The following is a 46,907-nucleotide window of genomic DNA, read 5'->3' as shown; positions in this document are numbered from 1 at the left end:
GTCGAGTCCCTGATGCCGCTGCGTCTCGCGCGCTACGGCGTCCCGCTCGCGGAGACCGCGCCCGCCGGGCTGTCGGCGGCGGGGATCGAACCGCAGCTGCTGCCGGCACTGCCGGCGCGGGCCGAGTCACCGCAGCCGCCGGTCCAAGGCGCCCGGACCGCTCAGGCCGTCCAAGCCTCCCAGGCCGCCCAGCCCGCCCAGGCGGTCCAACCTGAGCAGCCGCCCGCGCCCGCCGAGGAACCGCCGAGCCAGTGGTTCGCCACGCCTCAGGACGTGGAGTACACGGGCGACTACGACCCGGACTACGAGCCGGACTACGACCTGCCCGCGTACTACGTGCCCGAGCCCGGGGACCCGCAGGAGATCCCGCTCCCGCAACCGCGCGCGGCGGAATCCCGGCCGGTCCCGGCCCAGGAGCAGGCCCAGGTCCAGGAGCAGGTCCCGGACCAGACGCAGGCCCCCGCCCCGGAGCCGCAGGTCCAGGTGCCCAACGGCGCCGGCGGCGTACGCCCGTTGGGCAAGGGCGCGCAGGACGGGGCCCCTTCGACGGACGAGGAGCTGTACCAGGTCTTCCGGCGCTCGATAGCCGGTGAGGGCATGCCGACGCCCGGCGCGTTCGCCGCGAACGTCGAGGCCGAGTACGGGCTGCGCCTTCAGTCGCGTGAACTGAACCACTACATGGACCAGTTCACGGCCCGCCTCAACAACGAGCTGATGGAGGACCACATCGCGTGAGACGCGTGGGGCGCGGGACCGTTCTGTTGAACGGTCCCGCGCCCCACGGCCTCACGCTCTCGCGCCCCTCGCGCCCCTCACGGCCTCACGGCTCAGCCGGCCGCCAGCAGCTCGCGTACCCGCTGCTCGCCGACCGCCAGCAGCAGCGTGGGCAGCCGGGGACCGGTGTCCCGGCCGACCAGCAGCTGGTAGAGCAGGGCGAAGAACGAGCGCTGCGCCGCCTTCAGCTCGGGTGTCGGCTTCGCGTCCGCGTCCAGGCCCGCCTGGAGCTTCGGCACCGCGTAGACCAGCGTGGTCAGGCCGTCGAGCGACCAGTGGTCGGACAGCCTGTCGAGCAGCAGGCGCAGCGCCTCGCGGTCGGGCTCGCCGAGCGAGTCGAGCGTCTCCTTGTCGGGCTCGGTGCGCACCCGGGTGCGCTGCTCGTCCTCGACGTGGGTGTTGACCCAGGTCTCCGCCTTGTCCAGGCGCGGCCGGGTCTCGTCCAGCGACGCGATCGGGTCATCGAGGGTGAAGTCGCGCAGGATGCGCAGCGTCTGCTCGTCGTCCCCGGTGGTGATGTCGACGACCGAGGCGAGCGTGCGGAACGGCAGCTTGCGCGGGGTGACCGGCAGCTCGCCGAGCGCGGTACGGGCGGCGCGGGCGTGCACGGCGGCGTCGACCGGGGCGGCCGAGCCGTCGGCGATCTTCCGCTCCAGCGCGTCCCACTCGTCGTAGGTGCGGCTGATCTCCTGGTCGAAGGAGATGTTGAACGCCTGCTTCGGCTGGCGGCGCGCGTACAGCCAGCGCAGCAGCTGCGGTTCCATGATCCGCAGCGCGTCCTCGGCGGTCGGCACGCCGCCCTTGGAGCTGCTCATCTTGGCCATGCCGCTGATGCCGACGAAGGAGTACGGGAGGTAGACCGGCGGCAGCCCGCCGAAGATCTCCCGGACCAGCTGCCCGCCCACGGTGAACGACGACCCCGGCGAGGAGTGGTCCACACCGCCGGACTCGAAGGTCACGCCCTCGTACGCCCAGCGCATCGGCCAGTCGACCTTCCACACCAGCTTGCCGCTGTTGTGCTCCGACAGCAGCACCGTCTCGGTGTGGCCGCACTCGCACACGTAGGACAGCTCGGTGGTCGCCTCGTCGTACCCGGTGACCTTGGTCAGGTCGCGGCCGCACACGCCGCAGTACGGCTTGTACGGGTAGTAGCCGCTGCCCGCGCCGCCCTCGTCGTCCTCGGCCGCGCCCTCGCCGCCCTCGGCGGCCTTGGCCTTCTTGGTGCGGTAGCGGCCGAGCACCTCGTCGACGCGGTGGCGCTCGCGCATCGCCAGCAGGACCTGCTCGCGGTAGGCGCCCGAGGTGTACTGCTCGGTCTGGCTGATCTCGCGGACCTCGACGCCGAGCGCGGCCAGCGCGGCCCGGAACGGCGCCTTGAAGTGGTCCGACCAGCTGGCGTACGCGCCCGACGGGTCGGGGACCGAGGTCAGCGGGCGGCCGATGTGCTCGGCGAACTCGGCGGGCTGCCCGGCCGGCACCTTGCGCAGCCGGTCGTAGTCGTCCCACGACAGGATGTGCTCGCAGTCGACGCCGCGGCTCTTGATCTCGTCGGCGATCAGGTGCGGGACCATGATCTCGCGCAGGTTGCCGAGATGGATCGGGCCCGAGGGGCTGATCCCGGAAGCGCAGACGATTTTCGCGCCCGGAGCCCGCCGCTCGGCTTCCGCGATGACGTCGTCCGCGGCACGGGCGACCCAGTCGGCTTCGGTGCTCTTGGCCACTGTCCTTGCTTCCTTCCGCTCACGGCATACCACCGCTCATTCTCCCACCCCTAGGAGGCGGTCCGGCGCCACACGGTTGCCTGGGCCCGGCGGGTATCGCTTCACATCGCTTCACGGGGGGGTCACGCCGCCGGTGTCGCTTGACAAACGATTAGGCGCTGTCGCTCCCCATGGGATACTCGGGCGGTACCCCTTTTCCCCTTTGACAGGAACGGCACACAGCCCATGGCTTCGGTCCCCGCCCTCTCCGCCTCGATCCAGCAGCGCGTATCGGCCGCCCTCGCGGCAGCCGTGCCGTCGGCCGCCGACGCCGACCCGCTGCTGCGACGAAGCGACCGGGCGGACTTCCAGGCCAACGGCGTGCTGGGCCTGGCCAAGCGGAACAAGGCGAACCCGCGCGAGCTGGCCGCCGAGGTCGTCGCGCACCTGCCCGAGGACGACGTGCTCGCGGGCGTCGAGGTCTCCGGCCCCGGCTTCCTCAACCTGACCGTCTCCGACGCCGCGATCCTGCGCACCCTCGCCGCGCGCGCCGAGGACGACCGGCTCGGCGTGCCGACCGCCGCCGACCCGCGCCGGATGATCATCGAGTACTCCCAGCCCAACGTGGCCAAGGAGATGCACGTCGGCCACCTGCGCTCGACGGTGATCGGCGACGCGCTCGTGCGGATCATGGAGTTCCGCGGCGAGACGGTGATCCGGCGCAACCACGTCGGCGACTGGGGCACCCAGTTCGGCATGCTCGTGCAGTACCTGATCGAGCACCCGCACGAGCTGGACCACGAGAGCGGGGAGACCGGCGGCGCCGCGATGTCGCGGCTCGACCGGCTCTACAAGGCGTCCCGCGCGGTGTTCGACTCGGACGCGGAGTTCAAGGAGCGCGCGCGGCGCCGGGTGGTGGACCTCCAGGCCGGGGATCCGGAGACCACCGAGCTGTGGCAGAAGATCGTCGACGAGTCGAAGATCTACTTCAACGCGGTCTACGACCGGCTGGACGTGCTGCTGACCGACGACGACCTGGTCGGCGAGAGCGCGTACAACGACGATCTGCCGGTGCTGGCCCAGGAGTTGGAGGACTCCGGTGTCGCGGTGCGCTCCAACGGCGCGCTGTGCGTGTTCTTCGACGACGTTGTGGGCCCGGACGGGCAGCCCGTTCCGCTGATCGTGCGGAAGGCGGACGGCGGCTTCGGCTACGCGGCCACCGACCTGGCGGCGATCCGCAACCGGGTGGGCGTGCTGAAGGCCGACACCCTGCTGTACCTGGTGGACTCGCGGCAGGCGCTGCACTTCAAGATGGTCTTCGAGACCGCGCGCCGGGCGGGCTGGCTGCCCGAGGGCGCCGCGCACCACCTCCCGTTCGGCACGGTGCTGGGCAAGGACGGCAAGCCGTTCAAGACCCGCTCGGGCGAGACGGTCCGGCTGATGGACCTGCTGGCCGAGGCGGTGGACCGGGCGCGCGCGGTCGTCGAGGAGAAGAGTTCGGGCCTGGGCGCCGAGGAGGTCGGCGAGCGGTCGGTGCAGGTCGGCATCGGCGCGGTCAAGTACGCGGACCTGTCGACGTCGCGCGCCCGCGACTACGTCTTCGACCTCGACCGCATGGTCTCGCTCAACGGCGACACCAGCGTCTACCTCCAGTACGCCTACGCGCGCATCCGCTCCATCCTGCGCCGGGCCGAGGGCCGCACGCCGAAGGCCCACCCGCAGCTCGAACTCGCCCCGGCGGAGCGCGCGTTGGGCCTGCACCTGGACGAGCTGGCGGCCACGCTGGACGGCGTCGCGGAGACCTACGAGCCGCACAAGCTGGCGTCGTACCTGTACGGGCTGGCCTCGGCCTACACGACGTTCTACGACCAGTGCCCGGTGCTGAAGGCGCCGACGCCCGAGATGGTGGAGAACCGGCTGTTCCTGTGCGACCTCACCGCGCGGACGCTGAACCGGGGCATGGGCCTGCTGGGCATCCGGACGCCGGAACAGCTGTGATCGCGCAGCGGTAGGCGCGCGTGATGGTGAAGCGGTAGGCGCGCTCGCTCTTCGAGGGCCGCCCGCGTCGGTCATGCTCCCGCGTTCCGCGCGTTCCGCGCGGGAGTGCGCGGAGGGCCTGAAGACCTTCCTGCCCGAGGGCGGTGCGATGGTGTGAGGCGGACCCGCCGTGGGATAGCGTTCGCGGGATCGCGCCGTTCGGCGTGTGTTCTGGCTGGCAGGGGGTTGTCGGACGTGTTCGGGTGGGGCAAGGGCCGGGCCGTGGCGGAGGTCGACTCGGTCGTCGTGGTGCGGGATTCGCGGGCGGTCGAGGACGCGTTGCGGGCGGCGCTGGAGGACGCGGCGCCGGACGAACGGGCCGGGCTGGAACGCGCGGTGGACGTCGTGGCGCGGCGCGCGGCGCTGCCGGACGCGGACGTGCGCAAGGAGTGGGTGCGGGATGTCCTCGCCCGTCGCGGCGTAGCGGTCACCGACAAGATCCCCGCGGTCAAGGCCCTGCGCCAGGCCATGCCCGCCCTGACGCTGGTTCAGGCGGTCCAGCTGTACAACGAGGCTGCCGCATAGGTGAGTTGACGCCCCCCGCGCCACGATCGCCTCACCCCCGCAACAGCCCCCTCGCCAGTGCCTCCGTGACCGCCGCCGTGCGGCTGGAGACGCCCAGCTTGCCGTAGGCGCGCAGCAGGTGGGTCTTGACGGTCGCCTCGCTGATGAACAACTCCTTGCCGATCTCGGCGTTCGTCGCGCCCTTGGACGCGAGCGTGAGGACCTGTGTCTCGCGGGCGGACAGCGGGGGGCCCGCGGGGGTGCGCAGGTGGGTGACCAGGCGGCCCGCCACCGTCGGGGACAGGACCGTCTCGCCGCGGGCCGCCGCCCGGACCGCGTCGGCCAGTTCGGATCGCGTCGCGTCCTTGAGCAGGTAGCCCGCGGCGCCGGCCTCCACCGCGCGCAGGATGTCCGCGTCGTCGTCGTAGGTGGTGAGCACGACGACCTTCGCGGGCGTGACGTCCTTCAGTTCGCGGGTCGCGGTCACCCCGTCGCCGCCGGGCATGCGCAGGTCCATCAGCACCACGTCCACGGTCAGCGACCGCGCCCTCGCCACGGCCTCCGGCCCTGAGCCCGCTTCCGCCGCCACCTCGATGTCCGGCTCGGCGTCCAGCATTCCGGCCAGCCCGGCGCGCACCACCGGGTGGTCGTCCACCAGCATCACCCTGATCATCCCGGGACCTCCACCCGTACCGTCGTTCCCTCGCCCACCGCGCTGCGCACCTCGATCGCGCCGCCCGCCTGCCGGACCCGCTCCCGCATGCCCCGCAGGCCGTACCCCGGGACCACCCCGGTCTCCTCGAACCCCCGTCCGTCGTCGGCCACTTCGAGGCACACGATCCCCTCGCCGTACGCGAGCCGCACCGCGATCCGCGTGGCCTGCGCGTGCTTGCGGGCGTTGGCCAGCGCCTCCTGGCACACCCGCAGCAGCACCACCTGCGTCCCGGTCGGCAACACGCGCGGCTCCCCCGCCACCTCCGCCGTCCCGCCCGACATCCGCGCGGCCCGCTCCACCGCCTCCGGCAGCCCCCCGCCGCGCAGCGCCTCCGGGCCCAGCGCCGAGACCAGCGAGCGCGCCTCCGCGAGGTTCTCGCGTGCCGTCGCCAACGCCAACTCCAGGTGCCGGTGCGCCGGATGGCCGTCGTCGAGTCCGGCGGAGGCGGCCTGCACGAGCGTCACGATGCTGGTGAAGCCCTGCGCCAGCGTGTCGTGGATCTCGCCCGCCAGCCGGTGCCGTTCCGCCAGGACGCCCGCCTCGTGGTGCGCCGCCGCCAGCTGCGCCCGCGTGGACTCCAACTGGGCGATCAGCGCGGCCCGTTCCTCGCTCTGCGCCGTCACCCGCAGCATCCACCGCCGCACCACGTACGCCAGCACCACCGAGAACGCGGCCACCGCCAGCGCCCCCAGCACGCCGTCCGCCCCCGGGTGCGCCACGATCACCAGCGCCGCGCCCACCGCGTTGAGCGCCACCACGAACACCATCGCGCCGCGCATCGTCCGCGTCGCCCGGAATCCCATCGGCGTCAGCGCGAACGCCAGGAACCACGCCGTGGGATCGCGGGACTGCACCACCGCGAACAGCGCCAGCAGCACCGTCAGGCACACCGGCCGCCACACCCCGTACGCCCGCGGCCGCCGCGTCAACGGCCGTACCGCGCACCCGTACCAGCAGGCCATCGCCGCCAGCGCGGCCCCGGCCACGATCCGCGACCGGGTGTCCAGCGGCCCCGCCTCGACCACCACCACGGCCACCGCGAACACGACCGCGTAGCAGACCTCCCACCGGGGCTCGACCGCCCCGGTTCCGGTCCCGCTCGCCACCGATTCGCGTCCGCTCACCACAGGCCCGGCACCAGCCGCTTCGTGCGGCCCTTGTACGCCTCGTACGCGTCGCCCAGCACCCGCGTCATCTCCGCCTCCTCGACCTCGATGCGCCGCCACAGTCCCACCACCGGCAGCACCGCGCACAGCACCAGCCCCGGCCACGTCCCGAATCCGAGCCCCAGGCCGAGCGCCGCCAGCAGCAGCCCGGTGTACGAAGGATGCCGGACCCAGCGGTACGGGCCGCTGGTGACGACCGCCTGGCCGACGTCCACCTCGACCGTCGTACGGAACGAGCGCCCCAGCGTCGCCACCGCCCACACCCGGGTCACCACGCCCGCGAACAGCACCACCACCCCGGCCGCCTCCAGACCCGGCACCCGCAGCGGGGAGTGCCGTCCCGCGACCGCCGACAGCACCCATGCGCCGACGACGGCCGCCATCAGCAGCGCGCCGCTGAACCGCCGCGTGCCGCGGTCCCCTTCCGTGCCGCCCTTGCCGCGCACCCGGTCCCGCACGCGCAGGGTCAACTCGACGATCGCCCAGGTGAGGCCCACGGCCCCCAGCAGAATGTTCTCCATACGTCGAGCTTCCGCCCGCACGCCCCCGCCGTCCGTCAACCGCCCGGCCACACCCGTTGTCCACCGAACGGTGGACAACGGGTCAGGACGCGGCGGAGTCCGGCCCGGGTTCGCCGAACCACCGGGCAAGCGCGTCACGCAACGCGGGCACCGCGCTCGACGCGGGCTCCCCCACGGCGGCGGCCCAGGCGACGTGGGCGTCCGGGCGGATCAACAGGGCGTCTGCGGGCGGCTGTTCGGTGGAGGCCTCGATGACGTCCACGCGATCGCGCCGGCCGCGCGCGGCCTCGCGCAAGTCGTCGTTCTCGCCCAGCAGAAGCAGGACCGGCCGCGCGGCGTGCAGGAGTCGCGCGACGCTCGTCGTGCCCTCACCGGTGCTCAGGCTCAGGTCGGGCGCGAAGTCACCGGTCAGCGCGTGCCCGTTGGGGTTCGGCAGCCGGTAGCGGACGTCCGTGCCCGCGACGAGCGCCGCGATCGTGCGCAACGCCCCCTCGTCCGCGCACAGTTCCTGGAACACCTCGCGCAGCGCGTCGCCCGCCGCGTCGTGCGAGCGCCGCAACGCGACCTGCGCCTGGGTCTGGAGCATCGCCCGCTCCCCCGCGAAGCGGCGTTCGTCGTGGTACGTCTCCAACAGCGCGGCGGGCACACGGCCTTGGACGACGGAGGCCAGCTTCCAGCCGAGGTTGACCGCGTCGAGCATGCCCACGTTCAGGCCGATGCCGGTGGCCGGGAACTGGTGCGCCGCGTCGCCCGCCAGCATCACCCGCCCATCCCGGTAGCGCTCGGCCAGCCGGGCCTGGAACCGGTAGCGCGACAGCCGCGTCGCGCCCTCGAACGGCAGGTCCGCGCCGAGCACCCGGCGGACGCTCGCGCGCAGTTCGTCCAGGGTCATCGGCGCGTCGCCCTCGTCGGCCACCGCCTCGCCCTCGGTGGTCCGCACGAGGTCCTCGGTGGTCCGCACCAGGTCCTCGGTGGTCTGCACGAGCAGGTCGCCCCCGCTCAGCGCGCCGAACGCGAACACCCCGCGATCCGTGCGCGTGAAGCCCGCGCGGAGCCTGCCGAGCCCGGGCACGTCGAGGTCGCCGTCGTCCCGCAGGGTCACCGCGTCGGGCACGGGGACCTGCGCGAGCCGGTTGACCTCCGGGTACGCCGTGCCGGGGAAGCCGATGCCGACCGCCTCGCGGACCCGGCTCCAGCCGCCGTCGCACCCCACGAGGTAGCGCGCGGTGATCGCGGACGGTCCGTCCGGGCCGCTCACGTGCGCGGTCACCGTGGACTCGTCCTGGGTCAGCCCGGTCAGCGTCCGGCTCCGCAGCACCCTCGCGCCGAGGTCCCGCGCGTGGTCGTCGAGCAGGCGTTCAAGGCGTGGCTGCGGGAGGTGGAGGGCCTGGAGCGGGGAGTCGGGCAGGCGGCCGAGGTCCAGTTGCATGCCGCCGAACGGGATCGAGGGACTCGGCACGAGCCCGCGGCCGCCCTGGCTGAACCGTTCCAACAAGCCTCGACAGCACAGCAGTTGAACGATCCGGCCGTTCATGCCGCTCGCCCTCGGGGTGTCCCCAGGGCCCTCCCTCCGGTCGAGGACGAGCACGCTCGCGCCGGCGAGCCGCAGTTCGGCCGCGAGCATCAGTCCCGTCGGCCCCGCGCCGACCACGACGACGTCGGCGGTCCGGTCCGGCTCGCGCGCGGTGCGTTCCTCAGCGGTGGCGTGCAATGCGTACTCCCGTTCGCGCAGCTCATGGGCATCGGCCGGCGATTGTGCGGCACGACGGGGGCCTTGCCGCAAGGCCCCCGGTCAGCTATACGTTGAAGTGGCGGGACGGGGCCCCGCCTTCTCAGGAGGAGCGGCCCAGGACGCAGAACTCGTGGCCCTCCGGATCCGCCAGGCACGTCCACGGCACGTCGCCCTGCCCCAGGTCGAGATCGGTGGCGCCGAGCCCCCGCAGCCGGGCGACCTCCGCGGTCCTGTCATCACCCGGGTACGGCATCAGGTCGAGGTGGACGCGGTCCGGCACGGTCTTCGGCTCGGGCTTGCGGAGGAATTCCAGATACGGTCCGACGCCCCGCGCGGACCGCAACACCGCGTGATCGTCGGCCACTTCGCGCACGTCCCAGTCCGTCGCCTCACCCCAGAACCGGGCCATGGCACGCGGATCCACGCAGTCGACCACCACGGCGGCGATCGGCCCGGTGTCCCGGTAGGTCTCCCGGGGCTCCAGCACGCAGAACTCGTTCCCCTCGGGGTCGGCGAGGACCGTCCACGGCACGTCGTCGCCCTGGCCCACGTCGGCGGGCGTCGCGCCGAGCGCCTTCAGGCGGGCGACCAGCTGCGTCTGGTGAGCGGCGGAGGTGGTGGCGAGATCGAGGTGCACGCGGTTCTTCGTGGCCGTCTTCGGTTCCGGTACGGCGACGACGTCGACGCAGAGGGCGGCCGGGTCGGGCCAGACGAAGCCGCCGCCGGGTTCGACGTTGATCACGCCGGGCCCTTCGCTGGAGACACCCCACCCGAGCGCGTCCGCCCAGAAATGCCCGACCGCCTCGCAGTCGAGCGCCTTGAAGTTCACCTGAACAGGTCGCAGCGCCATGCGGGCGATCCTAGGCGCGCGCTCGGCGCCGACACCCGAGGTTTTCCGGCGGCCGGGCGCGCCCCCGGTGGGAGGGCCCCGGGATGGCTCGCCGGGCGGCGTCGGCGGGGTGTTCGACTTGACACGAACGCCGTTCGTTCATAGAACAGTGTTCGTGACTACGCGAGTGACGCAGGACAGGGACGTGACCGTGGTCGGCGCCGGGCCGGTGGGCCTCGTGCTGGCCGCCGAGCTGGCGCTCGCCGGGGTGTCGGTGCAGGTGATCGAGCGGCTGGCCGAGCCGGACGAGGGGATGAAGGCGGCCTCGATCAACGTGACGACGGCCGCCGCGCTCGACCGCCGCGGGCTGCTGGCCGCCGCCGAGCAGGTGCAGCGGGAGGTGCTGGAGCGCGCGGGGTCCTTCCCCCGGCCGGGCGGCGGCCGCAAGCCCGGCGGGGTGCCGCGGTTCACCGGGCACTTCGCCGGGCTGGTCCTCGACCCCGGCCTCGTGGACTGGTCCGACCCCGACTTCGCCGGGCACGCCGCGCTCGACGGCGCGCGCATGGTGCCGCAGCGCGAGCTGGAGGCGCTGCTCGCCGCCCACGTCGAGCGGCTCGGCGTCCCGGTGATCCGTGGCGTCGAGGTCACCGCGCTGGAGGACACCGGCGACGCCGTGCTCGTCGGCACCACCGACGGCACGGTGCGCACCGGCTGGCTGGCCGGGTGCGACGGCGGGCGCAGCACCGTGCGCCGCCTCGCGGGCATCGGCTTCCCCGGCACCGACCCCGAGCTGACCGGCTACGTGGCGCTCGCCGACATCGCCGACCCCGGCAAGCTCGCCGACGGCTGGACGTGGTCGGCGCACGGCGTCTACCGCTACGGGCCGCAGCCCGGCCGCGTGATCACCGCCGAGTTCGGCCGCGTCCCGGACGACCGCTCGGCCCCGGTCACGTTGGAGGACGTGCAGGAGAGCCTGCGGCGGGTCTCCGGCACCGACGTCACCCTGACCGCGCTGCGCGGCGGCGGCGCGGCCCGCTGGAGCGACAACGCCCGCCAGGCCTCCGACTACCGCCTGGGCCGGGTGCTGCTGGCCGGGGACGCCGCGCACGTGCACCCGCCGTTCGGCGGCCAGGGCCTCAACCTCGGGGTCGGCGACGCGATGAACCTCGGCTGGAAGCTCGCCGCCGTGGTCGCCGGGCGGTCGGGCGAGGAACTGCTCGACACCTACGACGCCGAGCGCCGCCCCCTCGGCGCCTGGGTGCTGGACTGGACGCGCGCCCAGATCGGCGTGCTGCGCGGCGACGCGCAGTCCACCGCGCTGCGCACGGTCGTCGCCGACCTGCTGGCCACCGGCGAGGGCGCGACGTACGCCGTCAAGCAGATCTGGGGCGTCACCCAGCGCCTCGCCCTGCCCGGCGACCACCCGCTGACCGGCCGCTACCTGCCCGATGCGCGGCTGAACGACGGCTCGCGGCTGGTCGACCACGGCCACGACGGCGGTTTCCTGCTGCTCGACCGCACGCCGGACGGCGCGTTCGCCCGCATCGCCGCGCCCTGGGCGGGCCGGGTCACCACGGTGGCCGACGGCCCCGGGACGCCGACCGGCGTGCTGGTCCGCCCCGACGGCGTGATCGCCTGGGCCGCGGACGACACGTCGGCGGACGGCCTCGACGCCACGCTGCGCCGCTGGGCGGGCGAACCCGCGAGCTGACTCAGCCCGCGTCGCCCACCGGTTCGAGGACGAAGACCGGGATCACGCGGTCCGTCTTCTTCACGTACTCCGCGTAGTCCGGCCACGCCTCGACCGCCCGCGCCCACCACGCGTCCCGCTCGGCGCCCTCGACCACGCGGGCCCGCATGTCGCGCCGCACGGGCCCGTCCTGCAACTCGACCACCGGGTGGGCGACGAGGTTGAAGTACCAGGTCGGGTGCTTGGGCGCGCCGCCCTGCGAGGCCACGAGGGCGTACGAGCCGTCGTGCTCGACGCGCATCAGCGGCGTCTTGCGGACCTTCCCGCTCTTGGCGCCCAGGCTGGTGAGGACCACGACGGGCTTGCCCTGCAAGGTCGTTCCCTCGGTGCCGCCGGAACGTTCGTACAGCGCGACCTGGTCGCTGACGAACGTGTCCGGGCTCGGCTCGTACTCGCCGTTGAGAGGCATGCGGTTTCCCGTCCCACTAGCGGAGGCCGCGAAAGCGGTCTGGCCTGACGCCAGTTGCCGTCCCGCGCCCTCGGTCGGATCGTGCCGTTCCATGATCCCCCAGGCGGTGACCGGGCGGGCGTTCCTCAGGAGGGTTTCACTCCGGGGGCGAAGGCGGGCAGCTTCTCCAGGCTGCTACGCACGGCCTGGGCCCCGTACGCGAACATCTCCCGCTCGTAGTCACCGACCGCGTCGAACAGATCCTGGCGGCCTGCCTCGGCCTCGATCAGACGGCGGCGCAGCAGGTCGGCGTCACGCAACGCGGTGTTGGCACCGTTGCCGCCGGTCGGGGAGGTGGCGTGGATCGCGTCGCCGAGCAGCGTGACCGGGCCGGGCGCCCAGCGTTCACCGGGCTCGACCACCCGGATGGACAGCAGCGTGCTGTTGTCCGGGTCGGCCTGCTCGATCAGCGCGCGCAGCTCGGGGTGCCAGCCCTCCATCCGGGACAGCACGGCGTCCTGCGCGCTCAGGTTCCCCAGCGAGCCGTTCGGCGGAAGGATCATGGCCCAGCGCACGTAGTCGCCGATGTCGGGCAGCGTGACGTCGGGGGCCAGCTGCTCGGCGGCCTGCTTCGGCGGCGTACGGAAGCGCATCGCGCCGAGCAGCAGGCTGACGCCGTCGCCCGCGATCTTCGAGCCGTAGGCCCTGGACAGGCCGGCGAACTCGTCGGTCAGCGGGGTACGGCCGATGACGAACCGCACGCCGGTGTCGGTCGGGACGGTCCGCGGCGACAGCACCCCGCGGACCGCGGAGGTGACGCCGTCCGCGCCGACGAGCAGGTCGGCGGTGGCCGGTTCGCGGCGGGCGAACCGGGCCCGGACGCCGCCGCCCGCCAGTACCTCGTAGCCGGTCAGCGCGGCGTCGGTGTGCACGGTGAGGCCGGTCAGCAGCAGGTGCCGCAGCACCTGCCGGTCGACCACGATGCCGGTGCGGCCGCCGCCGAGCCTGCCGATCTCGTTCAGCCGCGGGTCCAGGACCAGTTGCCCGGCGGAGGCGTCCATGACGATCTCGTCCAGCAACGGGTGCCAGCGCGTCGGCAGGCAGTCGCGCACCGCCTGGAAGCCGGTCGGGTCCAGCACGAGCCGGTAGCCCTGGAACCGCGCCACGATCCCCGGATCGCGCTCGAACACGTCGGCCTCGATCCCGGCACCCCGCAGCCCCTGCGCGAGCGCCAGACCTCCCAGCCCGGCCCCGACGACGGAAACGCGCATCACCCACCACCTCCAGAACACTTCTGCACGACCATGGTACGAACATTGTTCGTATTGACGATCTAAGTTCTACGCACCGAACTTAGATCGTGTCAAGCTATAGTGGCCGGCATGCCCGACGATCCCCGCAAGCGCCGCGCCGCCCGCCACGCCCAGCCCGCCGCGGAGGCCGCCGCCGCACCGGTGCCGCGCAAGAAGCCGATCACCGTCGAGCGGATCACCGACGCCGCCCTGGAAGTCGTCGCCACGCAGGGGTACGACGCGCTGACCATCCGCCGTGTCGCCGCCGTGCTCGGCACCGGCCCGTCGTCGCTGTACGCGCACATCGTCAACAAGGACGACATCGACGAGCTGCTGATCGGCAGGCTCTACGCGGAGGTCGCGCTCCCCGAGCCGGACCCGGCCGCCTGGCGCGAGCAGCTGCTCGGGGTCTGCACGCAGATCCGCGACCTGTACCTGAAGTACCCCGGGGTCTCACGCGCCGCGCTGGCCGTGGTGCCGACCAACCTGGACACGCTGCGGGTCGGCGAAGGAATCCTGGCGATCCTGCTCGCGGGCGGCGTCGCCCCGAGGACGGCCGCCTGGGCCCGCGACGCGCTCTCCCTCTACGTCAGCGCCTACGCGTTGGAGCAGTCGGTGGTCCAGCAGCGGCGCAAGCGCCCGGACCAGGAGTGGGTGCTCGGCCAGGACGAGTTGCTGGAGCGCTTCACCGCGCTGCCGGTCGAGCAGTTCCCGCACACCCAGCGCCACGCCGCCGACCTGATCTCCGGCACGGGCCCGGACCGCTTCGCGTTCGCGGTCAATCTGCTCGTCAACAACCTGTAGCCGCACCCAGTCAGCCCGCGAGGTCGGCCCCTCCGGGTCGCACGACGCGGCCGGGCCGCTGACGACCGCCGAAGCCCCGCTGGCACATGCAGGTGAATGCCTGCATAATGAGGCCATGGAACCGGACACGGTGTTCAAGGCGCTGGCCGACCCCGGGCGGCGTCGCCTGCTGGACATGCTGCGCGAGCGCGCGGGGCTGACCCTCGGCGAACTCTGCGAGGGCCTCGACATGCGCCGCCAGTCGGTCAGCCAGCACCTCGAAATCCTGGAGGCCGCCAATCTCGTGACCTCGGTGCGGGACGGCCGGCGCAAGCTCCACTACCTGAACCCGGTGCCCATTCACCGGATCCAGACCCGCTGGATCCGGAAGTTCGAGGAGCCGCGTCTCGCGGCACTCGAAACGATCAGGAATCGCGCGGAGGAGAACACGATGTCCGAGGCCGATCACGCAGGGACGATCCCCGACTACGTCTACACGACCTACATCCACGCCACGGCGGAGCAGGTGTGGCGAGCGCTCACCGACCCGGACATCACCGCGAGGTTCTGGGGTCACGCACAGGTCTCGGACTGGAGCGTCGGCAGCCGGGTCGAACACGTGCGGGCCGACGGTTCCGGCATCGCCGACGCGGCCGGGACGGTCACGGAGGTGGACCGACCGCGCCGCCTGTCGTTCGGTTTCGGCGCTCCCCACGACGCCGACGCCCCCGCGGCCGAGCAGAGCGTGGTGACGTTCGAGATCGAGCCGTACCGCGACATCGTGAAGCTCACGCTCACGCAGACCCGCTTCCGTTCGGCAGCCGACCGGGAGGCGATCGGGCAGGGCTGGCCCACGGTGCTCGCCAACCTCAAGACGTTCCTGGAGACGGGCGACGTACTGCCCACGCCGCCCTGGGAGTTCCACGCCGCCGAGCGCGCGGCCCGCATGGGGAAGAACGGGTAGCGGCTCTCGCGGGCGCGCCCCGGCGCCACCTTCGCGGAGGCGGGCCGCAGCACGGGCGGGCCGCAGCACGGGCGGGCCGCAGCACGGGCGGGCCGCGGGAGCCAGGAAGCCCGGCGAGGGTCAGGCCGGCGGGGCGTCCGGGCGGGCGTCGTAGGCGGCGCGAGCGGCGCCGATGCGCGCCAGGTGCGCGGTGCTCCACTCCAGCAGGGGCGCGGTGGCTTCGCGCAGAGACCTGCCCATCGGCGTGAGCTCGTAACTGACGTGCGGCGGCATGACGTTGCGGACGGTCCGCGTGAGGATGCCGTCCCGCTCGAGGCCGCGCAGGGTGACGGTGAGCATGCGCTGACTGATCCCCTCGACGCTGCGCTTGAGCTCGGTGAAGCGACGCGGCCCCTCGCTGAGGTGGCGCACGATCAGCAGCGACCACTTGTCGCCGACCATGCCCAGTACCTCGCGCGCCCGGCACGGCTCCTCGGAGGCCGGCCCGCCGTCCGCTGTGTCGCTCATGGTTACCTCCAGAGAACCGGGGCACCGAAATGTGCCTTATTGATCGGAGTGCGTCAGGCGCAGCACGATGATTCCGGTTCCTGAAGAGTACCGAGGCACGAACAGGAACCGGCGCGTTGCCGTGCTCCGACCTCCCGAAGGGTTCCCTCATGTCAACGTTCATCCTGGTCCACGGCGCCTGGCACAGCGGCCAGTGCTGGGAGCGGGTGTCCCCGCTGCTCACGTCGGCAGGGCACCGCGTGCTCACTCCCTCGCTGACGGGTTACGGCGACAAGGCACACCTGCTCGGCCCGGAGGTAGGGCTCGACACGCACGTCGAGGACATCCTGGAACTGGTCCACGACAAGGACCTGAACGACGTCGTGCTCGTGGGCCACAGCTACGCCGGACTGGTCGTCTCGTCCGTGGCCAACGAGATACCGGAGCGCGTCGCCCACCTCGTGTACCTCGACGCGATGGTCCCGGAGCACGGCGAGACCGCGGTCGACGTGCAGCCCGTGACCCAGAACCTGATCGACCTGGCCGCCCGCACCGACACGCCCTGGCGCATCCCGCCCCTGCCGGAACTGCCGCCGCCGTTCGGCCTGTTCGGGGTCACCGACCCGGCGGACGCCGCGTGGCTCCGCTCGATGCTCTCCGACCACCCGGTGCGCTGCCTCCAGCAACCGGCCCGGCTGGACAACCCCGCCGCGAACGCGATCCCCCGCACCCACATCCACTGCGTCGGCACAAAGCCGGAAGGCATCGTGCGACGCCCCGTCCCCGCCACCCAGCCCAACGGCTCCCCCGCCCGCACACGAGAGCTGCCGACCGGACACGACTGCATGATCACCATGCCCACGGAACTGGCCGCCGTGTTGCTGGAACTCGCATCGTGAGCCAGAGGGGACCCGTGACCCGATCACACGTACGGGTCGGGCGGGGGCGGGCCTGTCGGCTTTGGGTCAACGCCCCGACAACAAGGTCCTCTTGACCGTGGAGGCATACCGGGTGACGCTCGAGCAATCCGCTGCAACCGGATCGACGCTGGGAGTGGCCATGCGCTTACGTTTCCTGGGCATCATTCCGAACACCCCTGACACGGACTCGCCGACGATCTGGCTGGACGAGGACAGTGGGGATCTGCTGATCCAGTCGTACCGCGCCACGGAAGAAGAGGTGAAGGCATGCCAGGAGATCGGGTCGATCCCCGGTCACAGCACGGAGGTTCCGGATCACGAGGTGATCATCAGGCTGCCCCAGGTCATGCGGCGGTACCTGCCGGCTCCCGACAGCGAGTAGGACGATGACGAACCCCGTGCTCGAGAGCCTGGCGAAAGCCCGGCACTCCGCCGTGCACCTGGAGATGCGCGACACCTACCAGCCCGGCGACCCCGAATTCCTCGCGTGGCAGAACGGCAAGCGCCTGGACCGTGAGGCCGAGCGCTCGACGTGGTGGCGGCCGTTCCTCGACGTGGTGGTGGAGACGAGGGCGCGCGGTGTGGCCATGCGGCGGGCGCGGATCGTGTCGGAGCCGGTGACGGACTACATCCGGTACGAGTACGACGTGACGTTCCCGAACGTGGTGGCGGGTGAACTGGTGCGCTGGCTGCCGCGACGCCAGGCCGCCGACATTCCGCTGCCCGGCACCGACCTGTGGATGTTCGACGGCGAAGCAGTCCTGTTCACGCATTTCTCCGGAGTCGGGGAGGTGGTCGACCGAGAGTGGAGAACAGAGCCGGAAGTCGTCCAACTCGTCTCGTCCGCGTTCGAGTTGGTGTGGAAGCGCGCTGTGCCGCATGAGGAGTACAGGCCGGTCTGATCCGCCATGCCCCGATCAGCGTCATCCAGCGTCCAGCGAGCCCGGCAAGCCCTGGCCGGTCGGCTGAGGGAGTTGGTCACGGACTCGGGGCTGGAAGGGCGGCAAGTCGCCGCACTGTGCGGCTGGCATCCGTCCAAGGTGTCCCGGATCTCGACGGGAAAGACACAGCCCAGCGCGGACGACATCCGGGCGTGGTGCCAAGCGTGCGGGGCACAGGACCAGACGGACGACTTGATTGCCTCTCTGCGGGCCGTGGACGAGATGTGGGTGTCCTGGCGTCGCATGGAGCGCGCGGGTCTTCGTCGGCCACAGGAAGCCCGCTTGCCGCTGTACGAGCGAACCCGGTGGTTCCGTGCGTACTCGCCGGGGCTCTTGCCTGGGCTCCTTCAGACCTTCGGCTACACGGAGGACGTGTTGCGCGCTGTCCAGCGCAGGCGGGTCGCCATTGATGACGTCGCCGATGCGGTGGCCGCCCGGATGGAACGTCAGAGCGTGTTGCGTGAAGGACGGCGGCGCTTCGCGTTCCTTGTGGAGGAATCAGTGCTGGGCAACGGCCTGGGCAACGCGGACACTCAAGCGGAACAGCTCGACCACCTGCTGGCGGTCGCGGGTCTGCCGAATGTCAGCGTAGGGGTGGTCCCCGTTCGTCTCGGCCGGGTGCGCATGCCGGTGGAAGGCTTCTGGATCTTCGACTCCGCACAGGTGAACGTCGAGCTGGTGTCCGGCTATCTCACGATCACGGAACCCAGCGAGATCAAGGCATACGCCGACACTTTCGCCACGCTGGCAGGGATGGCGGTATACGGGGGCAGGGCACGTGTGCTGCTGGCCAAGGCACGGGATTCGCTTGTCTGACTCACCCGCAATCGTGTGCAATCCGCTGTGAGTTGAGACCCGGTCGTCCCTAGCGTGGTCCTGATCCAGACGACGCGAAGGGGCCTTCATGCGCGAGCCGCGAACCAATCCGAGCGATCCAACGGCCTTGCCTCTGGGGCCGGATGACGGGCCGAGGCCGGTACCGGGTTGCGCATACTGCGAAAAGATCGCCATGGAGCGGGGCCGGGCGCGGGTGAACGGTGACGCGAGCAAGCGCAGTGACTGCGACGTGAGGTTGCACCGTCACCTCTCGGCGGACCACCGGTGAGCGTGCCTGTCCCGCCCGCAGGCGTGACCTGCTCCCCGCGGCCCGGGTTGAGTCAGCTGACGCAGGCCTCCGGCTTGCCTGTGGAAAGGTTGGGCATGAAACGCATCGTTGCCGGCGTATGGAAACTCATCCGCGGCCCTCTGCAATGGCGCATCCTGTGGTTGGCGCACGCCAAATTCATGGTCGGCGTGACGGGTGTGGTGCGAAACGAACAAGGCCAAATCCTCCTGCTCAAGCACCGCATGTGGCCCGCAGAGCGGCCGTGGGGGCTCCCGACCGGCTACGCGGTCAAGGGCGAGGAATTCCCGAACACCGTCGTTCGGGAGGTCCGCGAAGAAACCGGTCTCGAAGTCCTTCCGGGCCGCCTGGTCCAGGTGACCAGCGGCTACAAGCTCCGCATGGAAATCGCCTACGAGGCATTGCACGTGGGTGGAACTCTCAAGCTCGACGGCTTCGAGATCCTGGAGGCGAAATGGTTCAGTCCGGACGGGCTCCCGGACGGGATGCAGGATTCACATGTCCAGCTCATCAAGTCGGGCACGCCTGCTTAGCGGAACTCGGCCCCAACGAATCCGTTATCGGCGCTGGGGCCGTGGCCGCACTCGCGGCCATGCGCGCAGACGCCTCCTCGCTCACGAGGAAACACCCCGCCCATGTGTTCCGGCCTCTCCCGGAGCTGCTCAGCCGGTGGGCGGCCGACGGAATCGACACCACTCCCTTCCGCACCGGTGCCGAAATCGCAGGACGCCGGTACGCGGCCTACGGGCTGGCGAGGATGCTGCCGCTCGACCGCGTGCTGGTCGGCTACGACTCCTCCCGTGCCGACGCGTTCGGCGGGTTCCACCACCCGGGCCAGGGATACCGGCATCTGCACATGGTGGCTGTCATCACCATGTACGGGCCCATGGAACGGCGGAGTCCCGAACGCCCCGCGCTGGCACTCCTCGACCTGCTCCGCGCGTACGCCCATGACTGCCTCCACTACGGGTCCCGTCGGCGGTACGTGGAAGTGGCGGGCGTACCCGTCCGAACCCAATACGGGATCAACTACCGCCGCACAAGCGGACAGACCTACTCGGCGGCCGACCAACACGGAAGCCTCCACACCCGCAATCTCGGAATCGTCATGGAAGGCGTGTGTGACAAAGAGGCGCGCTCCATCACCCGGCAGACGGCGGAACGCTTCGACGTGGCGGAGCCGTCGGACGTCCTCGACGCACTCGTCTTCCGTGACGTGACGGGAAGGCTCACTGAAGAGGACGCCCGGCGCGTGGTGGCCGTGCCGGGAAACACGGAGCGAACACGGTACGCGGCGGCCCTCGCCGACTACGAGAAGGGCGTCAACCACCGGTACGCGCGCTTCCTCGCGGAGTTCGCTCCTGGGGAAGAGGAGGACTGCCACAAGCGCCTCCTCGCTGCCGTCATCAGCGGAGACGCTGCGGCGCTGGGGACGTGGTTGGACGAACGGCACGGCCCCGGTACCTTCACGGGCCTGTTCCGCACGCCGGGGTACTTCGGCCCAGACTTGACCGCTTAGGCCGCGCCGGCGGCTCCACCCGTGCGCGGTGGAAACGGCGCCCGGGGGCGCGAACTCCCTGGGCGGCTCGGCGCCCGATCACACGTACGGGTCGCGTTTTGCGGAACCCGTACGAACGCAACGTACGGGTGCGGTTACGGTGCGCTGGGAAACGGGTGGGGAGTTGATGGGGCATGCAGCCACAACGAAAGCGCAGGAAGAAGCCGACGACGGCGTGGGGGCTCGTGGGCGCGCAGGTCGCGCTGTTCCGGGGCCTCAACGGGCTCACACAGGTCGAACTCGCGAACCGCGTGACGATCAGCGGGGAGTTGATGTCGTCCATCGAGCAGGGGCGGCGCCCGCTGCTGCCCGATCTGGCCCGCGAACTCGATCGCGTCCTCAACACCAAGGGCGTGTTCGAGGTCGCCACGGACAACATGCCGGAGGTGGATCGATATCCCGTCTGGGCTGAGGAGTTCATGCTCTACGAGCGGACGGCGGTCGCGATGTCATGGTTCGAGAACCAGGTGCTGCCCGGGCTGCTCCAAACCGAGAACTACGCGCGCGCCGTGTTCCGCAACGAGATCCCGATCCTCAGCGATGCGGAGATCGAAGAACGCGTTGCCGCACGCATGGAGCGTCAGGAGGTTCTGCACAGGGAGGTACCGGTGTCCGCCAGCTTCATCTTCTCCATGGCCACGCTCAAGGACCGACTTGGCGGCGGCGAGGTCTACCGCCAGCAACTGGCGCACCTCCGCGCGTGCGCAGATCTGCCCGGTGTCACGATCCAGGTGATGCCCGAAGGTCGAACCACACACGCCGGGTTGTCGGGTTCGTTCGTGCTGCTGGAAACCCCCGAACACGTACAGCTCGCGTACACGGAGACGCAGCGCGGCAGCCACCTGATCTCCGACCCGGACGAGGTAAGCATCCTGGCGCGGAAGTATGCGATGCTGCGATCCCAGGCCTGCAATCCCGAGGAGACCAAGGGCCTGTTGGACAGCCTGCTAGGAGAGCGATGAACGACGCACAGCAATGGTTCAAGTCCAGCTACAGCAGCGAACAGGGCGGCGCCTGCGTCGAGGTCGCCGCCTGCCCGAGCGTCGTCCACGTCCGCGACTCCAAGGACCCCGAAGGGCCCGCGCTGACGTTCACCCCGACCGCCTGGACCGCGTTCACCAGCTTCGCCGCGCAACACCCCTTTCCTGAGGCGTAATCGCCGACCCCGAGGAGAGCGATGAACGGCGCACCGCGATGGTTCACGTCCAGCTACAGCAGCGAAGAAGGCGGGCAGTGCGTCGAGGTCGCCGCCTGCCCCACCCTCGTCCACGTCCGGGACTCCAAGGACCCGCAGGGTCCCACCCTCGCGTTCACCCCGACCGCCTGGGCCGCGTTCACCACGTTCGCCGCCGACCAACAGATCATTCTTGAGGCCTGAGTTAACGCGAGGTTTAATCTCCCCCAAGCCTTTAATCATCTTCCAAGGGCCCAGGGCTACGGTCCTCCGACCCACGTAAGAGGGTCCGGTAGGACAGAAACCCGCCGCCTTGGGAATGCGGACACTTGCTACATTGCGCAAGTGGGAAACCGCAGCCCGGGCCCCACTCGTCTTCCAGGTCAGGAAGCCGCGCGACTGAAGGTGTGAGGATGACAGGCAGCCACGGACAGCGGACCGGGGTGCGTGACGCCCGGGAGGGCGGACGGGCCGCTGCCCGGCGGGGGCGCGTGCCGGCCCAGGGTGGCGCCGGAGGCGCGGACAGCGGCGGCGGCCCCGGCCGTCGTGACGCGCGCGGGCGCCCGAAGCGGACCCGGAAGAGATTCGTGCTGGCCGTCACCGCCTCGGTCGTCGTGCTGGTGATCGCCGCGGTGGGCGCCATCTACCTCAAACTCAACGGCAACATCTCGACGTTCGACGCCAACGGCCTGAGCAAGAACCGCCCGGCCGACTCCTCCGCGGGCCAGAACATCCTGCTGATCGGCTCCGACTCGCGCGCCGGGGACAACAGCGACTTCGCGGGCGGCGTCGGGGACATCGGCCGCAGCGACACCACGATCCTGCTGCACGTCTACTCCGACAACAAGCACGCGGTGGGCGTCTCGATACCCCGGGACGCGCTGGTGACCGTTCCGCCGTGCCTGCTGCCGAACGGGCGGTGGACGCAGCCCGCGTACCACCAGATGTTCAACTCGGCCTTCTCGGTGGGCGACACGGTCAAGGGCAACCCGGCCTGCACGCAGAACACCGTGGAGCAGCTGACCGGCATGCGGGTGGACCACACGATGGTCGTCAACTTCGCCGGGTTCGCGGCGATGACGGACGCCGTGAACGGCGTGCAGGTGTGCGTGCCGAACGACATCTACCAGGGCGACGTCGACCCGAACCTCGGTTACAAGGGCAACCTGGTCTTCGGCAAGGGCCTCCAGACCGTCTCCGGCACGAAGGCGCTGGACTACGTGCGGCTGCGGCACGGCATCGGCGACGGCTCGGACATCGGCCGCATGCAGCGGCAACAGGCGTTCCTGTCCAGCCTGATCAAGAAGGTCGAGTCGCAGGGGCTGAACCCGACGTCGCTGCTGCCGCTGGCGGACGCGGCGACCAAGTCGCTGACCGTGGACCCGGGACTCGGCTCGGCGGAGAAGCTGATCTCGTTCGCGATGTCGCTCAAGGGCATCGACCTGAAGAACATCCAGTTCATCACCACGCCGTGGAAGTACGTCGGCTCGCGCGTGGACCTCGTGCACCCGGACGTGGACGCCCTGTGGTCGACGCTGCGCGCCGACCGCACGCTGGACGGCAAGGACGCGGGAGGCAAGGGCGGCAAGAACGGCAAGCCCGCCCCGGCGTCCTCGTCCAGCGCGCCCACCGCGGCCGCGGTCAACGGCTCCGGCATCAGCGTCGCCGTCTACAACGGCACGGTCTCGGGCGGTCTCGCGGCGAAGGCGGCGCAGGCCCTCCAGGCCGACGGCTTCACGGTGACCGGCACGACGACGGCCGCCCAGCAGGACCACCAGGTGACGCTGATCGAGTACGGGTCCGCACACCTCCAGGGCGCGCAGGCGCTGGCGAAGCTGTTCCCCGGCGCCCAGTTGGAGCCGACCGCGGCGGCGGGCATCAACCTGGTGCTCGGGCAGGACTACGCGAACGGCACCACGGGCCCGTCGGGCGGCGGCGCCCCCGCGGCGACCGGGCCGACACCCTCGGTACTGCCGTCGAAGGACGCCGGGAGCGCCCGCAGCGCCGCCGACGACCCGTGCTCCAACCTCAGCTACGGCGCGGGCGGCTGAGCCGTACGCCCCACCGCCTGCGTCATGGGGCGTGCCGCCGCCGGGACCGGTGGCGGCACGCCAGCGCCAGGCCCGCGCCGTACGCGGCGAGGACGACGGCCAGCAACCCGTAGTACAGCGGCGGCAGCGCGCGCAGCCGTAGCGGCGCGGCGAGCGGGCTGAGCGGCAGCAGCAGCCCGATGGCGGCGAGCGCGGCCACCGCGATCCGCAGCGGCCTCGGCAACGCGGTCCGCTCCCCCGGCCCCGTTCCCCCGCCCGTCCCCGCTCCCGTTCCCCACGCGGAACCGGACCGCAGCATCACCATGATCATTGCCTGGGTGATGAGGTTTTCGGTGAACCACCCTGCGTGGAAGGCGCGTTCACCCGAGGCGACGACCGCGAGGACGCCGAACGTCGCGAGGTCGGCCGCCGCGTTGAACACCCCGTAGAGCGTGACGAAGCGGGTGAACGCCTCCGGCCGCAGCCGCGCGGGGCGTCGCAGTACCGAGGGGCCGGGGCGGTCGTAGGCGAACGCGAGTTGGGCCGCGTCGAAGCAGAGGTTCTGCGCGAGGACCTGCGCGGGCAGCATCGGCAGGAACGGCAGCAGCACGCCCGCGACCAGCATCGAGATGACGTTGCCGAGGTTGGAGGAGACGGCGACGCGCAGGTAGGTGGCGATGTTGCCGGTGGCGCGGCGGCCCGCGGCGACCGCCGTGCCGATGGAGGTCAGGTCCTTGGCGGCCAGCACGACGTCCGCCGCCGCGCGGGCCGCGTCGGCGCCGTCACGGGGGCTCACGCCGACGTCGGCGGCGCGCAGCGCGGGCAGGTCGTTGACGCCGTCGCCGAGGTAGCCGGCGACCCGGCCCGCCCGGCGCAGCGCGTCCACCACGCGGGCCTTGTGCGCGGGCGTGCAGCGGGCGAACAGGATCGCGCGGGAGGCGAGTTCGGCGAGCGCCTCGTCGTCGAGGGTGTCGACGCGGTCTCCGGTCAGGACCCGGGCGCAGGCGGCATCGGGGACGTCCCACGCGCCCGGGCCGAGGTCCAGGCCCAGGTCCCGGCAGACGCGGGCGGCCGTGCCGGGGTGGTCGCCGGTGAGGACCTTGACCTCCACCCCGGCGGCGGTGAGCGCGGCGAGGGCGGCGCGGGCGCCCGGTGCGGTCTCGTCGCGCAGGGCCACCAGCCCGTGCGGGGTCAGCCCGCGTTCATCGGCGGAGGTGAACGGGCGTCCCCGGGACGGGCGTTCGGCGGTGGCCACCGCCAGCACCCGCAGGCCACCGCCCGCGAGCGCGTCGGCCCTGCGGCGCAGCGCCTCGCGTTCCGGTTCGTCCACGGCGCACCGCGCGAGGACGTCCTCCACCGCGCCCTTGACGACCAGCATCCGTGTGCCGGGCCGGTCGGGCCTCGCGAGCACCACGGTGGACAGGCGGCGCGCGGGCGTGAACGGCAGGACGTCCACGCAGGAATGGCCGGGCGACAACGGCTCGGGGACGTCCGACGGGTGGGCGAGCAACGCCTCGTCCACGGCGTCGAGGCCCAGCCCGTCCGAGCCGTCCAGCAGCCACCGGCTGCCCAGCGCCGCCCACGCCACCGCGTCCCGGTCACCGGCCGCCGCGTCGACCACGAGGGTGCCGCAGGTGAGGGTGCCGGTCTTGTCGGTGCACAGCACGTCCATCGCGCCCAGGTCGTGCAGCGCGGGCAGCCGCTTGACGATCACGCCGTCGTCGTGGGCCAGGTCGCGCGCGCCGCGCACGAACGCGGCGGTCACCACGACCGGCAGCATCTCCGGGGTGAGGCCCACCGCGACCGCCACGGCGAACGGCAGCGTCTCCCAGCCCCGGCCGCGCACAGCCGCGTTGACGGCCAGCACGACCGGAACGGCCAGCGCCATGATGCGCACCAGCGTCCACGACACCCCGTTGACGGCCCGGCCGAACGCGGTGGTGCGGCGCCGCGGCGGCTCGCCGGTGGCGGCCAGCACCGTCCCCGCGCCGGTGGCGGTGACCACGCCGGACGCGGTGCCCGAGGCCACGTCGCTGCCCGCGAAGCACAGCCGCCCGTCGTCGTCCGCCGCGTCCGGCGACTTGGGCACCGGCGCCGACTCGCCGGTGAGCGCGGCCTGGTGGACGGTGAAGCCGCGCGAGCGCAGCAGCCGCACGTCCGCCGGGACCACGTCTCCGGGCGCGAGCTGCACCACGTCGCCGGGCACGATCTCCTCGACCGGCACCTCGCGGGCGAGCGGCGCGCAGGACTCGGTGGCCCGGCGCCGCACGGTCGCCGTCGACGGCACCAGCCGCCCCAGCGCCGCCGCGGCCCGGTCGGCGCGCATCTCGCCCCACGCGCGCAGCACGCAACTGACGCCCACCAGCACGAGGATGACCCCGGCCGTGCCCCAGGCCCGGTCCAGCGCGGAGACCACGCCGAGCCCGAACAGCACACCGGTGAACGGATCACGCGCCGCCCGCAGCAGCCGCGGCGCCCACCCGGGGGCGGGCAGCGGGCGCACCACGTTCTCCCCGGCCCACGCCAGCCGTTCCGCGGCCTCGCCCTCGGTCAGCCCGCGCGGCCGGGAGCCGAGCCCCCGCAGGACACCGACGACTGACGCCCCGGCCCGTTCGTTCACCCGCACCACGCTACTTGCGTGACACGGGGGCTCACGCGCCCAGCCCGCGCACCCGCTCGCGCGCGGTGAGCTGGCCGACCATGAGGCGGACGATGGTGACGACGTCGGGGTCGTCGACGTAGTAGACCTGCCGGCGGCCCTCACGCCGGGAGCGCACCAGACCGGCCAGCTTCAGCTTGGCCAGATGCTGGCTGACCGCGGGCAGCGCGCCGCCCACCCGCTCCGCGAGACCGCTGACGTCGCACTCGCCGCGCGAGAGCACCCACACGATGTGCAGCCGGGCGGGCGAGGCGAGCAGGCCGAACGCGGCGGCGGCCTCCTGGAGCACCTCGGCGGGAGGGTCGTCGAAGCGCGTGGCGTCGCCAGCCACCAGTCGTCCTCCCGTCGGCGAAGGGGCCCTGCGAGGGCCCAAGTCTACGCGTCGGCCAGGCCCGGGGGACGTCGTTGGGCCAGCCCCGGCAGCGCCTCGGTCAGCGGCCGCACCTGCTCCTCCAGGCTGGCCGAACGGATCCGCGCGGCGATCTGAAGGGCCTGCCCGGCCGTCTCGTACGCGCCCTGCGGATCGCCCAGCCGCAGCCGCGCCTGCGCGGACCTCGCCAGCGCCAGGCCGCGCGCCCGCGACCGCCCGGACCCGAGGCGTTCGGCCGCGAGGTCCAGCAGGGTCGCGGCCTCCCGGTGGTCGCCGAGGTCGAGGTGGCAACTGCCCGCCTGCGCCTGGATGTCGCCCTCGCTCAGCGGCAGCAGCCACTGCGGCTCCTCGGTGCCGCGGCCGCGCACGCACAGTTCGGCGGCGAGCCCCATCGCGCGCAGCGCCTCACGCCGACGCCCCAGCCGGGCGTGCCCGCGCGCCTCCCAGGTCAGCAACGCGGCGTGCAGCGCGGGGGCGTCGTACTCCCGGGTGCCCTCGCGAGCCGCCCTGGCCAGGTCCACCGTCGCCACCGGCTGCCCGGTGCGGCAGGCGCCCACCGCGAGCCCCAGCAGCACGCCCGCGCCGACCCGGGCGTCGTCGGCGACGTGCGCCACGCGCAGCGCGGCCAGCAGCAGCCGCATCGAGGCGGCGACCGGGCGGCCGGACTCCACCTGGAACCACGCGGCCAGCCGGGCGGCGTCGGCGGCCGTGGCGGCCAGCTCCCGCCCGGTGTCCGCGTCGTAGCTGCCGCCGCGCAACAGGCCGACGACGACGCCCAGATGGGCGGTCGCGGCGGGCGCGAGGCTGCCGCCGCCGTGCTCGTCGTCCATGCCGCGCAGCACGTCCGTGGTGGCCCGCAGCCGCTCCGACAGCCCCGGCGCGACCTCGGCGCCCGCGCCGTCGCGGCGGGCGGCGTCGCACGGCCCGGCGGTCGCCCAGCGGTGCGCGTAACCGGTCAGCTCCGGCAGCCTCGGCACGGCGGCGCAGGCCACGCCCGAGGTCAGCGCGGCGGCGGCGTCGGCGAGCGCGGCGACCGCGTGCCCGGCGGTCCACGGCGACTCCGCGTCCGAGCGGCGTGAGTCCAACTCCGTGACCGAGGACGTGCGTTGCGCGGGCAGCGACACCGTGCCGCGCGGCGGCGGGGCGAGCGAGGCGGAACGCGGTACGGCGGCGGCCGGTGCGGTCCTGGGCACCGGGCGGCGGCGCGGGACGCGGACCAGATCGGCGGGGACGGCGAGCCCGTCGAGGAAGTCGACGATGCGGTCGATGCTGGTCAGGCGGCGGGCCCCGGACTCCAGCATGGACAGGAACCCCTGGCTCAGGCCGGTCAGCTGGGCCACGTCCTCCTGCCGGATCGACCCGCGCTGCCGGACCAGGCGGGAGACCTGGCCGAAGTTCCAGGCCGCCAGCGCCTCGCGGATCTCCGGGTCGGACCACACCCGGGCGGGCACCCTCGGCGTCTCGTCGGCGGGCGGCAGCGCGGCACGGGTGCAGGCACCGCACGTCTCGTCGGTGTTGTACGCGCTGAGCACACAGCCGCAGCGAGCGCACCGGCGGCCCTGGGCCGTCACCGGCCCGCCGACCGGGGCGGGCGACTTCGCCGTCGTGGTCATCGGGATGCGCTCCTCCAGCTCGGACACGGCCAGCTAAGGCACGACGTGGAGACATGAGTCCGGGGCACCCGCGTACGCCTGACTCCACGTCATGCGCATTGCCCGCCGAACACCCTTACAACTCCCGTACTTTAAAGGGGAGTTGACCGCACACGTTAACGGGGTGGCTGAATATGCGCCCTCCATACGCCTGCCCGGGGGCCGAATCCGCCAACGTCGTCCCGGCGAACGCCCGCGACGGAACGCGGAAACCCGGCAACGACAGAGGGCGGGCACCGCACGAGCACGGCCGTGTGCCGTCTCGTCGATGACCCGCCCACCTGTGCAAGCGTCAAGAACCGGTCAGTCGGAACGCAGACGCTCCGCGACCTCGGTCGCCCAGTACGTCAGCACCATGCCCGCCCCGGCACGCCGCGCGCCCACGAGCATCTCCATGATCATCCGGTCCCGGTCCACCCAGCCGTTGGCCGCCGCGGCCTCCACCATCGCGTACTCGCCCGACACCTGGTAGGCAGCCACCGGCACGTCCACCGCGTCGGCGACCTGCCGCAGGATGTCGAGGTACGGCAACGCGGGCTTGACCATCACCATGTCCGCGCCCTCGGCCAGGTCCAGCGCCAGCTCCCGCAGGGATTCGCGAGCATTGGCCGGATCCTGCTGGTACGTCTTGCGGTCGCCCTTCAGCGACGAGTCGACCGCCTCACGGAACGGTCCGAAGAACGCGGAGGCGTACTTGGCGGTGTACGCGAGGATCGACACGTCCTGGTGCCCGGCGCCGTCCAGCGCGTCACGGACCACCCGCACCTGGCCGTCCATCATGCCGCTGGGGCCGACCACGTCGACGCCCGCCGCGGCCTGCACCCGGGCCATCTCCGCGTACCGCTCCAGCGTCGCGTCGTTGTCCACGCGGCCGGCCGCGTCCAGCACGCCGCAGTGGCCGTGGTCGGTGAACTCGTCCAGACACAGGTCGGACATGACGACCAGCGCGTCACCGGTCTCCGCCTTCACGTCCCGGATGGCGACCTGAAGGATCCCTTCGGGGTCCGTGCCGCCCGATCCGGTCGCGTCCTTGTGCCGCGGCACGCCGAACAGCATGATGCCGCCGACCCCGGCGGCGGCCGCCTCGGCGGCGGCCTTGCGCAGGCTGTCACGGGTGTGCTGGAACACTCCCGGCATCGAGGAGACCGGCTGCGGCTCCTTGATCCCCTCACGCAGGAACGCGGGAAGGATCAGGTCGGCCGGGTGCAGGCGCGTCTCCGCGACCATCCGCCGCATAGCGGGGGTCGTCCGCAGGCGACGCGGACGCTCGATCGGCACGAGGGGCCCGCCGTCTTCGTAGGTCATCGTGCGGCTTCTCCTTCTCCCTGCTGTTCGGCTACCCGCCGAGCCACTGACTGTTGTCTCCCGGCTGCCGGCTCGGTGGGGGCCGGTCGCGCAGTTCCCCGCGCCCCTGACGGGGCCGAGGCGATCGCGCGAGTTCGAAAAGGGGCTCATGCGATCGCGTGAGGGGAAAGGGGCGCGGGGAACTGCGCGCTCGGCCCCTGCCGGCCGGTGGTCCTGGAACCACCGTAACCCTCACGGCGAGTGGCCATCCGCCGGTCCGTCGTGGCCGGTCGCGCAGTTCCTCGCGCCCCTTGCGGGGCTCATGCGATCGCGTGAGCTGGAAAGGGGCGCGGCGCCCCTTTCGGGCCGCGCTCAGCCTCGGGCTCGCCTGCGGGAGCCGGGGCGGCGTTCGCTGGGGCGGGTTACCGGGTCGCCCGCCTCCAGGGCCGCGGCCCTGCGGGAGCGGCCGAAGTCCGCCAGGGCTTCGGCCAGCGCGTGGACCGACGGCTCCGGCGCCATCACGTCGACCCGCAGCCCGTGCTCCTCCGCCGTCTTCGCCGTCGCGGGACCGATGCACGCGATGACGGTCACGTTGTGCGGCTTTCCGGCGATGCCGACAAGATTCCGTACCGTGCTCGACGAAGTGAACAGCACCGCGTCGAACCCGCCGCCCTTGATCGCCTCCCGCGTCTCGGCCGGCGGCGGCGACGCCCGCACCGTGCGGTACGCGGTGACGTCGTCCACCTCCCAGCCCAGCTCGATCAGGCCCGCCACCAGCGTCTCGGTGGCGATGTCCGCGCGCGGCAGGAACACCCGGTCGATCGGGTCGAAGACCGGGTCGTACGGCGGCCAGTCCTCCAGCAGCCCGGCCGCCGACTGCTCGCCGGACGGCACGAGGTCGGGCTTGACGCCGAACTCGATCAGCGACTTCGCGGTCGACTCGCCGACCGCCGCGACCTTTATCCCCGCGAACGCGCGGGCGTCCAGGCCGTACTCCTCGAACTTCTCGCGGACCGCCTTGACCGCGTTGACCGAGGTGAACGCGATCCACTCGTAGCGGCCGGTGACCAGGCCCTTGACCGCGCGTTCCATCTGCTGCGGGGTGCGCGGCGGCTCCACCGCGATGGTCGGCACCTCGTGCGGCACGGCGCCGCAGGAGCGCAGCTGCTCCGACAGCGACGCGGCCTGCTCCTTGGTGCGCGGCACCAGCACCCGCCAGCCGAACAGCGGCTTGGTCTCGAACCAGGAGAGCTGGCCGGGCTCACCGGCCGCCCGCTCGCCCACCACGGCTATCGCCGCCTGGCCGGGCTCCGCCGCGGGCAGCGCCCGGGCCGCCTTCAGCTCGGCCGCGATCGTCGACAGGGTCGCGTTCCAGGTGCGCTGCCGGGTCGTGGTGCCCGCCACCGTGACGGTGAGGGTGGTGTCCGGCTTGCGGCCCGCGGCGATCAGCTCGCTCGCGGTGGCCGCCACCGACTCCAGCGTGGTGGAGACCACCAGCGTGGCATCGGAGGAACCCGCCTCGGTCCAGCAACGGGTGTCCGCGGTCGCGGCGTCGATGAACCGCACGTCCTGCCCGATCGGCACGCCCGCGTACGCCGGCACGCCCACCGCGGTCGCGACGCCCGGCACCACCTCGAACGGGATGCCGGCCTGCGCGCAGGCGAGCATCTCCTCGGCGGCGCCGCCGTCCAGGCCGGGGTCGCCCGCCACGGCACGCACCACCCGCTTGCCGTTGCTCGCGGACGCCATGACAAGCTTGGAGGCATGCGCGGCGGCGCCCACGGCGCCGTCCAGCGCCGCGAGTTCGGGTGCCTCCGCGGCGGCCCGCGCGTGCACGCGCACCACGTCGAGCACCCGGGGGTCGGCGACCAGGACATCCGCGTCGGCCAGCGCCTCGACGGCGCGCAGTGTCAGCAGCCCGGGATCCCCGGGTCCGGCACCGAGGAAGGTGACGTGCCCCTGGACGGGCTTGTGCGTGGCGGTGGGGCTCAAAGTGCTCGCTCCCCCATCAGACCGGCCGCGCCCTTGGCCAGCATCTCCTCGGCGAGTTCGCGGCCCAGGGCCACCGCCTCGTCGTGGGATGCCGGAAGGCCGCCGGTGGCGGACATCTGCATCAGCGTGGTGCCGTCGGTCGTGCCGACGACCCCCCGCAGACGCAGCTCGGTTACTTGGTGCGCGCCGGACCCGTGGGTGCTGGGCTCGGCGAGCGCGCCCACAGGGGCGGAACAGCCGGCTTCCAGGGCGGCGAGCAGGGATCGCTCCGCGGTCACGGCGGCCCGGGTCGCCGGGTCGTCGAGCCGCGCGAGCGCGTCGGCCAGCGCGGTGTCGCGCGCAGCGCACTCCACGGCCAGGGCGCCCTGGCCGGGCGCGGGCAGGACGGCGTCGGTGTCGATGAACTCGGTCACCGGCTCCAGCCGCCCGATCCGGGTCAGTCCCGCCGCGGCCAGCACCACGGCGTCCAGCTCACCGGAGGTGACGTACCCGACCCGGGTGTCGATGTTGCCGCGGATCGCGACGGTCTCGATACGGCGGCCCAACTGCCGCGCCCAGGCGTTCAGCTGGGCCATCCGGCGCGGCGAGCCGGTGCCGACCCGCGCGCCGTCGGGCAGTTCCTCGAAGGTCAGCCCGTCGCGGGCGACCAGCACGTCGCGCGGGTCCTCGCGGCGCGGGACCGCGGCCAGCGTCAGGCCCTCGGGCGCGGCGGTCGGCAGGTCCTTCAGGGAGTGCACGGCGAAGTCCACGTCCCCGGCGAGCAGCGCGTCGCGCAGCGCGGAGACGAACACACCGGTGCCGCCGATCTGCGCCAGCGCCTCACGCGAGGTGTCGCCGTACGTGGTGATCTCGACCAGCTCGACGGACCGGCCGGTCAACTCCCGCACCGCGTCGGCCACCTGGCCGGACTGGGCCATGGCGAGCTTGCTGCGACGGGTACCGAGCCGCAGTGGTGCCGCGCCCTCCCGTCGCCCGCCACCGCCCTCGACGGAGGCGCTCCGCGCCGCGGTCATGATGTTCCTCGATTCGGGTCGTTCGGGCCCACGGTGTCCGCGCGGCTGACCGCTGCGACCGCTTGCGGGTCGAGGTCGAACAGTTCGCGCAGCGCGTCGGCGTACCCGGCGCCGCCGGGCTCGCCCGCGAGCTGTTTGGCCCGCACGGTGGGCGCGTGCAGGAGCTTGTCGACGACGCGGCGCACGGTCTGGGTGACCTCCGCGCGCGACCGGTCGTCCAGGTCGGGAAGGCGCCCGTCCAGGCGGGCGAGTTCCGCGCTGACCACGTCGGCGGCCATGGTGCGCAGCGCGACGACGGTCGGCGTGATGCGCTCGGCCCGCAGGGCGGCACCGAACGCCTCGACCTCCGACGAGACGATACGCCGTACCGCGTCCACGTCGGCGGCCATCGGCGCGTCGGCGGAGGCGGCGGCCAGGTCCTCGATGTCGACGAGGTGGACGCCGGGCAGGTCGTGCACCGCGCCGTCCACGTCACGCGGCATGGCCAGGTCCAGCAGGCCGAGCGGCGCGGCGTCCGGCGCCCGCTCGGGCAGTACGGCGGCGACCGCGTCCCGGTCGAGCACCAGGCCGGTCGCCCCGGTACACGACACGACGACGTCGGCGCGGACCAGCTCGCGGCTGACGTCCGCGAACGGCACCGCCCGCCCGCCGAGCTGCGCGGCGAGTCGCTCGGCGCGCTCCAGGGTGCGGTTGGCGACCACCAGGTCGGCCACGCCGGAACGCGACAGCGTGGTGGCGGCGAGCGAGGACATCGAGCCCGCGCCGACCACCAGGGCGCGCTTGCCCGGCAGTTGGCCGATCCCGGCGGTGAGCCGGTCCAGGCCGAAGGTGACCAGCGACTGGCCCGCCTTGTCGATCCCGGTCTCGCTGTGCGCCCGCTTGCCGACCCGAAGGGCCCGCTGGAACAGGTCGTTGAGGCCGCGGCCCGCGGTGTGCAGCTCCTGGCCGAGGCTGAGCGCGTCCTTGATCTGGCCGAGGATCTGGCCCTCGCCGACCACCATCGAGTCCAGGCCGCAGGCCACCGAGAACAGGTGGTGGACCGCCCGGTCCTCGTAGTGCACGTACAGGTGCTCGGTCAGCTCGTCCAGGCCGACACCGCTGTGCAGCGACAGCAACGTGGACAGCTCGGCGACGCCGGCGTGGAACTTGTCCACCTCCGCGTACAGCTCGATGCGGTTGCAGGTGCCCAGCACGGCGGCCTCGGTGGCCGGTTCCGCGGCGAGGGTGTCCTGGAGCAGCTTGGCCTTGGCGTCCTCGGTCAGCGCGGCACGCTCCAGCACCGTCACCGGAGCGCTGCGATGACTCAGGCCGACGACGAGAAGACTCATACAGGCATCACGGCGGGAACGTCCCCGTCCGATCCTGGGCGCTTGACGGCCTTGCGGGCGGTGGCGACCGCCTCGCCCAGTTCCTCGCCCGCCTTGCGCTGCTCGTGGAAGGCGAGGATCTGCAGCTCGATCGACAGGTCGACCTTGCGCACGTCCACCCCGTCCGGCACGGACAGCACGGTGGGCGCGAAGTTGAGGATGGAGGTGACCCCGGCGGCCACCAGCCGGTCGCAGACCTCCTGCGCGGCACCGGCCGGGGTGGCGATCACGCCGATCGACACCAGGTTGTCCGCGATGATCGATTCCAGCTCGTCGGTGTGGCGGATCGGCAGCCCCGCGACCATCTTCCCGGCCTGCGCCGCGTCGGCGTCTATCAGCGCCGCGACCCGGAAGCCGCGCGAGGCGAACCCGCCGTAATTGGCCAGCGCCGCGCCCAGGTTGCCGATGCCGACGATGACGACCGGCCAGTCCTGGGTCAGGCCCAGTTCGCGGGAGATCTGGTAGACGAGGTACTCGACGTCGTAGCCGACGCCACGGGTGCCGTAGGAGCCGAGGTAGCTGAAGTCCTTGCGCAGCTTGGCGGAGTTGACGCCCGCCGCGGTGGCGAGTTCCTCGGAGGAGACCGTGGGTACGGACCGCTCGGACAGAGCGGTGAGCGCCCGCAGGTACAGCGGAAGCCTGGCGACGGTGGCCTCGGGAATCCCTCGGCTCCGGGTCGCCGGTCGGTGAGTTCGGCCAGTTGCCACGATGCTCCTGCGGGTAGAGCTGGGCTGCGGACGCACGCCTTCCCTGGCGTGGCCCTGTACTCGCCAGGCTATGTCTTTGTGAACGCGTGCACAAAGATGGTGTCCGATTTGCCCCCGCGAAGTGATGGGCATCACGCGCCCCCGTGACGACCGGAGGAAACCATTCGGCGGTCTCGTTCGTCCCCGTTTCCGGCGGCCGCGAAGGGGCTGAAACCGGCCCGCCGGGCTATCCAGCGGGCACCCTCGCCCGTCATATGCGCCGACGCGGGCCACGGCACCGCGGCGGCCTCCGCCAGCTCCCCGCGGTCCTGCGGAGCGCACCGGGCGAACAGCTGACCCGAGGCGCGGGCGTCGCCCAGCGCGGTGTGCGCGGCCCAGCCGGATATCCCCGCCGCGCGGGCGCAGGCGCGCAGGCTCAGCCCGTAAGGGGCGCCGAAGGACTCCTCCGCCAGCCGCATCGTGCACACCGTGGGGACGTCCGGCATCACGATCCCGGCACGGTCGAACTCGGCGGCGAGGAAGGCGCGGTCGCAGCCCACGTTGTGGCCGACCAGGACCCGGCCGCGCAGCAGGGCGGCCAGGCGCGCGGCGATGCCGCCGAAGCGGGGGGCGGGCAGCAGGTGGTGCTGCTCGATGCCGTGGATGTGGGTCGGGCCGACCGGGCCCTCGGGGTCGATCAGGGTGCTGTACTCGCCCTGGACGCGGCGCTCGTCGTCCAGCTGGACGACGGCGACCTCGACGACGCGGTGCCTGCGCGAGCTGGATCCGGTGGCCTCGACGTCGACCACCGCGTAGCCGGGAAGCACCCGTTCACCGTCCTTGCGTATGCCCCCAGCCCGAACAAAACGCCTCGATGGTAGTCGAAGGCAACCGAATGCGCGACCAGAAGGAGAACCCGGGAAAGACGGCGGAAGACCCCCCGAAGACGCCCGTATGGCCGCCTTGTGGCCGCAGGCCCGGGCTCAGGCCCCGAGCGCCTTGCGCAGGCGCCGTTCGTCCACGCGCCAGAAGTCGTGCTGTTCGCCGTCGATCAGGACGACCGGGATCTGCTCCCAGTACACGCGGAACAGCTCCTCGTCGCGCGTGATGTCCCGCTCCTCCACCGTCGCGCCCACCTCGGACGCGACCTTCGTCACGATCGCGCGGGCGTCGTCGCACAGGTGGCAGTCCGGCTTGCCGATCAGCGTCACGACGCGGTCGGCGGGGTTCTTGGCGGCGCTGCGGCCGAACAGAGGGCTCACGCCCGCCATTCTCCCCCGCCCCGCCCCCGCGCGGCGTCCCGCCCGCCCGCGCACCGCGTCACACCCGGGACCTGAAGAGTTCACGTCAGGGCGCGACGCCCGTCCCTGGCCGGTCGAACGCAATGGCTATGCTCGCCCTATGCCCGCTCTTGGATGGCTCACCGCGCGGCGCCGTTCCGCGAGTCCGCGCAGCGTGCTGGCCGGGGAGGCCGCCGCCGAGGCCGCTCTCGCGGTGCGCGAGGAGGCGGCGCCCGCCGAGGCCGCCGACGCGCGCGAGGCGGAGGAGGAGCGGGAGCCCCGCTTCCCCGTCGCCGGGGACCCCAGGGCCGCCGCGTTCTTCGACCTCGACAACACCGTGATGCAGGGCGCGGCCATCTTCCACTTCGGCCGCGGCCTGTACAAGCGCAAGTTCTTCCACAAGCGCGACCTGCTGCGCTTCGCCTGGCAGCAGACCTGGTTCCGGTTGGCCGGCACCGAGGACCCGGGACACATGGAGGACGTGCGCAACAGCGCGCTGTCCATCGTCAAGGGCCACCGCGTCGAGGAACTGATGGCCATCGGCGAGGAGGTCTACGACGAGTACATGGCGGGCAAGATCTGGCCCGGCACCCGCGCGCTCGCCCAGGCCCACCTGGACGCGGGCCAGCCGGTGTGGCTGGTGACCGCCGCCCCGGTCGAGACCGCCACCATCATCGCCCGCCGCCTCGGCCTGACCGGCGCGCTGGGCACCGTCGCCGAGTCGGTCGGCGGCGTCTACACCGGCCGCCTGGTCGGCGAACCGCTGCACGGGCCCGCCAAGGCCGAGGCGGTCAAGGCGCTGGCCGCCGCGCGCGGCCTCGACCTGGCCCGCTGCGCCGCCTACAGCGACTCCGCCAACGACATCCCGATGCTGTCGCTGGTCGGTCATCCGTACGCGATCAATCCTGACAGCGCGTTGCGCAAGCACGCCCGTGAACACGACTGGCGGCTGCGGGACTACCGCACCGGCCGCAAGGCGGCCCGCATCGGCCTCCCGGCGGCGGCCGGCGTGGGCGCGGTGGCGGGCGGCGCGGTGGCCGCCGCAGCCATACAGCGCCGCAGGCGGTAGCCGGTTCGACGCCCGCCCACGCGCGGTGCGAACGGCCGCGTCCACACTGCCCGCGCGCGCATTCCCCGTCCCGTACCCCGGCGCGGCCCGCGCCACTCCCCGGGCGACCACATCGGCACAACACGCCCTGGTTCCGGACATTCCACGCGCCCAAACGGTCAACTTCCGCCGTCGACCACGTACTTGATCGGTCGTCAATGCGATACGGAACGAGCGCATCCGGCTAATTCGGCAACTCGGTGTAGCGTCGTCTGTACGAAGCGTTATTCTCCTCAGACGCACACCGGTACCCACGCGTCCCTACGGCGGGTGAACGGTTCCGTACTGATCGTGATGGAAGTCCTGCATCTGGGAGTCCCGTGTACCCACTCGTCGGGGTTGACGCCTCGGGCCTGACCGCACTGCGGGCACAGGTTGCCGACCGCCTGCGCCAGGTCCTCCCCGTGTACGCAGTCCCCGCGTACGCCGTCCCCGCAACCGCCTTCGCCATGGCCGCCGGCGGCACCTCCGCCGTCGGCAGACCAGCCCCTCGCGCCTCCCGCCACGGCGGCCCGGCGCAGCGCACCGGCACCCGCGCCCCCGGGACCCGCTCCCCCGGCGCCGGCGCCTCCTCGCGGCGTCCGCCCGCCGACAGCGACAGCCTGCGGATGATGGAGCTGGTCGAACGCGCCCAGGCCGGCGAGACGGAGGCGTTCGGCCGCCTCTACGACCACTACAACGACACCGTCTACCGGTACATCTACTACCGGGTCGGCGGTAAGGCCACGGCCGAGGACCTCACCAGCGAGACGTTCCTGCGGGCACTGCGCAGGATCGGCACGTTCACCTGGCAGGGGCGGGACTTCGGCGCCTGGCTGGTCACGATCGCGCGCAACCTGGTCGCGGACCACTTCAAGTCGAGCAGGTTCCGGCTGGAAGTGACCACCGGCGAGATGCTCGACGCCAACGAGGTCGAGCGCAGCCCGGAGGACTCGGTGCTGGAGCACCTGTCCAACGAGAGCCTGCTCCAGGCCGTCAAGAAGCTCAACCCGCAGCAGCAGGAGTGCGTGACCCTGCGCTTCCTGCAAGGTCTGTCGGTCGCCGAGACCGCGCGGATCATGGGCAAGAACGAGGGCGCGATCAAGACCCTCCAGTACCGCGCCGTCCGCACCCTGGCCCGCCTGCTGCCGGAAGACGCCCGCTGACCGCAGGCGAACCCGTCCGCCGACCGTCCCGGCGGGTCCGCCGACGCCCCGAACTCCCCACCGCATAACGGAATTTCTGCATGTACCGGTCACATCATCAGTGCCGCGTAACCCGCGTGCCACGACGCTCGTTGCATGGAGTGCGGACTCCCCGTGGCCGCACGACGCCTCGCCCCACTCACTCGATCGAGTGGTCACACGCACCGTGCGCAACCCTCCGGGTGCCCGCGGGAGTCGAAGGTGATGACGAGAGGAGGTGCCGCCCGTGATCGGACAAGCAACGGCGCACCGGCGGGCGAACGCCTTCGCCCAGGGCCTGGAGTCCATGGAGTCGGCGGGTACGCGGCCGGCGGGCGAGCGGGAGCCCGCCGATGACCACCCGGCGCACGCCGCGGACCGGCATGCCGACCCCCAGCAGGGTCGGCTGCTCGCCGTGGCCCGGGCCGTCACGGCCGTGCCGAAGCCGCAGATGGACGCCGAGACCAAGACGGTGCAGCGCGCCCAGCTGATCGCGGCCATGGAGGCGGCGCTCGCCGACGGCTCCCTGGAGACCGCGGGCCGGGTGCCCGAGCAGCGCGCGGACGCGGCGTCCAGGGCCGGCGCCCACCGGGACCTGGGGCGGCTGCGGCCGCGCACCCGCTGGTCCCGGCGGCTGGCGGCGGGCGGTCTGGCGGTCGGCGTGACCGCGGGCGCGTTCACCGGCGTCGCCGCCGCCAGCACCAACGCGCTGCCCGGCGACACGCTCTACGGCCTCAAGCGCGGCATGGAGGACCTGCGCCTCGGCATGGCGGGCGACGACGACGCGCGCGGCCAGGTGCTGCTGGACATGGCCTCCACGCGGATGCAGGAGGCCCGCCGCCTGATGGAGCGCGGGCGTTCCGGACCGCTGGACGCCGAGTCGGTGCGCGAGGTGCGCGGCGCGCTGCTCGGTATGCACAACGAGGCGGCCGAGGGCCACCAGCTGCTCAGCGCCGCCTACAGGCGGGACGGCTCGCTCGCCCCCATCGAGGCGCTCAACGCGTTCCAGCAGCAGCACGGCGTGGCCTGGGGCCAGATGCGCAAGCACCTGCCGTCCCAGCTGACCGGCGTCGGCGACCAGGTGACCTCGGTCTTCGCCGCCATACAGCGCGAGGTCGCGCCGCTGCGCCACCTGCTGCCCGCCACCTCGGGAGCCGTCCACCACGACACCCGGGACGGCGGCGGCCCCGAGGGCACCGCGCCCGGCGACAGCGGCCACGAGCCGTCCGGGGTGAGCGGCACCCCGTCCGCCGCTCAGGGGCACACCGCGCACGGCAAGGGCAGCGCGGCGCCGTCCGCGTCGACCACCTCGGGCCAGGGCCTGATCGGCGGCAACACCGGCGGCCTGCTCAACCCGGCCCCGACGAGCGGCAGTCAGCCCCCCGCCTCCGGCGGTTCCGGCGGTGGCGACGGCAAGTCGCAGCCCGGTGTCACCGTGCCGCCGCTCCTGCCCGGCCTGCTGCCGGGCCTGGGCATCAGCGGCGGGGACGACAGCAAGTAGTCCGCAGGCGGCGGCCGGCCCGCCCGTTGGTGCGTCGCCGCTCGGTCAGAAGAACACCGAGCGGCGGCGCACCAGCAGTTTGTAGAGCGTGTGCTGAATCGTTTCCCGCACCTGGTCGGTCAGGTTGAAGACCAGCATCGGGTCGTCCGCGGCCTCCGGCGCGTAGCCGTCGGTGGGGATCGGCTCGCCGAACTGGATCGTCCACTTCGTCGGCAGCGGCACCAGCCCCAGCGGCCCCAGCCACGGGAACGTGGGCGTCACCGGGAAGTACGGGAAGCCCAGCAGCCGGGCCAGGATCTTCGCGTCCCCGACCATCGGGTAGATCTCCTCCGCGCCCACGATCGAGCACGGCACGATCGGCACCCCGGTGCGCAGCGCGGTCGAGACGAAGCCGCCGCGCCCGAACCGCTGGAGCTTGTACCGCTCGGAGAACGGCTTGCCCAGCCCCTTGAAGCCCTCCGGCATCACCCCGACCACCTCGCCGCGTTCCAGCAGCAGTTGGGCGTCCTCGGCGCAGGCCAGGGTGTGTCCGGCCTTGCGCGCCAGCTCGTTGACGAGCGGCAGCACGAAGACCAGGTCGGCCGCGAGCAGCCGCAGATGGCGTCCAGCGGGGTGGTGGTCGTGCACCGCGACCTGCGCCATCAGCGCGTCCAGCGGCAGCGTCCCGGAGTGGTTGCCGACGACCAGCGCGCCGCCCTCGGACGGGATGTTCTCCACGCCCTTCACCTCGACCCGGAAGTACGAGTCGAACAGCGGCCGCAGCAGCGACATCAGGACCTGGTCGGTCAGTTCCTCGTCGAAGCCGAACTCGTCGACCTCGTAGTCGCCGGTGATCCGCCGGCGCAGGAACGACAGCCCGCCCGCGACCCGGCGGTCCCAGCGGCCGCCCAGCACGCGGTCGGCGGCCCCGGCGACCGCGTCGGTGAGGGCACCGGCGACCGCGCCGAGCGCGGCAGCGGGGGAGGCGCCTCCCGGCTCGTCGTGGGCCCGGACGGAAGCGTCGCCGACACCGCCGTCGGCGTCTCCCTGTCCCGCCGACCCGGCGTCGGCGACGGCGGTGTCCTCGCGTGCGGCGTCTTCACGCGCCGCGTCCTCACGGGTCCCGTCGTCGCGCGAAACGTCGTCGCGCGAAACGTCGTCGCGCGAACTGCCGTCGCGCGAACTGCCGTCGCGTGACGCGTCGTCGCGTGGCGCCGCCTCGTCCGTGCGGACCGCCGCCAGGCCCGGGCGGCCGGTGGACCTGCCCCGGGGACGCCCGCCGCCTCCCGCTCGCGCACCACGCCGAGCGCGGGTGTCCTCGTCGAGTGGGATGACCTTGGCGTCCGCCATGGTGCGGCTCCTCCCGGTAGAACGCTTGAGGGTGCTGGAATTCTCGGCGGTGCTCATGCCTCGTGCGGCAGCGCCGCGGCGATCCGGTCGACGGTCCGGGCCAGCCGGTCGGGCGGCAGGAGCCCGGGGCCCCGGCACGCCGCGAAGTCCTCGAACGTGCCCGCGGTGGTGTACCGCGGGGTGAATCCGAGCGTCTCACGCATCTGCGTGGTGTCCACCACCCGCCCGTGCGTCAGCAGCCTGATCTGCTCGCGCGAGAAGTCGGTCACCCCGACCCCGCGCAGCGCGGCGCCCACCCAGCGCACCGCGGGCAGCAGCACCGGCACGGTCGGCTTGCCCAGCCGCCGCGCGGTCTGCGACAGCAACAGCACACCGTCGCCCGCGACGTTGAACGTGCCGCTGTTGAGGGTGCCGCGCTCCGCCTCGCGGGAGGCGACCCGCAGCACGTCGAGCACGTCGTCCTCGTGGACGAACTGCAACCGCGGGTCGTAGCCGAGGACGGTCGGCAGCACGGGCAGCGAGAAGTACTCCGCCAGCGGCGAGTCGGCGCTCGGCCCCAGGATGTTGGCGAACCGCAGCACCGCCACCGCCACGTCGGGCCGCCGCCGGGCGAACCCGCGCACGTACCCCTCGACCTCGACGGCGTCCTTGGCGAAGCCGCCGCCGGGCAGCGACTTGGGCTGGGTGGTCTCCCGGAAGACCGCCGGGTCGCGCGGGGCGGACCCGTAGACCGAGGTGGTCGACTTCACCACCAGCCGCCGCACGCTCGGCGCCTTCTGGCAGGCGCCGAGCAGCTGCATGGTGCCGATGACGTTGGTCTCCTTGACCAGCGCCCGCCCGCCCCTGGAGCGGCCGAGCGGCATGCCGGTCACGTCCAGGTGGACGACGGTGTCGACCGCGTGCTCGGCGAGCACCTTGGCGATCATCGGCTGCCGGATGTCGGCCCGTACGAACTCCGCGTCGCCGATGGGATGTTCCGGCGGCACGGAGTCCACCCCGATCACCCGGTCCACGCCAGGCTCGCGCTGGACGCTCCGGATGAACCGGCCGCTCAGCCGCCGAGCCACTCCCGTGACGAGCACGACGTTGCCCAAGGTCGAAGCCTTCCTTCTCACCTGGCTGTTCGAGCCACCGTTACGCCACCGTATCGGTTCGATATTGCGCTGTGGTGTCAGGGGAACGCGGGACGTGACAGACGATGTACGCCAAGTGTCGGCGCGGTGGCCCCCCGCGCACCACACCGGACGCGGGTGTTTCGGCCACGAACCGGCCCCGATACACCGCTGCCCCCGGATCACCGTCGTATGACCGACGGTGATCCGGGGGCAGAGGAGAGCCGACGAACGGCTCGCTAACGCATGGCGCTCGGTGGGCGCGCGGCCTTACTTCTTGTTACGGCGCTGCACACGCGTGCGCTTGAGCAGCTTGCGGTGCTTCTTCTTGGCCATGCGCTTGCGGCGCTTCTTGATGACAGAGCCCACGACTACCCTCGCTCACGATTGGAATCACTCGGTGCGGGGCGTCCGAGCCCACACGACCTACGTCGGCCAAGACTACCCGCCCGATCGCGGCGGAGGTAATCCGGGGTGACGCCAGGCCGTCGGCGCGGGTGAACTCTAAGCCGATTCCACCCCCACGTAGGACTCCCTGAGGTAGTCGTGGACGGCCTTCTCGGGCACGCGGAAGGACCTGCCCACCCGGATCGCCGGCAGATGACCGCTGTGCACCAGCCGGTACACGGTCATCTTGGAGACGCGCATCACTGCGGCCACTTCGGCCACGGTCAGGAACTGGATCTGGCCGAGAGAACTTTCGTCAGTCGCCATGACAACACCTGAACCTTCCGCACATGACGGTCACCGGCTTCCCCTCCGGCGACTCGGGCACTCACGTGCGCTCTACACCAGACTAGGTGCGGGTGAGGCAAGTGGGGAAGAGGAGTACCGTTCGGTTGCCTACTGTGACAGACACGCTCGATTGAGTACATAGCGAGTAAGCGGTCGGTAGTAATCGGACCGCACAGCGTCATCAAGCGGAACGGCGACCGCCACCCGCCCCTCCGCCTCACCGACGAAGAGCGCCGGATCGTTGACGTCCGCCAGCCCGATCGCCTCGACCCCCAACTGACCTGCCCCGCAGACCCAGCCGTGGTCCCCGATCACCAGTCCGGGCAACGGTCCCTCGCTCTCCGCGGCGGCCGCCAGCGCCGCCCGGACCGGCAGCGGCGAGTGGCTGTGCGCCCCCGGGCCGCTCCCGTTCGCGCCGCCGTCCGCCGGGCGCACCACAGCCACGCCGTGCAGGTAGTCCAGGGTGTGGGTACGTAGCCCGAATCGGGTCGAGATGTCGATACATCGACCGTACGCGGGAGTGAGCACCGGACAGCCCGCCGCCGACAGCGCCCCCGCCAACACGGCGTAGAACCCCAGGAGTCGCTGCGGGTGCCCGGTCCCCAGCAGCACCGGCAACCGCTCCCGCGCGGCCGCCCCGATCCGCACCGCGAACGCGTCCAGCGCCGCCACCGTACGGTCCGGGTCGATGAACTCCTGCCCGGTGACGCGGAACGGATCCGGCGAGTTGCCGCAGCGCTCCGACATCAGCCGTAACAACCCGTCCCGGGTCCAGCGCCCCCGCGGATCGAGGCCGATGAGGTAGCGGGGATCGCGCTGGGCGAACAACTGGTAGCTGCGCAGGCTCGACTCCCGAGCCGTGGCCACCGGCCCGGCGAGCCGGGCGGCCAGCAGATGCGCGCGCAGGGCGCAGGCACTCACCATGTCCCGATGCTGACCCATGCGCGGCGGGACTACGCCGACATGTCGCCAAATCCCCCTCTTTCGAGGGTCTTTCGGACCATCCGCACATGCTGCCGGACGGCATCAGGACGCGGGAGCGGAGACCGCTCGCGTCGGCAGTCCGCGGGAGGGCCTAGGCCAGCAGCCCGTGCGACGGGAAGACCGCCCGCCGGGTCGCCAGGATCGCCTGGTCCAGGCGGTCGGCCGGGTCGTAGCCCTCGTCGAAGTCCCGCCAGCGCGGCGTGCGTCCGTCCGTCATGCGCAGCGGCGCGCTCTGCCGCGCCCTGCGGTAGACCTCGTGCCGCCACTCCTGCGGCGTCTCGGTCTCCGGCGCGATCGGCGCGCCGGCCGCCAGCGCCACCAGGTGCGTCCAGGTACGCGGCACGACGTCCACCACCGCGTACCCGCCGCCGCCCAGCGCGACCCAGCGGCCGTCCGCGTGCTCGTGCGCCAGCTCGTGACAGGCCTCGGCCACCGCGCGTTGCGCGTCCAGGCTCACCGCCAGGTGCGCGAGCGGGTCCTCGAAGTGGGTGTCCGCGCCGTGCTGCGTGACCAGGACCTCGGGGCGGAACGCGGCCAGCAGCTGCGGCACCACCGCGTGGAACGCCCGCAGCCACCCCTCGTCCCCGGTCCCGGCGGGCAGCGCCACGTTGACCGCGCCGCCCTCCGCCGCCTCGCCGCCGGTCTCCTCCGGCCAGCCGGTCTGCGGGAAGAGGGTGCGCGGGTGCTCGTGCAACGAGATCGTCAGCACCCGCGGGTCGTCCCAGAACGCGGCCTGCACACCGTCGCCGTGGTGGACGTCCACGTCCACGTACGCGACCCGCCGCGCGCCCAGCTCCAGCAGCCGGGCGATGGCCAGCGCCGGGTCGTTGTAGACGCAGAAGCCGGAGGCCGCGCCGGGCATCGCGTGGTGCAGGCCGCCCGCGAAGTTGACCGCGTGCTCCACCTCGCCGTGCCACACCGCCTCGGCCGCGCCCACCGACTGGCCCGCGATCAGCGCGGACACCTCGTGCATACCCGCGAACGCCGGGTCGTCCTCGGTGCCCAGGCCGTAGCCGCCGTCCGCGCTCTTCGGATCGGCCGAGGCCCGCCGCACCGCGTCGATGTAGTCCGGGCGGTGCACCAGGCGCAACGTCGACTCGCCGGCCGCCCGCGCCGCCACCACCGGCACCCGTCCCGGCCCGGAACCGGTCAGCTCGAACGCCTCGACCAGCGCTCTGGTCAGCGCCAGCCGCACCGGGTCCATCGGGTGGCCGGACCCGAAGTCGTAGCCCGTGACCGCCTCATCCCACATCAACCGCGCGCGCCCGCTCATGCCCGACACCGTATCGGTCCGTTTTGCCACCGAACGAACGGGCGTACAGCAGTGTCGCCAGCACCAGCACCATCGGCACCAGCATCGCGCCCCGGTAGCTCCACGCGTCGCCTAGCCCGCCGACCAGCGGCGATCCCACCAGGAACCCGACGTAGTTGAAGACGTTGAGCCGGGCGATCGCGGTGTCGGAGGCCTGCGGGAAGAGCCGCCCGGCCGCCGCGAACGTCTGCGGCACGATCACGCACAGCCCGAACCCCAGCACGGTGAAGCCCAGCATCCCCATCCACGGCCCGGTCGCCGCCGCCACCACCGCGAACCCGCAGGCCGCCAGCACCGACCCGAACCGCACCACCGGCGCCGGACCGAACCGCCGCACCCCGAGATCACCGACCGCCCGTCCCAGCAGCGTCGTCACCATGTAGACGTTGTACGGGACGGTCGACAGCTGCTCGGAGCTGTGCAGGATGTCCTGGAGGTACTTCGCGCTCCAGTTGGAGACCGTCGAGTCCCCGATGTACGCGAACGCCATCACGAAGCACAACGGCAGCAGCGGCCGGAACGACAGCGCGGCGGCGGCCCGTTCCTCCTCGTGCAGCGCCTCGGCCGCCTGCGGCTGCTGGTCGACGAACCACTTGCCGGCCACCACCGCGACCGGGATCAGCACGACCACGCTCGGCGCGTAGAGCGCGGCCAGCGACAGATGCCAGTGCGCCCCGACCCACGCCAGCGACGCCCCGACGATCCCGCCCAGGCTGTACGCGGCGTGGAAGCCCAGCATGATGCTGCGGCCGTACGCGCGTTGCAGGCTGACGCCGAGCATGTTCATGGAGGCGTCCAGCGCGCCCACCGTGATGCCGAACAGCGCCAGGCCCGCGGCGCACTCCCACAGCTGACTGCCCGACCCGGAGGCCAGCAGCGCCAGGCACACCACCGGCTGCACGCACCGCAGCACGATCGTCGGCCGCACCCGCTTGACCACGTGCTCGGTCGTCACGCTCCCGACCCCGGCGAGGATCGGCACGGCGGCGAGGAAGACCGGCAGCAGCGCGTTGGATATCCCGTAGCGATCCTGCAACGCGGGGATGCGCGTCACCAGGAGCGCGAAGACCGCACCCTGCACGAAGAAGCTGACGGCGAGCGATGCCCTGCCGCGCCGAAGCCGTGCGTCCACGTCCACCTCCGCGTCCCGTTGGAGGTGGAGCGTACGGGGAGGGGCGCGTTTAGGGGAGAGAGATCACGCTACTGATTGGTATCGGATGCGGGAAGGCCGGCGTGCCGGGGGCGGCTCACGTCAACAGGCCCGGCAGCTCGGAGGGGTGGCCGTACAGGGCGGTGGTGTGTGCGCCCAGGCGCTCGGGCGGTGTCATGGCGACGAAGCCGACGACGTCCATCCCCGCGGCGACGGCGGCCTGGACGCCGAGCGGGCTGTCCTCCACGACGACACAACGCTCCGGGACGACGCCCATCGAACGGGCCGCGTGCAGGAAGAGGTCGGGCGCAGGCTTGCCACGTCCGACGTCCTGCGAGCTGAACAGGCGCGCGTCGTCGAAGTACCGCGTGAGCCCGGCCGCCCGGTGCCCGACCCTGATCCGCTCATGGCTCCCGGACGACGCCACGCAGTACGGCACCCCGTCCGCGTCCAGCTTCTCCAGCACCTGCGCGATCCCGTCCACCGGCCGCAACTCCCGCTCGAACGCCTCGAAGACGCGGGTGTGGAAGACGTCGTCGAAATCCGCGGGGAGAGTGCGGCCCGACCGTTCGAGCACGACGTCGTGCACGCGGTGGAGTGCGGCACCCATGTAGTCCCGGACGGATTCCTCGTACGTGGTGGGGTGCCCGAGTTCGGTGAGGTAGCCGGCGAGTATCCGATTCGACAACGGCTCGCTGTCCACCAGCACACCGTCGTTGTCGAAGATCACGAGGTCGTAGCGCATCGCTCCACTGTAACGAGACGACGCGGTAGCGGGACAACGCAAAAAAGCCGCTGGTCTGTGACGGAAAACCGTCACAGA

45 protein-coding genes and 1 pseudogene are annotated in these 46,907 nt (G+C 72.4%); 19 read left to right on the top strand and 27 right to left on the bottom strand.

Going from position 1 to position 46,907, the window contains the following annotated elements; all coding sequences use genetic code 11:
• Positions 1-735: pseudogene (locus K7472_RS30640) on the top strand (DUF2637 domain-containing protein); the annotation flags it as partial.
• A gap of 92 nt (positions 736-827) precedes the next feature.
• Here K7472_RS30640 and lysS read toward each other — a convergent pair.
• Positions 828-2,495, bottom strand: a complete 1,668-nt coding sequence (lysS, locus tag K7472_RS30635) for a lysine--tRNA ligase (protein ID WP_222982266.1) — start codon at positions 2,493-2,495, stop codon at positions 828-830.
• A 225-nt stretch (positions 2,496-2,720) separates the two neighbouring features.
• Between lysS and argS the strand changes: the two genes are divergently transcribed.
• On the top strand, positions 2,721-4,472 hold the full coding sequence (gene argS, locus K7472_RS30630; protein ID WP_222982265.1) for an arginine--tRNA ligase: 1,752 nt from the start codon (positions 2,721-2,723) through the stop codon (positions 4,470-4,472).
• 261 nt (positions 4,473-4,733) lie between these two features.
• Positions 4,734-5,036: a hypothetical protein gene (locus K7472_RS30625; protein WP_222982263.1), complete on the top strand. Its 303-nt coding sequence runs from the start codon at positions 4,734-4,736 to the stop codon at positions 5,034-5,036.
• Positions 5,037-5,067: 31 nt separating this feature from the next.
• On the opposite strand, the gene K7472_RS30620 is transcribed toward K7472_RS30625, so the two are convergent.
• From K7472_RS30620 to K7472_RS30600, 5 genes are all read right to left on the bottom strand, one after another.
• Entirely contained in the window at positions 5,068-5,688 is a 621-nt protein-coding gene (locus tag K7472_RS30620; RefSeq protein WP_222982261.1) for a response regulator, read from the bottom strand.
• The gene (locus K7472_RS33580) at positions 5,685-6,854 is read right to left on the bottom strand and encodes a sensor histidine kinase (protein WP_222982259.1); all 1,170 of its coding nucleotides are present in this window, start codon (positions 6,852-6,854) and stop codon (positions 5,685-5,687) included. Before K7472_RS33580 ends, K7472_RS30620 begins: the two co-directional genes overlap by 4 nt.
• Entirely contained in the window at positions 6,851-7,417 is a 567-nt protein-coding gene (locus tag K7472_RS30610) for a methyltransferase family protein (protein WP_222982258.1), read from the bottom strand. Before K7472_RS30610 ends, K7472_RS33580 begins: the two co-directional genes overlap by 4 nt.
• 82 nt (positions 7,418-7,499) lie before the next feature.
• The gene (locus K7472_RS30605) at positions 7,500-9,128 is read right to left on the bottom strand and encodes an FAD-dependent oxidoreductase (RefSeq protein WP_222982257.1); all 1,629 of its coding nucleotides are present in this window, start codon (positions 9,126-9,128) and stop codon (positions 7,500-7,502) included.
• Positions 9,129-9,249: 121 nt separating this feature from the next.
• Positions 9,250-9,999 (bottom strand): VOC family protein, encoded by a 750-nt coding sequence (locus K7472_RS30600; protein WP_222982254.1) that lies wholly within the window; start codon positions 9,997-9,999, stop codon positions 9,250-9,252.
• 154 nt (positions 10,000-10,153) lie between these two features.
• On the opposite strand from K7472_RS30600, the gene K7472_RS30595 reads away from it, so the two are divergent.
• Positions 10,154-11,689, top strand: a complete 1,536-nt coding sequence (locus tag K7472_RS30595; RefSeq protein WP_308014161.1) for an FAD-dependent oxidoreductase — start codon at positions 10,154-10,156, stop codon at positions 11,687-11,689.
• Between the two features lies 1 nt (position 11,690).
• On the opposite strand, the gene K7472_RS30590 is transcribed toward K7472_RS30595, so the two are convergent.
• Together K7472_RS30590 and K7472_RS30585 are read right to left on the bottom strand one after the other, a co-directional pair.
• Positions 11,691-12,137, bottom strand: a complete 447-nt coding sequence (locus K7472_RS30590; RefSeq protein WP_222982250.1) for a nitroreductase family deazaflavin-dependent oxidoreductase — start codon at positions 12,135-12,137, stop codon at positions 11,691-11,693.
• Between the two features lie 125 nt (positions 12,138-12,262).
• The gene (locus tag K7472_RS30585; protein WP_222982248.1) at positions 12,263-13,387 is read right to left on the bottom strand and encodes an FAD-dependent oxidoreductase; all 1,125 of its coding nucleotides are present in this window, start codon (positions 13,385-13,387) and stop codon (positions 12,263-12,265) included.
• Positions 13,388-13,498: 111 nt separating this feature from the next.
• Here K7472_RS30585 and K7472_RS30580 point away from each other — a divergent pair, with 111 nt between their 5' ends.
• Together K7472_RS30580 and K7472_RS30575 are read left to right on the top strand one after the other, a co-directional pair.
• Positions 13,499-14,212: a TetR/AcrR family transcriptional regulator gene (locus K7472_RS30580; RefSeq protein ID WP_222982246.1), complete on the top strand. Its 714-nt coding sequence runs from the start codon at positions 13,499-13,501 to the stop codon at positions 14,210-14,212.
• Between the two features lie 115 nt (positions 14,213-14,327).
• Positions 14,328-15,155 carry an ArsR/SmtB family transcription factor gene (locus K7472_RS30575; protein WP_222982244.1) on the top strand — a complete coding sequence of 276 codons (828 nt, stop codon included), beginning with the start codon at positions 14,328-14,330 and terminating at the stop codon, positions 15,153-15,155.
• Between the two features lie 120 nt (positions 15,156-15,275).
• Here K7472_RS30575 and K7472_RS30570 read toward each other — a convergent pair whose 3' ends face one another.
• Positions 15,276-15,662: a winged helix-turn-helix transcriptional regulator gene (locus K7472_RS30570; protein ID WP_222982242.1), complete on the bottom strand. Its 387-nt coding sequence runs from the start codon at positions 15,660-15,662 to the stop codon at positions 15,276-15,278.
• A 149-nt stretch (positions 15,663-15,811) separates the two neighbouring features.
• Between K7472_RS30570 and K7472_RS30565 the strand changes: the two genes are divergently transcribed.
• The 10 genes from K7472_RS30565 to K7472_RS30520 all read left to right on the top strand — a co-directional run bounded on the left by K7472_RS30565 (position 15,812) and on the right by K7472_RS30520 (position 23,408).
• Positions 15,812-16,540, top strand: coding sequence for an alpha/beta hydrolase (locus tag K7472_RS30565; RefSeq protein WP_222982240.1), 729 nt, complete (start codon positions 15,812-15,814; stop codon positions 16,538-16,540).
• 160 nt (positions 16,541-16,700) lie between these two features.
• Positions 16,701-16,943 carry a hypothetical protein gene (locus K7472_RS30560; RefSeq protein WP_222982270.1) on the top strand — a complete coding sequence of 81 codons (243 nt, stop codon included), beginning with the start codon at positions 16,701-16,703 and terminating at the stop codon, positions 16,941-16,943.
• A gap of 4 nt (positions 16,944-16,947) precedes the next feature.
• The gene (locus tag K7472_RS30555) at positions 16,948-17,463 is read left to right on the top strand and encodes a DUF6879 family protein (protein ID WP_222982238.1); all 516 of its coding nucleotides are present in this window, start codon (positions 16,948-16,950) and stop codon (positions 17,461-17,463) included.
• Between the two features lie 6 nt (positions 17,464-17,469).
• Positions 17,470-18,318, top strand: a complete 849-nt coding sequence (locus K7472_RS30550; protein ID WP_222982236.1) for a helix-turn-helix domain-containing protein — start codon at positions 17,470-17,472, stop codon at positions 18,316-18,318.
• A gap of 384 nt (positions 18,319-18,702) precedes the next feature.
• Positions 18,703-19,158 carry an NUDIX domain-containing protein gene (locus K7472_RS30545; RefSeq protein WP_222982234.1) on the top strand — a complete coding sequence of 152 codons (456 nt, stop codon included), beginning with the start codon at positions 18,703-18,705 and terminating at the stop codon, positions 19,156-19,158.
• Between the two features lie 59 nt (positions 19,159-19,217).
• The gene (locus K7472_RS30540) at positions 19,218-20,144 is read left to right on the top strand and encodes a hypothetical protein (protein WP_222982233.1); all 927 of its coding nucleotides are present in this window, start codon (positions 19,218-19,220) and stop codon (positions 20,142-20,144) included.
• A gap of 173 nt (positions 20,145-20,317) precedes the next feature.
• Positions 20,318-21,145, top strand: a complete 828-nt coding sequence (locus tag K7472_RS30535) for a helix-turn-helix domain-containing protein (RefSeq protein ID WP_222982232.1) — start codon at positions 20,318-20,320, stop codon at positions 21,143-21,145.
• Positions 21,142-21,339, top strand: a complete 198-nt coding sequence (locus K7472_RS30530) for a DUF397 domain-containing protein (protein WP_222982230.1) — start codon at positions 21,142-21,144, stop codon at positions 21,337-21,339. The genes K7472_RS30535 and K7472_RS30530 overlap by 4 nt, the downstream gene beginning before the upstream one ends.
• A gap of 21 nt (positions 21,340-21,360) precedes the next feature.
• Positions 21,361-21,561 carry a DUF397 domain-containing protein gene (locus tag K7472_RS30525; protein WP_222982228.1) on the top strand — a complete coding sequence of 67 codons (201 nt, stop codon included), beginning with the start codon at positions 21,361-21,363 and terminating at the stop codon, positions 21,559-21,561.
• Between the two features lie 383 nt (positions 21,562-21,944).
• Positions 21,945-23,408: an LCP family protein gene (locus K7472_RS30520; protein WP_443729200.1), complete on the top strand. Its 1,464-nt coding sequence runs from the start codon at positions 21,945-21,947 to the stop codon at positions 23,406-23,408.
• A gap of 22 nt (positions 23,409-23,430) precedes the next feature.
• On the opposite strand, the gene mgtA is transcribed toward K7472_RS30520, so the two are convergent.
• The 10 genes from mgtA to K7472_RS30470 form a co-directional block, all read right to left on the bottom strand.
• The gene (gene mgtA / locus K7472_RS30515; RefSeq protein ID WP_308014160.1) at positions 23,431-26,007 is read right to left on the bottom strand and encodes a magnesium-translocating P-type ATPase; all 2,577 of its coding nucleotides are present in this window, start codon (positions 26,005-26,007) and stop codon (positions 23,431-23,433) included.
• A gap of 31 nt (positions 26,008-26,038) precedes the next feature.
• Positions 26,039-26,380 (bottom strand): ArsR/SmtB family transcription factor, encoded by a 342-nt coding sequence (locus K7472_RS30510; RefSeq protein WP_372458136.1) that lies wholly within the window; start codon positions 26,378-26,380, stop codon positions 26,039-26,041.
• Positions 26,381-26,421: 41 nt separating this feature from the next.
• Positions 26,422-28,029 (bottom strand): helix-turn-helix domain-containing protein, encoded by a 1,608-nt coding sequence (locus K7472_RS30505; protein WP_222982220.1) that lies wholly within the window; start codon positions 28,027-28,029, stop codon positions 26,422-26,424.
• 342 nt (positions 28,030-28,371) lie between these two features.
• Complete coding sequence (gene hemB / locus K7472_RS30500) at positions 28,372-29,373, bottom strand: porphobilinogen synthase (protein ID WP_222982218.1); 1,002 nt, start codon at positions 29,371-29,373, stop codon at positions 28,372-28,374.
• Between the two features lie 351 nt (positions 29,374-29,724).
• Positions 29,725-31,344, bottom strand: coding sequence for a bifunctional uroporphyrinogen-III C-methyltransferase/uroporphyrinogen-III synthase (locus tag K7472_RS30495; protein ID WP_222982216.1), 1,620 nt, complete (start codon positions 31,342-31,344; stop codon positions 29,725-29,727).
• Positions 31,341-32,357 (bottom strand): hydroxymethylbilane synthase, encoded by a 1,017-nt coding sequence (gene hemC, locus K7472_RS30490; protein WP_222982214.1) that lies wholly within the window; start codon positions 32,355-32,357, stop codon positions 31,341-31,343. The genes K7472_RS30495 and hemC overlap by 4 nt, the downstream gene beginning before the upstream one ends.
• The gene (locus K7472_RS30485; RefSeq protein WP_222982212.1) at positions 32,354-33,685 is read right to left on the bottom strand and encodes a glutamyl-tRNA reductase; all 1,332 of its coding nucleotides are present in this window, start codon (positions 33,683-33,685) and stop codon (positions 32,354-32,356) included. Before K7472_RS30485 ends, hemC begins: the two co-directional genes overlap by 4 nt.
• The gene (locus K7472_RS30480; protein ID WP_222982210.1) at positions 33,682-34,431 is read right to left on the bottom strand and encodes a redox-sensing transcriptional repressor Rex; all 750 of its coding nucleotides are present in this window, start codon (positions 34,429-34,431) and stop codon (positions 33,682-33,684) included. Before K7472_RS30480 ends, K7472_RS30485 begins: the two co-directional genes overlap by 4 nt.
• Positions 34,432-34,562: 131 nt before the next feature.
• Positions 34,563-35,237: a 3'-5' exonuclease gene (locus K7472_RS30475; protein ID WP_308014159.1), complete on the bottom strand. Its 675-nt coding sequence runs from the start codon at positions 35,235-35,237 to the stop codon at positions 34,563-34,565.
• A 156-nt stretch (positions 35,238-35,393) separates the two neighbouring features.
• Positions 35,394-35,681: a glutaredoxin family protein gene (locus tag K7472_RS30470; RefSeq protein WP_222982208.1), complete on the bottom strand. Its 288-nt coding sequence runs from the start codon at positions 35,679-35,681 to the stop codon at positions 35,394-35,396.
• Positions 35,682-35,811: 130 nt separating this feature from the next.
• On the opposite strand from K7472_RS30470, the gene K7472_RS30465 reads away from it, so the two are divergent.
• From K7472_RS30465 to K7472_RS30455, 3 genes are all read left to right on the top strand, one after another.
• Positions 35,812-36,759 carry an HAD family hydrolase gene (locus K7472_RS30465; RefSeq protein WP_222982206.1) on the top strand — a complete coding sequence of 316 codons (948 nt, stop codon included), beginning with the start codon at positions 35,812-35,814 and terminating at the stop codon, positions 36,757-36,759.
• A 359-nt stretch (positions 36,760-37,118) separates the two neighbouring features.
• Positions 37,119-37,943, top strand: coding sequence for an ECF subfamily RNA polymerase sigma factor, BldN family (locus tag K7472_RS30460; RefSeq protein WP_222982204.1), 825 nt, complete (start codon positions 37,119-37,121; stop codon positions 37,941-37,943).
• Between the two features lie 265 nt (positions 37,944-38,208).
• Positions 38,209-39,462 (top strand): DUF5667 domain-containing protein, encoded by a 1,254-nt coding sequence (locus K7472_RS30455; RefSeq protein WP_222982203.1) that lies wholly within the window; start codon positions 38,209-38,211, stop codon positions 39,460-39,462.
• A 45-nt stretch (positions 39,463-39,507) separates the two neighbouring features.
• Here K7472_RS30455 and K7472_RS30450 read toward each other — a convergent pair whose 3' ends face one another.
• From K7472_RS30450 to K7472_RS30415, 8 genes are all read right to left on the bottom strand, one after another.
• A complete protein-coding gene (locus K7472_RS30450) occupies positions 39,508-40,791 on the bottom strand; it encodes a lysophospholipid acyltransferase family protein (protein WP_222982202.1) in 1,284 nt (427 codons plus the stop codon).
• Positions 40,792-40,844: 53 nt separating this feature from the next.
• On the bottom strand, positions 40,845-41,885 hold the full coding sequence (locus K7472_RS30445) for an NAD-dependent epimerase/dehydratase family protein (RefSeq protein WP_222982201.1): 1,041 nt from the start codon (positions 41,883-41,885) through the stop codon (positions 40,845-40,847).
• A 288-nt stretch (positions 41,886-42,173) separates the two neighbouring features.
• On the bottom strand, positions 42,174-42,272 hold the full coding sequence (locus K7472_RS30440) for a 30S ribosomal protein bS22 (RefSeq protein ID WP_003948845.1): 99 nt from the start codon (positions 42,270-42,272) through the stop codon (positions 42,174-42,176).
• Positions 42,273-42,407: 135 nt separating this feature from the next.
• Complete coding sequence (locus tag K7472_RS30435) at positions 42,408-42,617, bottom strand: helix-turn-helix domain-containing protein (RefSeq protein ID WP_109447514.1); 210 nt, start codon at positions 42,615-42,617, stop codon at positions 42,408-42,410.
• Between the two features lie 129 nt (positions 42,618-42,746).
• Positions 42,747-43,562, bottom strand: a complete 816-nt coding sequence (locus tag K7472_RS30430) for a phosphatase (RefSeq protein ID WP_222982200.1) — start codon at positions 43,560-43,562, stop codon at positions 42,747-42,749.
• Between the two features lie 151 nt (positions 43,563-43,713).
• Positions 43,714-44,895, bottom strand: a complete 1,182-nt coding sequence (locus tag K7472_RS30425; RefSeq protein WP_222982199.1) for an acetoin utilization protein AcuC — start codon at positions 44,893-44,895, stop codon at positions 43,714-43,716.
• A complete protein-coding gene (locus K7472_RS30420; RefSeq protein ID WP_222982198.1) occupies positions 44,864-46,066 on the bottom strand; it encodes an MFS transporter in 1,203 nt (400 codons plus the stop codon). The genes K7472_RS30425 and K7472_RS30420 overlap by 32 nt, the downstream gene beginning before the upstream one ends.
• Before the next feature lie 115 nt (positions 46,067-46,181).
• Positions 46,182-46,829, bottom strand: coding sequence for an HAD family hydrolase (locus K7472_RS30415; protein ID WP_222982196.1), 648 nt, complete (start codon positions 46,827-46,829; stop codon positions 46,182-46,184).
• Positions 46,830-46,907: the final 78 nt, after the last annotated feature.

It is taken from the genome of Streptantibioticus parmotrematis, assembly GCF_019890615.1.
Classification (GTDB): domain Bacteria; phylum Actinomycetota; class Actinomycetes; order Streptomycetales; family Streptomycetaceae; genus Streptantibioticus_D; species Streptantibioticus_D parmotrematis.
Note: the sequence above shows the minus strand (reverse complement) of the source record. Positions and strands in the feature narration are given on the sequence as shown.

Excerpts from the sequence above, each read along its gene's own strand:
- K7472_RS30555 (WP_222982238.1), top strand. The coding sequence starts at position 16,948 with ATGACGAACCCCGTGCTCGAGAGCCTGGCGAAAGCCCGGCACTCCGCC.
- K7472_RS30610 (WP_222982258.1), bottom strand. The coding sequence starts at position 7,417 with ATGGAGAACATTCTGCTGGGGGCCGTGGGCCTCACCTGGGCGATCGTC.
- K7472_RS30575 (WP_222982244.1), top strand. The coding sequence starts at position 14,328 with ATGGAACCGGACACGGTGTTCAAGGCGCTGGCCGACCCCGGGCGGCGT.
- K7472_RS30465 (WP_222982206.1), top strand. The coding sequence starts at position 35,812 with ATGCCCGCTCTTGGATGGCTCACCGCGCGGCGCCGTTCCGCGAGTCCG.
- K7472_RS30470 (WP_222982208.1), bottom strand. The coding sequence starts at position 35,681 with ATGGCGGGCGTGAGCCCTCTGTTCGGCCGCAGCGCCGCCAAGAACCCC.
- K7472_RS30620 (WP_222982261.1), bottom strand. The coding sequence starts at position 5,688 with ATGATCAGGGTGATGCTGGTGGACGACCACCCGGTGGTGCGCGCCGGG.
- K7472_RS30435 (WP_109447514.1), bottom strand. The coding sequence starts at position 42,617 with ATGGCGACTGACGAAAGTTCTCTCGGCCAGATCCAGTTCCTGACCGTG.
- K7472_RS30580 (WP_222982246.1), top strand. The coding sequence starts at position 13,499 with ATGCCCGACGATCCCCGCAAGCGCCGCGCCGCCCGCCACGCCCAGCCC.
- K7472_RS30540 (WP_222982233.1), top strand. The coding sequence starts at position 19,218 with ATGCGCGCAGACGCCTCCTCGCTCACGAGGAAACACCCCGCCCATGTG.
- K7472_RS30545 (WP_222982234.1), top strand. The coding sequence starts at position 18,703 with ATGAAACGCATCGTTGCCGGCGTATGGAAACTCATCCGCGGCCCTCTG.
- K7472_RS30530 (WP_222982230.1), top strand. The coding sequence starts at position 21,142 with ATGAACGACGCACAGCAATGGTTCAAGTCCAGCTACAGCAGCGAACAG.
- K7472_RS30430 (WP_222982200.1), bottom strand. The coding sequence starts at position 43,562 with ATGGTGAGTGCCTGCGCCCTGCGCGCGCATCTGCTGGCCGCCCGGCTC.
- K7472_RS30485 (WP_222982212.1), bottom strand. The coding sequence starts at position 33,685 with ATGAGTCTTCTCGTCGTCGGCCTGAGTCATCGCAGCGCTCCGGTGACG.
- K7472_RS30425 (WP_222982199.1), bottom strand. The coding sequence starts at position 44,895 with ATGAGCGGGCGCGCGCGGTTGATGTGGGATGAGGCGGTCACGGGCTAC.
- K7472_RS30525 (WP_222982228.1), top strand. The coding sequence starts at position 21,361 with ATGAACGGCGCACCGCGATGGTTCACGTCCAGCTACAGCAGCGAAGAA.
- K7472_RS30560 (WP_222982270.1), top strand. The coding sequence starts at position 16,701 with ATGCGCTTACGTTTCCTGGGCATCATTCCGAACACCCCTGACACGGAC.
- K7472_RS30535 (WP_222982232.1), top strand. The coding sequence starts at position 20,318 with ATGCAGCCACAACGAAAGCGCAGGAAGAAGCCGACGACGGCGTGGGGG.
- K7472_RS30600 (WP_222982254.1), bottom strand. The coding sequence starts at position 9,999 with ATGGCGCTGCGACCTGTTCAGGTGAACTTCAAGGCGCTCGACTGCGAG.
- K7472_RS30450 (WP_222982202.1), bottom strand. The coding sequence starts at position 40,791 with ATGGCGGACGCCAAGGTCATCCCACTCGACGAGGACACCCGCGCTCGG.
- argS (WP_222982265.1), top strand. The coding sequence starts at position 2,721 with ATGGCTTCGGTCCCCGCCCTCTCCGCCTCGATCCAGCAGCGCGTATCG.
- hemB (WP_222982218.1), bottom strand. The coding sequence starts at position 29,373 with ATGACCTACGAAGACGGCGGGCCCCTCGTGCCGATCGAGCGTCCGCGT.
- K7472_RS30505 (WP_222982220.1), bottom strand. The coding sequence starts at position 28,029 with ATGACCACGACGGCGAAGTCGCCCGCCCCGGTCGGCGGGCCGGTGACG.
- K7472_RS30570 (WP_222982242.1), bottom strand. The coding sequence starts at position 15,662 with ATGAGCGACACAGCGGACGGCGGGCCGGCCTCCGAGGAGCCGTGCCGG.
- K7472_RS30585 (WP_222982248.1), bottom strand. The coding sequence starts at position 13,387 with ATGCGCGTTTCCGTCGTCGGGGCCGGGCTGGGAGGTCTGGCGCTCGCG.
- K7472_RS30590 (WP_222982250.1), bottom strand. The coding sequence starts at position 12,137 with ATGCCTCTCAACGGCGAGTACGAGCCGAGCCCGGACACGTTCGTCAGC.
- K7472_RS30550 (WP_222982236.1), top strand. The coding sequence starts at position 17,470 with ATGCCCCGATCAGCGTCATCCAGCGTCCAGCGAGCCCGGCAAGCCCTG.
- hemC (WP_222982214.1), bottom strand. The coding sequence starts at position 32,357 with ATGACCGCGGCGCGGAGCGCCTCCGTCGAGGGCGGTGGCGGGCGACGG.
- K7472_RS30565 (WP_222982240.1), top strand. The coding sequence starts at position 15,812 with ATGTCAACGTTCATCCTGGTCCACGGCGCCTGGCACAGCGGCCAGTGC.
- K7472_RS30415 (WP_222982196.1), bottom strand. The coding sequence starts at position 46,829 with ATGCGCTACGACCTCGTGATCTTCGACAACGACGGTGTGCTGGTGGAC.